The following is a 55,191-nucleotide window of genomic DNA, read 5'->3' on the forward strand; positions in this document are numbered from 1 at the left end:
GACGAGCAGGAAGTCGTCCGGGAAGTAGTCGAGGAGGGTGTGCGGCGGGGTGCCGGGGCCGCGGCCGTCGAAGTGCATCGAGTAGTTCTCGACGCCGGAGCAGGAGCCGATCTGGCGGAGCATCTCCAGGTCGTACGTCGTGCGCATGCGCAGGCGCTGGGCCTCCAGCATCTTGCCCTGCTTCTCCAGCTCCGCGAGGCGCTCGCCGAGCTCCTTCTCGATGCCGTTGACCGCCTTCTCCATGCGCTCGGGACCCGCCACGTAGTGGGACGCCGGGAAGACGTACAGATGGTCGTCGTCGCTGATGACCTCGCCGGTGAGCGGGTGCAGGGTGGAGAGGGCCTCGATCTCGTCGCCGAACATCTCGATGCGGACGGCCAGTTCCTCGTAGACCGGGAAGATCTCGATGGTGTCGCCGCGGACCCGGAAGGTGCCCCGGGTGAAGGCGAGGTCGTTGCGCGTGTACTGGATGTCGACGAAGCGGCGCAGGAGCTGGTCGCGGTCGATCTCGTCGCCGATCTTGAGCGGGACCATGCGGTCCACGTACTCCTGCGGGGTGCCGAGGCCGTAGATGCAGGAGACGGAGGCGACCACGATCACGTCGCGGCGGGTCAGCAGCGAGTTCGTCGCGGAGTGGCGCAGGCGCTCGACCTCCTCGTTGATCGAGGAGTCCTTTTCGATGTACGTGTCCGACTGGGGGACGTACGCCTCGGGCTGGTAGTAGTCGTAGTACGAGACGAAGTACTCCACCGCGTTGTTCGGCAGGAGTTCGCGGAACTCGTTGGCGAGCTGGGCGGCCAGCGTCTTGTTCGGCGCCATGACGAGGGTGGGGCGCTGGAGCTTCTCGATCATCCACGCGGTGGTGGCCGACTTGCCGGTGCCGGTCGCGCCGAGCAGCACGACATCCTTCTCACCTGCGCGGATGCGCTTCTCCAGGTCGGCGATGGCCGTCGGCTGGTCGCCACTGGGCTGGTACGGGCTGACGACCTCGAAAGGTGCCACCGTGCGTTCGATCTTCGATACGGGCCGCATGGAACCAACCGTACGACCCCCCACTGACAACGCCGTCCCGCTCGCCCGTTCCCGCCGGCCCTCTCACCACTTCTGCGGCGCCCGCGCCCCCGGTCTGCGGCGGCTCCGGCGGCCCGGACGCGGCGGGACCCGGCGGGGCACGCGCGCGATCTGGCGGTCCCCGGAGCGGGGCACGGAGTACGGGGAGCTGCGCGGGTGGGCGGCCGCGGCCTTCAGGTCGGCCTTGCCCATCATCATCAGCGGATCGAACATCACGATGATGCCCGAGAGCAGCAGGAAGGCGAGCGGGCCGATCATGAGGGGGGCGAGGATCTCGGCGGAGGAGTCACCGGGCGGGGCGGTGGAGGGGCCGTGCAGATGGACGCTGAGGGCGGCCATGCCGGTGTAGTGCATGCCGCTGACGGCGAGGCCCATGACGAGGCTGGCGCCGAGGCTCCACAGGAAGCCCCTGACCTGTCCGGCGGCCCACAGGGCGGCGATGGCGGCGACGACGGCGATCACCACGGAGGCGGCGACAGTGAGGGTGTTGTAACGAAGGGTGCCGCCGAGGCGCATGCCGGCCATCCCCAAGTAGTGCATCGACGCGATGCCGAGGCCGGTGACGGTGCCCCCGGTGAACAGCGCCGCCCCCTTGGCGCCGCGGTAGCCCACGATGAAGATGCCCATGCCGACCATGACGATGGCGACGGCCAGACTCGCGAAGGTCGTCGCCCGGTCGTAGCGGATCGGGGTCCCCTCGACCGTGAAGCCCATCATCGCGATGAAGTGCATGGTCCAGATGCCGGAGCCGATGGCGGCCGAGCCGAGGGCGAGCCAACCGGGCCGCCAGGAGTGCGCGACGAGCAGTGAGCGCGTGGTGCAGCGCAGGCCGAGTGCTCCGCCCAGACAGGCCATCAGATAGGCGACCACCGGAGTGACGAACCCGTAACTGAAGCCGTCGACCGTGCCCTCCATGAGCGCTAGCCCTTCCGCCTGTCGTACTCGGATGTCCCGGAACGCCCCGTCTGCCGCTGGCCGACGGCCGGGTGACGGGCCGTGGGCTGAGCCGAGAGTAGGGCTCAGCCCTGAACTCACGACCGATTTTCCGGCAAACAAACACCGCATCCGCGCGCGGGGTCCCAACTTGGGTGGTTGGCGTTCAACGTGTGGTCATCCTGTACCTGTCTGTAGTTGGCCGTGGACTGTCATTCTCAGGCGACCGTGAGCTCATGACGCGAGGAGAACCCGTGTACGCACGCGCCGCCGCTGCCACGACCGCCGCTCTTCTGGGGGCGGGAGCACTCGCCCTCCCCTCCACCGCCGCCGAGCAGACCCCGGCCGACGCCTTCGCCGCACACAAGTCCGCCACTCCGCTCGCGCACAAGGACCCCACGGTCGTGGCGCACCGCGGGGCCTCCGCCTACACCCCCGAGAACACGTTCGCCGCGATCGACAAGGCCGCCCACATGGGCTTCCGCTGGGTCGAGAACGACGTGCAGCGCACCAAGGACGGCGTGCTCGTCATCGTCCACGACGACAACCTGAAGCGGACGACGAACGTCGAGCGCGTCTTCCCCGGCCGCTCCCCGTGGAAGGTGAAGGACTTCACCGCCGCGGAGATCGCCAAGCTGGACGCCGGCAGCTGGTTCGGGTCGAGGTACAAGGGCGCGCGGGTGCCGACGCTCACGCAGTACATGAACCGCGTCTCGCGCAACCACCAGAGCCTGATCCTGGAGATCAAGAAGCCGGAGCTGTACCCCGGGATCGAGAAGGACACCCTGAGCGTGCTGCGCAAGACGGGCTGGCTCGACCGCGATCACGTCAAGAACAAGCTGGTCGTACAGAGCTTCAGCGCGGACAGCGTCAAGAAGGTGCACGCCCTGCGGTCCGACATCAAGACGGGCTTCCTGGGCACGCCCGCCGCCGCGGACCTGCCGAAGTACGCGAAGTTCGCGGACCAGATCAACTCGACGCACACGACCATCTCCAAGGGCTACGTCTCCGCGATCCACCGGCTCAAGGGCGCGCACGGCAAGCGCCTGGAGATCTTCACGTGGACCGTGGACGAGACCGCCGCCGCGCGGCGGGCCGCGGGCTTCGGCGTGAACGGGATCATCACCAACAAGCCGGATGTCGTGCGCAAGGCGCTCAGGGACTGAGCCGGGGCACGCGCTCCGGGACTGAGCCGGGGCGGCGGTCACGCGCCGCCTGCCCGCGCCGTGGGACGCCCGCCGTCCCACGGCGTTGTCAGTGCCCGGTCGTACCGTTGTCTTCATGAACGCCATGGGGCACAACGAGCAGGAGCGGGACGGGCGGCAGGAGCAGGCCGCGCGGTCCGGCGCCGTGTGGGCCGTCGTCACCAGTGACATCGGCCCGCTGCTGCTGGCCGCGACGGACACCGGCCTGGTCACGGTCGTCTTCCACGCCACGGACGACGTGCGCGACAAGGCCCTGGAGCGCCTCGCGTCCCGCCTGGGCGCCGAGCCGGTCGAGGATCCCGCGTCGCCGCTGCTCGCCGAGCCGATATGCCAGTTCACGGCGTACTTCGCCGGTGAGCGGCGCGACTTCGACCTGCCGCTGGACTGGTCGCTGATCTCCGGCTTCAACCGCCAGGTGCTCCGCGAGCTGGCCACGGGCGTGCCGTTCGGAACGGTGGTGGGCTACGGAGACCTGGCCCACCGCGTCGGCCAGCCCGGCGCGGCCCAGGCGGTCGGCATGGCGATGGGCGCCAACCCGCTGCCCGTCGTGGTGCCTTGCCACCGGGTGGTGGAGCGCGACGGCGGCATCGGCGGCTTCGGCGGCGGCCTGGAGACCAAGCGGCAGCTGCTCGCCCTGGAGGGGGTGCTGCCCGAGCCGCTGTTCTGAGGGCTCGGGGCAGGTGCTCCGCGGGTTCGGGGCAGGTGCTCCGCGGGTTCGGGGCAGGTGCTTCACGGTGTCGGCGCGGTGGTCGCGCGGACGCCGTCGAGTCGATGTCACGCCATGTCGGCCCGACGCCATGTCCTGGCACACTGCGCGCGTGAACATACCCTCCTCGCCCCAGCCCGCGGCCGCGTCGGCCCTCGCAAACCCCGCGCCCGCCCGGCGCCCCCGCGGACCGCGATGTCCCCGATGAGCGCGACCGAGTCGGCGGTCGGCGTGCCCGTCACGGCCGAGGAACTGCCCGCGCTGCGGCGCCGTATCACCGCGATACTCGTCGCGAGCCAGATACTCGGCGGGCTCGGCGTGGCCACCGGCATCGCGCTGGCCGCCGTCCTGGCGAAGGAGGTCAGCGGCACGGAGTCGCTGTCCGGGCTCGCGCCCACCGCGACCGTCGCCGGGACGGCGCTGCTCTCGGTGCCGCTGGCGGCGCTGATGACGTCGCGCGGCCGGCGCCCCGGCCTCGTACTGGCCTATCTGATCGGCGCGTTGGGCGCGGCCGTCGTGGTCGTGGCGGCGGCCATCGGGAACTTCCCGCTGCTGCTTGTGGGCATGGCCGGGTTCGGCGCGGCGTCGTCGGCGAACCTGCAGGCGCGGTTCGCGGCGGCCGACCTGGCCGAGCCGGGAGCCAGGGCGCGCGCCATCTCCAACGTCGTGTGGGCCACGACGATCGGCGCGGTCCTCGGCCCCAACATCGCGGCGCCCGCGGGCCGCAGCGTCGCGGGGCTCGGGATCCCGGAGGCGTCGGGGCCCTTCGTGTGGGCGGCGGGGGTCTTCGTGATCTCGGCGATCGTCGTGGCGGTGCTGCTGCGCCCCGACCCGCTGCTCACCGCCCGCGCCCTGGAGCCTGCCAGTGAGCAGACCGCAGCGAGCCGCTCCCTGCGGGCCGGATTCGCCGCGGTGGCGGCCTCGGGGCGGGCGCGGCTCGCACTGGTGACGGTCGCCATCGCGCACACCGCCATGGTGTCGATCATGTCGATGACACCGGTCGACCTCGGCCACCACGGGGCGAGCATCGACCTGATCGGCCTGGTCATCAGCGGCCACATCGCGGGCATGTACGCGTTCTCGCCGGTGATGGGGTGGCTGTCGGACCGGCTCGGGCGGCTCGCCGTCATCGCCCTGTCCGTGGGCCTGCTCGGCTTCGCGGCGCTGCTCGCGGGCACGGCCGGGGCCAACCACGGGCAGACCGCGGCGGGCCTGTTCGTGCTCGGCCTCGGCTGGTCCGCGGCGCTCGTGGCGGGGTCCGCGCTGCTCACGGACGCCGTGCCGCAGGCCGCGCGCGCCGCCGCCCAGGGCCTCTCGGACCTCACCATGAACACGGCGGCGGGCGTCGGCGGCGCGGTGGCGGGCCTGGTGGTCGCGCAGGCGAGCTACGCCTGGCTCAACCTGATCGCGGCGCTCCTGCTGCTGCCGCTGGCCGCGCTCGCCCTGTTCAGCCGCCGAGCGTGAGGGGCGTCGGCCCGCCGCGCGTGAGGAGCGTCAGCGGCCCCGCTTGATGGGCGTCAGCCGCCGAGCGTGATGTGGTACGCCTTGCGCAGCGTCTCGTGCACGGTCCACGTCGTCCGGTCGCCCTCGCGCAGGACGGCCGCGTCGCCGGGGCCGATCTCCAGGACGTCGCCTCCCTCCACCGCGACGGTGGCGCGGCCGCTGACGACCACGAAGAGCTCGTTGGCCTCGGTGTCGGTCACCACGCCCGGGGTGATCTGCCAGATGCCGCGCAGCTGCTTGCCGTCGGCGGACTCCCACAGGACCTTGCCGGTGACGACGGGCTCTCCGGAGACGATCTGCTCCGGGTCGAGCGGCTCCTCCTCCAGTTCGACATCCGGAATGTGCACGGCAAAAGAGGGGGCGTTCTGATCATTCGTGGTCATGGCCGGTCACCTTAATGGGTTTGCCGCAGGGCGCCGCCCGCCAGGGATGAAGGAAGACCCGACTGGCAGGAGGCAGACCGTGTTGGTGGTGTCCGACGAGGTACAGGCGGCTCTCACGCGGCGACGGCCGGTCGTGGCCCTGGAGTCCACGATCATCGCGCACGGCCTGCCACGCCCGCGCAACCTGCGGGTGGCACTCGAACTCGAAGAGGCCGTACGCGACGAGGGCGCCGTGCCCGCGACCGTCGCCGTCCTGGACGGGCGCCCCCATGTCGGCCTCGACAAGGAGCAGTTGGAGCGGGTCGCCGGCGAGGACGGCATCCGCAAGCTGGGCCACCGGGACCTGCCGCTCGCCGTCGCGGCGGGCGCGAGCGGGGCGACGACGGTGTCGGCGACGGCGCTGCTCGCCGCCCGCGCGGGCCTGCGCGTGTTCGCCACGGGCGGGCTCGGCGGGGTGCACCGCGAGTGGACGCTCACCCAGGACGAGTCGGCCGACCTGGGGCTGCTCGCCCGCACCCGGATCACGGTGGTGTGCGCGGGCGTGAAGTCGATCCTGGACGTGGCGGCGACACTGCAGCGCCTGGAGACCCTCGGCGTGGCGGTGGCCGGCTACGGGACGGCGCGCTTCCCCGGCTTCTACCTCTCCGACTCCGGACACGACGTGGACTGGACGCTGCGCACGCCCGACGAGGTCGCCGCGGTCATGCGCGCCCAGGACGCGCTCGCCGCACCGGACTCGGCGCTCGTCGTGGCCAACCCGGTGCCCGAGGCCGACCAGCTCGAACCCGCCCTCCACGCGCGCGTGCTCGACGAGGCCCTGCGGGAGTGCTCCGCGCGCGGAGTGACCGGCCAGGCGGTGACGCCCTTCCTCCTCGACCACCTGATGCGGCACACCGAAGGGGCGTCCCTGGAGGCCAACCTCGCCGCGGTGCGCGGGAACGTACGGCTCGCGGCGCGGATCGCGACGGCGTGGACGCGGCCGTGACCGCTCCCCAGGACGCCACCGGCGCCCTGCTGGTCGTAGGCGACGTCGTCACCGACATCGTCGCCCGGCACCGTACGCCCCTCGCGCCCGGCACCGACACGGCCGCGGCCATCCGCACCGTGCCCGGCGGCGCGGGCGCCAACGTCGCGTGCTGGGCCGCCCACTGGGGCCGCGCGGACGTACGTTTCCTGGGGCGGGCGGGTGCCGACGCGGCGGCGTGGCACGAAGAGTTGCTGCTGCGTGCTTCGGTACGTCCCCACATCGCCGTCGACCCCGACGCCCCCACGGGCACGGTGATCAGCCTGGTCGACGCGGCCGGGGCGGCGGCCGAGCGGACGTTCCTCACGGACAGCGGGGCGTCCCTGCGCCTCTGCCCCGCCGACTGGGAGCCGTCGCTGCTCGACGGCGTGGCCTGGCTCCATCTGTCCGGCTACTTGTTCTTCGCCGGGCCGAGCCGGGCGGCGGCGCGGGCGGCTCTCGCGTCGGCACGCGCGCGTGGGGTGACGGTGAGCGTGGACCCGGCGTCGGCGGGGTTCCTCGTGCGGCACGGTGTGGACCGTTTCCTGGCGGACGCGGCGGGCGTCGACGTGCTGCTGCCGAGCCGCGACGAGGCGGAGCTGCTCACGGGGCTGTCCGGGCCCGGGGACGCGGCGGCCGAGCTGAGCCACCGGTTCCCGGAGGTGGTGGTCAAGCTCGGCGGGGAGGGCGCGCTGGCCGCGCGGGACGGGCGGGTGCGGGTCCGCGTGCCGGCCGTGCGGGCCGACGCGCGGGACTCCACGGGGGCGGGCGACGCCTTCACCGGGGCGTTCGTCGCGTCGCGGATGGCGGGGGCGGGGCTGCGGGAGGCGGTGGCCGAGGGGTGCCGGGCCGGGGCGCTCGCGGTGTCCCGGGTGGGGGCCCGGCCTGCGCTGCGGGCCCCGCTCCGCGGGAAGACCTGAAGATCCTGGCCAGGACTGGCCAGTCCTGACGAGTCCTGACGAGTGCTTGCCGGGAAGGCCTGAGGGTCCTGACCGATGAGGCCCCAGGAGCCTGCGGTCAGGGCTTGCGGGCCCAGGCCGAGACCAGTGGGGCCGTGGCCGGGTCGACGGCGCGCGCGGCGACGTGGGCGAGGTGCCGCTCGATGTCGTCGTGCGCGGCCAGGCCCGCAGCGACCAGGTCCGCTCGGGCCTGCTCGACGGTGGCGGTCTCCAGGGCCGCGCAGGCCGGGGATGCGAGCGGGAAGTACGCGTCGGCCTCGACCTGGCGCAGGCCCGCCGCGCGCAGCAGCCGGGGCAGCACTCGGCCGTACGCGAGGTCGGCGCCGCGTTCGGCGAGCAGGGTGTGCACCCCCTTCCTCAGCCGGTTCGCCAGCTCCTGCTCGGGGCCGTACTCGTCGGGGCAGGCCAGCGGCTGGAGCGCCGGGTCGGCCTCCTCCACCAGGAGCCGGCCGCCGGGGCGCAGCGCCTTGATCATGGAGTGCAGGGCCCGCTCGGGGTCCGGCGCGTGGGTGAGCACGAGGCGGGCGTGCACGAGGTCGAACGCCTCGGCGGGCGGCGCGTCGGCCGCCACGTCGTGGGTACGCACCTGGACGGGCGGGCGCGCGGCCGGCATCAGCGGTGCCGTGTCGGTGGCGGTGGCGAGCACGCGCCCCGTGGGTCCGACCCGCTTGGCCAGCCAGGACACCACGGACGTGCTGCCCGCGCCGACCTCCCAGCAGCGCCAGCCGGGCCCGATGCCGAGCCGTTCCATGTGCCGGAAGGTGGTGGGGTCGAAGAGGGCGGCAAAGGCGGTGAAGCGGGGTGCCGCCGCCTCGCCGGGCCGGCTGTCGAGGAGATAACCGTCGGTTCGCGTCATGTGGCGATCATTACAGTTCCGGAGCGGAGTCTTCCGTTCCCACAGGCTTCGTCGTGGTGTCGGACCGGACTGGCAGACTTGCCCATCAAGTCCAGCGCGAGGAGCTGCACATGTCGATGTCGGGCAACCTGCGGAAGGTCGGAAACCTCCGCAAGGTCGGAAATCTGCGGAGTGTCCGCGGACTGCGGAAGGTGGCGGCGCTGACCCGTCGCGGCCCCCGCGTCGACCTGAGCCACCCCGCCCGCTCGCCGCTGGGCTCGTCGGTCGTGAAGTGCGTGACGTATCGCAAGGGCGTCCGCCAGACACCGAGCCGCGACGGGGATCTGGTCGAGGCGGTCGAGCAGGTCCGCAAGAGCGACGACGGATTCGTGTGGCTGGGCCTCCATGAGCCCACGGAGCGGGAGTTCGCGGGCATCGCCGACCTCTTCGGCCTGCACCCCCTGGCGGTCGAGGACGCGGTCCACGCCCACCAGCGGCCGAAGGTCGAGCGCTATGACCAGACGCTGTTCGCCGTGTTCAAAACGGTCTGCTACGTCGAGCACGCCGAGCTGACGGCGACCAGTGAGGTGGTGGACACCGGCGAGATCATGGTCTTCGTCGGCAAGGAGTTCGTGATCACCGTGCGGCACGGCAGGCACGGCTCGCTCGGACCGCTGCGCGAGGAGCTCGAAGGGACGCCCGAGCAGCTGGCGCAGGGGCCTGCGGCGGTCCTGCACGCCATCGCGGACCAGGTCGTGGACGACTATCTCGGCGTGGCGGACGCCGTGCAGGCCGACATCGACCAGGTCGAGGCGGAGGTGTTCGCCCCCGAGGGCGCGCGCGGGACCGACCCCGGCCGGATCTATCAGCTCAAGCGTGAGCTCCTGGAGCTGAAGCGCGCCGTGGTGCCGCTCGGCCGCCCGCTCCAGATACTGGCCGCGAAGCCGATGCGCCTGGTCGCCCCCGAGATACAGGCGTATTTCCGCGACGTGGACGACCACCTCAAGCGGGTCACCGAACAGATAGCGGCCTTCGACGAACTGCTGAACTCGATCCTCCAGGCGCATCTCGCCCAGGTGACGGTCGCGCAGAACGAGGACATGCGGAAGATCACGGCCTGGGCCGCGATCGTCGCCGTGCCCACGATGGTCTGCGGGATGTACGGCATGAACTTCGACCACATGCCCGAGCTGCGCTGGCAGTACGGGTACGGGATGGTGATGGGTCTGATAGCCACGGCGTGCTTCACGCTGTACCGCGGCTTCCGGCGCAACGGCTGGCTGTGAGACAGGGCTCGGTGTCGCCCCGCCCGGGGGGACGACGCGGCGCCACCCGGCCGGGACGGGTGCGGCGGGGTCAGGACTTCGCGTAGACGCTCTCGACCCAGCCGGCGAGCTGCTCCTCGGTGAGGTGCGCGGCGAGGTCGGCCTCGCTGATCATGCCGACCAGGCGCTTGTTCTCGATCACGGGCAGCCTGCGGATCTGGTGGCCCTGCATCTCGGTCAGCACCGTGTCGACGCCCGCGTCCGACTCGACCCAGCGCGGCGTGCCCTGGGCCATCTCGCTCGCGGTGATCTTGGCCGGGTCGTGTCCCATGGCCACGCAGCGAACGACGATGTCGCGGTCGGTGAGGATGCCGCAGAGCCGTCCGTTCTCGTCGCTGATCGGCAGGGCGCCGACGTCGAGTTGGCGCATGACCTGGGCGGCGCGGTCCAGGGTCTCGTGAGCGGGGATCCACTGGGCACCGCGGTGCATGATGTCTCCGGCGGTGGTCATGGGTACCTCCCGGTGCCGGTCGGCCGGCGCGGCGCGGGGGCGCCGCCGGTCCCGGCAGGTCCCGGCGTCCTCATTCTCGTCGCAGCGCGGGTGGGGCGCACCCGCAGGCGGCGGGGGTCGGAGCGGGGTGCGCGGCGCGGCGAGCCGACCCCGTGCCGGGGCGCGTCAGCCGGTCCACGCCGGGTGGCGGGGGTCGTCGGTCCGGATCACGACGTCGGCCGCGGAGGTGGGGTCGGTCTCCGTCGCGTACCGCTCGAAGGCGGGCAGGGTCCACTGCTCCTCCGCCGGTGTGCGCCGTCGCAGGGCGCCGGGTGAGAGGTGCAGGTGGACCGTCAGGTCGAAGGGGAACCAGTGGCCGAGGAGGAGGGGGCCGTGGAGCAACAGCAGGGCGCCGGGCGGGAGTTGGACGTAGGGGGTGCGGGTGGCGCGGTCGGCACGGGGGTCCCACAGGTCGGGCAGGACCCGGCCGGTGCCGTCCGCCTCCAGCGGGCCGAAGACCTCGCGCCACAGGGCGCCGGTGTCGAACCAGCCGCTGTAGTACGCCTCGACGTCCTCGTGTCCGTACTCGAGGCGCAGCGAGGCGGGCCGCAGGAAGCCCTCGGTGCCGACGACCAGCGAGGGCCGCCCGCGCACGCGCAGCGCCTCGCCGACCCGCCGGGCCAGTTCGCCGGGCCGGGCGGCGGGCGCCCCGTCGAAGGCGACGCGCGGCCAGGGGGCGCCGTCCTTCGGCTCCAGGCCGAGGAGCCGGTCCGCGAGGGTGTCGGTGAGCCGGTCCCAGGTGATCGCTTCGAGTCGCACGGGCCCATGATGCCGCGCGGGGTTCCGGGCCCGGCGGCCGCGTACGGGGCGTGGCCGGGCGGGAAGGAATGCAGGGTGCGGCCGGGCGGGAAGGGAACTGACATGGCAGTTCCTCTCGTGCGCACCGGCCCCGTCGTCATCCAGCCGTTGAAGCGCAGGCGTTGCGCGGAGTGCCGGGGCGGGCCGTTGACGCTGCTCGTCCTGGAGGGCGGGCAGCCGCGCTGTCTGGACTGCGCCGATCTCGGGCACCTCGTCCATCTCCCGCGCGGGGACACGGCGTTGACGCGGCGGGCGCGGGAGGGCAGCGCGCTGTCGGCGGTGGTCGTACGGTTCAACCGCCGCAAGGGCCGCTACGAACGGCAGGGCGTCCTGGTCGAGGAGGCCGCCCTCGCCCGGGCCGAGGAGCGGTGCCTCGCCGACGCGGACGCGCGGGCCCGGCGCCGCGCACGGGACGCCGTGCGGCGGGCCGAGCACGATGTCCGGTTCGTGGCGGCCTTCGCGGCGGAGATACGCCGGCTCTTCCCCGGCTGCCCGCCGGACCGGGCCCGGGACATCGCCGCGCACGCGGGCGCCCGAGGCAGCGGCCGCGTGGGCCGCAGCGCGGCGGGCCGCGCCCTGACACCCACGGCGGTGACGGCAGCGGTGATCGCCGCGGTACGGCACACGGACACGGAGTACGACGGACTGCTGATGCGCGGGGTGCCGCGGGGGGAGGCGCGGCGGGCCATCGCGGGGGCGGTGGCGGAGCGGTTGCGGGAGTGGGAGGGGGCTGGGCCGGGGCATACGTGAGCTGCCTGAGACGCCCACGTATGCCCCTGCGGGGTCCGCGTATGGCGTGGAAGGCGGTGTGGTCATTGACTTGTCTCAGACAGTTCGCGCCAGGCAGGATCCGGTCAGTTCGCGTCATGCGGGATCCGGTGCGGCGTGCCGACCCGATCGAGGCCGGAACCACTCAGGGAGTTGCCATGATTGACGGACCCTACTTCGTGCTCACCGTGATGGGCGCGGTCGGCTGCGGCCTCGTCGCGGGGGTGTTCATCGGCTTCTCCACCTTCGTGATGAAGGGCCTCGCCGCGCTGCCGCCCGCCCAGGGCATCGCGGCGATGCAGGCGATCAACGTCGCGGCGGTAAAACCGGCGTTCATGGCCGTGTTCCTGGGTGCGACGGGCCTCAGCGCGGTACTCGCGGTGGTCACGTTCGTGGTGTGGCCGGACGAGGGCACGGTGGAGCTGCTGCTCGGCTGCGCGCTGTATCTCTTCGGCTGCTTCGGCGTGACGATCGCCGCGAACGTGCCGCGCAACGACGCGCTGGCGAAGGTCGACCCGGCGTCCGAGCGCGGCGCCGAGTACTGGCGTACGTACGTGAGCGAGTGGACGATGTGGAACCACATCCGCACCGGCGCCGCCATCGCCGCGACGGTGTCCCTCATCCTCGGCCTGACCTGAGACCGCAGGTCAGCGGCAGGCCGCCGAACCCCGCAGGCCACTCCCGAGCCTCCGCGTGCCGCCCCCACCACCCCGACGTACCGTGGCTGAAAGACGCGCCCTGCGCGCAGGGAGACTCGCGTAGGGAGACTAGGGAGACGGCCATGGCCGACCCCAAGGGGTTCCTGCGGCACCCGCGCCGGGAGTGGCCGCGGCGGCCGGTGGGTGAGCGGGTCAAGGACTGGGACGAGGTGTACGTCCCCGGGGCCCTGCTGCCCCTGATCGAGCCACAGGCCGAGCGGTGCATGGACTGCGGGGTTCCGTTCTGCCACGAGGCCTGCCCGCTGGGGAATCTGATCCCCGAGTGGAACGACCTGGTCTCCCGCGCCGACTGGCGCGCCGCCGCCGAGCGGCTGCACGCGACGAACAACTTCCCCGAGTTCACGGGGCGGTTGTGCCCGGCGCCGTGCGAGGCGGGCTGCGTGCTCGCCATCAACCAGCCCGCGGTGACCATCAAGAACGTCGAGGTCGCCATCGCCGACCGCATCTGGGAGGACGGCCTCGCGCCGCCGCGAGCGCCGCAACGCCTGACCGGGCGGTCGGTGGGCGTCGTCGGCTCGGGCCCCGCGGGCCTCGCGGCGGCGCAGCAGCTGACGCGGGCCGGGCACACGGTCGTCGTGTACGAGCGCGACGACCGCGCGGGCGGACTGCTGCGCTACGGGATCCCCGCGTTCAAGATGGAGAAGCGGCACCTGGAGCGGCGGCTCGCGCAGATGCGGGCGGAGGGCACGAAGTTCCGTACGTCGACGGCGGTCGGCAGGGACATCGGCGGAGCGGCGCTGCGGGCCCGCCACGACGCGCTCGTGCTGGCGGTCGGGGCGACGGCGTGGCGGGAACTTCCGGTTCCGGGGCGGGAGTTGGACGGGGTGCGGCAGGCGATGGAGTATCTGCCGCCGGCCAACCGGGTGTGCGAGGGCGACCTCGACGTCTCCCCGCTGTCGGCCGCGGGCAAGCACGTGGTGATCGTGGGCGGCGGCGACACCGGCGCGGACTGCCTGGGCACGGCGGTGCGGGAGGGCGCCGCGTCGGTCACGCAGGTCGACATCCGCACCCTGCCGCCCGCCGAGCGCGACGAGGACGCCGACCCCTGGCCCGCCTACCCCACCGTGTACCGCGTGTCCCCCGCCCACGAGGAGGCCGGTGAGCTGGGCTTCGCGCAGGAGTCGGACACCGACGCACGCCTGTTCGCGGCGTCGACGCTGCGGTTCGCCGGGGACGCGGCGGGCCGGGTGCGGGCCGTCCACGTGGGCGCCGTGGACGCGCGGCGCCGCCCGGTGCCGGGCGCGGAGCGGGTGCTGCGGGCCGACCTGGTGCTGCTGGCGCTGGGGTTCCAGGGGCCGGAGGTGACGGCGGGCGGCGCGGTCGCGGAGCTGGGCGTGTCGGTGGCGCCGGACGGGACGGTCGCCCGGGACGCGGGGTACGCGACGGACGTACCAGGGGTGTACGTCGCTGGGGACGCGGGCCGGGGCCAGTCCCTGGTGGTCTGGGCGATCGCGGAGGGCCGCGCGGCCGCGGCGGCCGTGGACCGCCACCTCATGGGCACGACATCGCTCCCCGCACCGGTCACGGCGAAGGACCGACCGCTCAAACCGTGAGCGCGCACCCCCGAGCGCGAGCGCAATCCCGAGGGTGAGCGCGATCCCGGGCGTGAGCGCAATCCCGAGGGCGGGCGCAACCCGAGCCCGAGCGCAACCACCAGGAACCGGCCAATCTCACGGCGCGGCCACGCCCGCCAAGAACCCGCCATTCGGCGTCCGCCGGGCCTGAGTAACCCTCCAGAACACCCGGACACCCGCCAGACCCGGCGGTCCCAGCCCCGCAGGGCCACGCCCACACCGCGTCGCGGCCCGCCGGCGCCACCCTTCGCAGCCGCCCGGCGCAGTGCCCCTCACTCCTTGTGAGCGACCCCGCCGTAAATGGGCAGCGGCCCGTCCCCCGCGGGCGGCGTCCGCTCGCCCAGGTCCGGGTGCCACTCGTCGGCCACCGTCACGCCGGGCGGCACCAGGGCCAGGCCGTCGAAGAAGCGGATCACCTCGGCGCGGTCGCGCAGGGCGAGGGTGAGGGCACGGGACTTGTAGAGGTCACCGGCCGTCCGCGCCCGGTCGGGGGTGAACTCGCCGGTGCCGTGGGACAGCATCAGATAGCTCCCCGACGGCAGCGCGGAGACCAGCTCGTCCACCACCTCGTACGCGCCGTCCTCGTCCGGGACGAAGTGCAGGAGCGCCACCAGGGACAGGGCGACCGGCCGCGTGAAGTCGAGGGTCTTGCGGGCTTCGGCGAGGATCGTGCCGGGCTGGCGGGCGTCGCCCTGGATGTACTCGGTGGCGCCTTCCGGCGTCGAGCGCAGCAGCGCCCCGGCGTGGGCGAGCACGATGGGGTCGTTGTCGCAGTAGACGACGCGGGCGTCGGGCGCGATGCCCTGGGCGATCTGGTGCAGGTTGGGCTCGGTCGGGATGCCGGTGCCGATGTCGAGGAACTGCCTGATCCCGGCCCCGGCGAGCCACCGCGTCGCGCGCTGCATGAACGCGCGGTTGGCGCGCGCGACGGCAGGGATCCGCGGGTCCATGGCGACGAGCTGGCGGCTCATCTCCTCGTCGACGGGGTAGTTGTCCTTGCCGCCGAGCCACCAGTCGTACATCCGCGCGGGGTGCGGCTTGCTGGTGTCGATGTACGACGAGTCGCCCGCGTCGCCCTGGGCCTGCCCCGTCCCGGTCATCTGCGGCTCCCTCGCCCCTTCACCGACGTACACAACTCACGACGTACACAGCCAGCAACGTACAAAGCTCACGACGTACAAGCGCATCGGTGTGCAAAACGCACGACACGACACGTGTCACGAGAGCAAGAAGTCCGCCTCTCCCGACTTCGCGCCCTCTATGAAGGCCCTGATCTCGCCGTGCGTGTAGATCAGCGCGGGTCCGTCGGGGTCGGAGGACTGGCGGACGGCGACGCGGCCGTCGGCCAGCTTCATGGCTTCGAGACAGTTCCCGCCGTTGCCGCCGCTCCACGGCTTGTGCCAGCCCTCGGCGCCGAGTTCGCGCGCGGGCATGCCGTTGTAGATGCGGGACCCGGGGGGCCGGGAGTCGGCGCGGCTGTCGGGCCGGGACGCCGGGCCCGTGCCCGCACGGTGTCGATCTCGGTCCATTCACAGCTCCTTGCGGACATCCCGGAGGATCTCCTTCGTGCGTTGTGCGGTCGCGGCCTGGGCCGCCATGCGGTCCATGACCTCGAGATGGGTCGCCACCTCGGTGCGCGCGTCGAGGTAGACGGCGCCGGTCAGGTACTCGCTGTAGACCATGTCCGGCAGCTCCGCCATCGCGAATCGGAAGAGCACGAAAGGCCCGAAGGTGCCCGGGTGCGGGCCCGCCGCGAACGGCGCGACCTGCAGCGTCACGTGCGGCAGCTCCACGGCTTCGAGCAGGCGGTCGATCTGCGCACGCATCACATCGGGCCCGCCGACGGGGCGGCGCAGCGCGGTCTCGTCCATCACGACCCACAGCCGGGGCGCGTCCTCACGGCTGAGCAGCGCCTGGCGCTCCATGCGCAGCGCCACATAGCGCTCGATGTCCTCGGGCCGGGTCTGGCCGATGGCCCCGGAGCGCAGCACGCCACGCGCGTAGTCCTCCGTCTGGAGCAGTCCGGGCACGAAGTGCGGCTCGTAGGACCTGATGAGGCTGGCGGCGCCCTCCAGGCTGACGTACATGCTGAACCAGCCGGGCAGGATGTCGTGGAAGCGCTGCCACCAGCCGGGCTTGTTCGCCTCCTCGGCGAGCAGCACGAAGGCGTCGGCCTCTTCGTCCGTGACGCCGTACGCCTTCAGCAGCAGCTGGAGGTACGGGATCTTCAGGGCGACCTCGGCCGTCTCCATACGGCGGACCGTGGCGGGGGCCACGCGGAGTATCCGCGCGGCTTCGTCGCGTTTGAGGCCCGCCCGTTCGCGCAGGTCCTGCAGGCGACGACCGAGAACGACCTGCCCGACGGTCGGCGCCGACCGCGGTTCGCTCACGTCCTACCTCCACCCACTTCGCGTCGCTCTCTGCATCACTTCCGTGCGACTTCGGTTACCGTGCGTTACCGCACTTCACTGCGTGTCGCGCCAAGTCACGCCGCTTGGTGAGGCGTTGCGAGAAGTGTGCCATGGGACGTCTCAAAGGAACACGTCACTGTGCACTTTTCAGAGTGGGTCTTGCCAAGGTGTTCGCGGCGGGGCGATAGTGGAGAGCGTGACTCCGCCCGCATCGTTAGGAACTGAAGCCACCCGAGCTCGACTTGGCGCCTACGCCAAGGGTCGGGCAGAGGGTGGCGAGCCTTGTGTCACCTTCACCCTGGACGCGATGCCGAGTTCTGTGGCACGGGCCAGGCGGCTGACGCGCGACCGGCTCAGTTCCCTCTCGGTCGGCGACGACGCCTGCGATATCGCGGCGCTCGTCGTATCGGAGCTGGTCACCAATGCGATCGTGCACACCGCGAGCCGCACCGTCGTCTGCGAGATCTGCACGGGTGCCGACACCGTGCGGATAGCCATACGCGACGAGGGCCACAGCTCGGGCGTGCCACGGCCGACGGGGCTGCGGGGGCCCGACGAGGAGCACGGGAGGGGATTGCTTCTCGTGAGTGCCGTGAGCAGCGCATGGGGTGTCCAGGACTCCGGATCCGGCCTTTCGGTGTGGGCGGAGCTGCCCAGATCACCCGATCCGGCGGTGTGCGCCACCGGATCGGCGGGGTTCGACGCCGACGACTTCGCTCTCGACGAGTTCGAGGCGGACGGTTTCGACCCGGACGGTTTCGTCACCGACGGTTACGACACGGACGGTTTCGACACCGCTGCGACGCCGACGGTTTCGAGACAGCTGCCGGCGGCGGGGACCACTGATTGACCGACGGCCTTTGAGCCGACTGACGGGGATGCGAGTGCGACAGTGATGCGGTCGGGGGACATGTGAGCACGGGGACAGCGCGACTGTTGGAGCTTGACACCTTGGTACGGCTCTCGCGAGAGCGGGAGCGGGCGACCGGACGGCGAGTCGTGAGTGTGCAGCCAGTGGCACGGCTCGCCGTCCCCGCCGGAATGCGGCAACCCCTCGGCTGCGATGCGGTCGCGATGCCCGCCGAGTTCGGGCCGCGGCTCCTGGAGCGACTGCCCCGCGTGGGTTGTGTGTACGAGGACGGGCCGCGCTGGTGGTGGATCGTGCCGGCGGACTCGGACGTGGCTCTGGAGTGGCCGCCGTCGACGTTCTACTCGCCGGGAGCGGTGGTGCCGGACGCGGTCCGCGAACCCGTCCTGGTGCACCGCCCCGACGGCACCGTCCCCTATACCCCGCCGATCCCGCTCTATCTGGCCCTGTGCCGGATGGCCGGGGCCATGCCGAGCTGGGCGGGTGCGGTCCGGGCCTGAGCCCGGCGCGATCGGCTAAGCCGCCCGCGGCGCCCTGGGCTAAGCCGACGGCACATGACCGTCGGCCCGGTGCCCGGTCACGCGGCGGCGCACTCGCCCACCCCCTGACCCCGCACGATCACCAGGAACGCGTCGGTCGCCAGGTCCATCACGACCTCGGCCCGCTGTCCCTCGCTGCGCCTGGCCCGCGCGAACTCCTCCGCGGGCCACGACCCGCGCGGCCCGCCCGCGGGAAAGCGCTCCAGCACCACTCGTCCGTTCATCATGTCCCTTGATCCCCCGTGTGCGACTCAGTACGCAGCCTTCGAACGTGAAGACTCTGTACTGAGGAGAACGCGCGTAGCACCCCCGGGGACTCGCAACGTGACGCAACCGACACGGAGTTGGGGCCGTTCCGCACACTTCGGGACCCGAGCCGCGCCTACCCGTCAGTACCCGAACTCCTCGTACTCGTCGTGGTACCGCACCCCTGCACTGCCCGCAGGCGCCCCCAGCGCCGACGCGCGCCCCTTGGGCTCCTCCCACTCCTCCTGCCGGCCGAGCGCGGTGAGGTCGAGGAGGCTGGTGGTGGAGCCGATGCCGTCGAGGCCGCGGTCGAACGTCGAGTACGTGTGGAAGACGCGGTCGCCGTCGCGCAGGAAGCAGCTCAGGCCGGGGCGGTCCTGGATCTGCCCGTCCGCGGCGGCGTACGAAGCGGCGAAGTCGCGGTTGAACTCGCCGCCGCACGCCGAGAACCAGGGCACCACCCAGCCCATGCGGGCCTTGAACGGAAGGATGCGGGTGAAGGGGGCGCGCGAGACGGCGACGAACGTCGTGCCGCGGGCCCGCAGGTGCGCCAGATGCCCGATCTGGTCGAGGAACCCCGAGCAGCTGCGGCAGCCCGCGTCCCACTCGGGGGCGAACATGAAGTGGTACACGATCAGTTGGACGCGGCCCGCGAACAGGTCGAGCAGGGTCGCCTTGCCGTCCGCGCCGTCGAACAGATAGTCCTTGTCCACCTCGACCATCGGGAGTCCGCGCCGCTCGGCGTTCAGCTCGTCGCGGGCGCGGGTGGCGGCCTTCTCGTTGGCGAGCAGCTTCTCGCGCGCGGCCAGCCACTCCGCGCGCGTGACGATGTGCGGCAGTCCCATGGCGCATTCCTCCGGATCCGGTCCGCGGTTCGCGGTTCTCGGGAGGGCTGACTCGGTGTCTCACAAGAACTCATCGGTCCCGTACGGGATTTCCCGGATTTTTTCTCAGCGACACCGAGCGGCAGGCCCCGCAGAGGGCCTTCAGAACGTCACGGGCAGCGCGAGCAGCCCCCGCGCCCGTATCGAGGGCCGCCACCGCAGCTCCTCCTCCGGTACCCCGAGCGCGAGGTCCGGGAAGCGTTCGAGGAGGGCGCCGATCGCGATCGTCAGCTCCAGGCGGGCCAGCGGCGCGCCCACGCAGTGGTGGATGCCGTGGCCGAGGGCGAGGTGGCCGCTCGCGTCGCGGGTGAGGTCGAGGCGGTCGGGGTCGGGGAAGCGCCCGGGGTCGCGGCCCGCGGAGCCGAGGCCCAGGAACACGGTCTCCCCCGCCGCCACGCGCACCCCGCCGATCGTGACGTCCTCGCGCGCGAAGCGCCGGATGGAGAACACCGCCGACGTGTCGTACCGCATGAACTCCTCCACGGCGCCCGGCAGCAGCGCCGGATCGGCGCGCAGGGCGGCGAGCTGTTCCGGGTGGCGCAGGAGCCCGAGGACGGCGTTGCCGATGAGCTGTACGGCGTTCTCGTATCCGGCGAAGTGGAGCAGGAAGGCGAGCGACGTCAGCTCGTCCTCGCTGAGCCGGTCGCCGCCGTCGCGGGTCGCGATCAGGTCGGAGAGCAGGTCCTCGCCCGGCCGCTCGCGCTTGTCGGCGATGAGCGCGGTGTAGAACCCGAGCATCGCGACGACTGTTTCCTTGGCGCGGTCGGGCTTCGCCGGGTCCGGCGCGATGAGCGCGTCGGTCCAGTCCGTGAAGTCGCGCCGGTGGTCGGCGGGCACGCCGAGGAGGTCGCAGATGGTGGTGATGGGCAGCGGGGCGGCGTACGCGGCCACGAGGTCGGCGCGGCCCGCGCCCTCGATGGCGTCGAGGAGTGCGTCGGCCGTGCGCCGGACGGGCGCGCGCAGGCTCTCGACGCGGTGCTTCGTGAACGCCTTGACCACCAGGCGGCGAATGCGGGTGTGGTCGGGCGGATCCATGTTCAGCATGTTCGCGTCCAGCGCGGGCGGCAGCGAGAATCCGCGGTAACTCCCGGGCAGCGCGTGCCTCTTGTCCACCGAGAGGCGCTGGTCGGCGAGTGCCGCGCGGACGTCCGCGTAACGCGTCACGAGCCAGGCCGGGGTGCCGTCGGGCCCGGCGATCCGCCGCACGGGGGCGCTCTCGCGCAGGTGCGCGTACGTGCCGTAGGGGTCGGTCATGAGCCCGTCGAGGTGATCGGGTTTCGCGGGAGTCACCATGGGTTCCACCCTAAGGAGTGCGGCGAGCCGGAGATCGGCGGGCCCGGCCGCGAAGAGATCGGCGGACCCGGCCGCAAGGGGACGCGCCCGCCTCACGCGTCGTACTCCTGGATCCGCTTCCCATGCCCCCGCTCCACCAGCGCGGGCAGCCGCTCCCCCAACTCCCGCACCACGGCGGCCACATCGACCGTCAGCAGCTCGCGGTCGCGCATCAGGACGCGGCCGTCGACGATCGTGGTGCGTACGTCGCCGCTGCGGGCGCTGTGTACGAGGGTGGCGGCGAGGTCGTGGACGGGCTGGGTGTGCGGTCCGGTGAGGTCGACGAGGATCAGGTCGGCGCGGCGGCCGACGGCGATGCTGCCGATCGCGTCGCCGAGGCCCACCGCCCGCGCGCTCTGGAGGGTTGCGTGGTGCAGGGCCTGCCGGGAGGTCAGCCAGCGCGGGTCGCCGGTCGTGGACTTCTGGACGAGCGCGGTGAGCGCCATGGCCTCCCAGACGTCGAGGGAGTTGTTGGAGGCGGCGCCGTCCGTGGCGAGGCCGACGGGGATGCCGAGCGCTGCCAGCTCCCGTACCGGAGTGGGGTCCCAGGCGAACTTCAGATAGCCGCGCGGCGCGCTCGCGACGCCGACGCGCCCGGTGGCCCCGGCCAGGACGGGCAGGTCGCGGTCGACGATGCCGGTGCCGTGGGCGATGAGGACGTCGATGTCGAGCAGGCCAGCGCGGTGCAGGATCTCGATGGGGGTGGCGCCGTGCCGCTCCAGGCTGTGCTCGGTCTGGGCGCGGCTCTCGGCGGCGTGCAGATGCACCAACAGGCCGTGTTCGCGGGCCAGTTCGGCGGTCGCGGCGAGATCGGCGTCGTCGACGGTGTACGGGGCGTGCGGGGCCAGGCAGGTGGTGACGCGGCCGTCGGCGGTGTCCCGGTGGCGCAGCGCGAAGTCCAGGGACGCGGCGCGGCCTTCGGGCCCTTGGGAGGAGAAGTAGGCCTGGCCGAGGTTGGCGCGCAGGCCGGTTGTGGCGACGACGTCCGCGACGGTGTCCATGGCGAAGTAGTGGTCGGCGAAGGTGGTGACGCCGCCGCGGATCATCTCCGCGCAGGCGAGCCGCGCGCCCAGTTCCACGTCGCGCTCTTCGAGGTTGGACTCGATGGGCCACACGTAGTCGTTGAACCACTCCTCCACCGGCAGGTCCTCGGCGATGCCGCGCAGCGCCACCATCGGGGAGTGCGTGTGGCAGTTGATGAGGCCGGGCAGGGCCGCCTGGCCGCGGGCGTCGACGCGCTCGGCGGCTTCGAGGCGCGCGGCGGCGGCCGTGGTGGTGACGTCGGCGATCACCCCGTCGCGTACGACGATCGCGGTGTCCTCCGCGAAGCCGACGCGCTCGGCCGAGTCGTGGACGAGGGCCGTGCAGCCCATAATGATGAGGTCGGCGGGGCCGGATGCGGCAGGCTCGGTCATCCGTTCACGGTACGGGGAGTGGGTCGCCGTGGGCCTGTCGCGGCAGGCGTTTCGGGGGCACTCTGGCGTCAGCCGCGCGCCGCCTTTCGGGCCCGCGGACTCCGGGGACCCCGGTGGGGCACCTCACCACACTTCCCACCACACTTCCCACCGCCTCCCGTCACCTCTCGACACCTCCCGCCACCTCACGGCGGTGAAGGAGCCCGGCATGCTCCTCGGCACCTGGAACCTCGAGAACCTCTTCCGCCCCGGCGGCCCGTCGGGCCCGACCGACAAGACGGCGTACGAGGCCAAGCTGGCCGCCCTCGCCGAGACGGTGCGCGCCCTCGACCCGAGCCTGCTCGGCGTGCAGGAGGTCGGCGATCCGGCCGCGCTCGCGGACCTCGCCGCGATGCTCGACGGCGACTGGCACACGGCGGTGTCGCAGCACGCGGACGACCGGGGCATCCGCGTCGGCTTCCTCAGCCGGCTCGACCTGGAGGTGCTCGCCGACGTCGAGGCGTTCCCGCCGAAGCTGCGACCTGTGCAGGGCGACGACGCGGGCAGGCAGGTCGGCACGACGGGCCGCGGCCTGTTCGCCGTACGTGTCGTGAGCCGCGCGATGACCCTGGACGCGGCCGTCTGCCATCTGAAGTCGAAGCTCCTGACGTATCCGGGCGGCCGCTTCCAGCCGTGTGACGAGGGCGAACGGGCCCGCGTCGGGGCGTACGCGCTCTACCGCCGCACCGCCGAGGCCGCGACGCTGCGCGCCCTGGCCGACCAACTCCTCGGCGGCGACGGCACGTCGCGCGACGTGGCCGTACTCGGCGACCTCAACGACGAGGCGGCGGCCGCCACCACCCAGATCCTGCTCGGCCCGCCGGGCTCCGAGCTCGGCACGCCCGGATACAGCAGGCCGGACAAGGGCGACGCGACCCGGCTGTGGAACGTGGCGCCGCTGATACCGCCCGAACGCCGCTTCTCCCGCGTCAACTTCGGCCGCCGCGAACTGATAGACCACGTCCTGCTGAGCCACCGCCTCACCGCCCGGGTGGTGGCCGACGGCGAGGCGGACACGGGCCTGCCGGACGGCACGGCGGTGCTCGACCTGCCGTCGGTGGGGGCGGATCCGCAGGAGCGGCGGGACGCGCCGGGGTCGGACCACGCGCCGGTGTGGATACGGTTCCAGCCCTGACCCCAGCGGGTGGTGGCGGCTAGCCGCGCGGAACCACCGTGGACAGCACCCCCGGCAGCGGATACCAGTCCGACGACACCACGCTGGCGTGGCGCCCCGCGAGGAGGGCGACGCGGTCGCGGGCCTGGGCCTCGGTCGGGTTGGTTGCGCTGATGGCGGGCGCCACGTTGTGGGCGTCGGACATGACGACGAGATAGCGCCGGTCGGCGTACCACTTGGTGTCGACCGACCCGCCCGCGTACACCGAGGCGTCCCCGTCGAACAGCACGAACCAGGGCCGGATGGAGGCGTCCGTGTAGCGCGTGCGCGGGTCGCCGGACGCGGCGCCCAGGACGGCGGGGAAGGCGCCGGCGTCGCCGAGGCGGCCCGCGCCGGCGAGGTCGCGCAGATGGGTGGCGTACTCTCGGTCGGTCCACAGGGTGTCGGCCGGGTTGCCCTGCTCGACGGTGCCGGGGATGAGCTCGACGATGAACTTGCCCGCGAGCTCGGACCTCGTGGGCCAGCCCTTCTTCTGTACGGCTTCGTCGAGGTTCGCGCTGCCCTCGGCCAACTGGCCGGGCCGGTAAAGGGCATCACCCAGCTTGCTGCGCAGCAGCGCATCGAGATCGGCGGGCCCGCGCCCATTCCTCCCCTGGAATCCGTCCTTCAACTCGACCTTCACGAGTACGGGACGGTGGCCCGGGTGCGCGTCGTGCCAGGCCTTCATGTCGGCGAGGCACCCGTCGAGCCGCTGGTTGCGCGCCTTCGTCCGCAGTTCCTCGGGCCGCTGCGCGTTCTCGCAGTTGTTGTCGTTGCCGAGCGGGTTGCTGTGCGAGACGCGCCAGCCGCCGCCGAACACATTGGTCCACACGTCGAGTTCGAGCATCCCCGCGCCGGAGTCGAGGGCGTCCGCGAAGTAGGGGTACTTCGTCTTCTCGTACGCGTTGTGGACGCCGACGCCGGTGGTGGCGGCGTAGGGCCGGTCGTCGGCCCGCGCGGACCGTCCGTCGGCGACGGCCGCCCCCGAAGAACCGCCCGCCACGGCACCCGCGACCACGATCCCCGCCACCACCGTACGTATCGCAGATGCGCGCACCGTCGCCCTCCTCCGTCTCCGTCACACCCGTCAAGTCACGCTGAAACGTACGGGATTCAAGTGGCGTACCGGAAGACGGCGACTTACGGCCAGACCACGCGTCGCTCCCCTGACCGGCCACGCGCGTCCTCTACCGTTTACGCCCGTCGACTCCCGTACCGTTCACGCCCGTCGACTCACGCCCGTCGACTCACGCCGGTCGACGATCAGCGCTGCCCGCGCAGCCGCCCGAAAGGCAGGACCCCCATGGCCCTCACCCTCACGCTCACCGGCCCCCGCCTGGCCCTGGCCGCCACGGCGGCCGTCCTCGCGATCGGCGCGCCGACTGCGTACGCGGCCCTCGACTCCGACGACACCCGTCCCGCGGCCGCGGCGGCCAAGGCCGCACCTCCCCGCGGCGAGCCCTTCATCGAGACCCGCCTCTTCTTCGGCACCGAACGCCCCGACGGCGGCCCGGACGTGACGGACAAGCAGTTCATGAAGTTCATCGACGACGAGGTCACCCCCGGCTTCTCCGACGGCCTGACCGTCCAGCAGGGCCGGGGCCAGTGGAAGGACAGCAACGGCAAGATCGAGCGGGAGCGGTCCTACGAGCTGATCCTGCTGTACCCCACCGCCGAGGCGAAGAAGCGCGACGTACTGATCGAGGAGATCCGCTCCGACTACGAGAAGAAGTTCGCCCAGGACTCGGTGGGCAGGCTGGACGACCGGGCTCGGGTGGACTTCTGACGCACTCCGGTGCCGCATCCTAGTGATCCGGCATATACCCCGGCACCATGCGTATATGGACAGCGGCACCGGAACAACGCCAACACCCCCGCCGTCGCCACGGGCCAGACGACACAACGTGGTCCTCCGGCTGTACGACAGCCCGCTGTACCGGGACTGGGCCGCCTGGACCACACTGTTCATGGCGACCTTCACGCCCTACGCCATCGCCACGGGTGACGGGCCGCGCACCATGCCGGTCTGGCTGGACACGTCGCTCGCGACGGTGACGTTCGTCGTCCTGTTCGGGATGGGTCCGGCGTGGGTGCGGCTGCGGCGGCGGCAGGGGAAGCGGTGGCTGCCTGCCTGGTTGACCAAGGCGGCAGCCGCGCGGCCCACCGGGACATCCGCGCAGCCCACCTGGGCATCTCCGCAACCCTCCCCCGCAGCTGTGCCGCCCCCTGCCCCGACCCCGACCCCACCCCCGCCGGCGCCGACGCCGACGCCGACGCGAAACTCCCCCACCCTCGCCCACGCCCGCGCCACCCTCCCCTACCCCGTCGCCCGAGCGATCCGCGCGCTCCAACAAGCCGAGACCCCCCGGGACGAGTACGACGCGCTGCTCGAAGCGGCCGAGCACCTGGCCGCCACGGTGTGCCTGACCAGGGCGGCGCTCGCGCGGCGGACCGAGACTGAACTCCTCGCGGAACTGCGCAGGTCGTACTTCGGGGCGGGGCCGACGTTCGGCACGTGGACGGTCGCCCTCTCCCGGCTCCGGGACACCACGACCGTCACCCCGGACCTCCTCGCAGCCCTCCAGTCCCTCAAGGAGGAGCGCAACCGCAACGCCCACGGCGACAAGCCGATGAGCCGGCCCGAGTCGGCGCTGCGCGTGGCGGAGTACGTGGCGCACTTCGAACGCGCCCTGGTGGCGGCCCGTTTCCTGGAGGAGACGCCGTGGCTGTGCGTCGCGTCCTGCGACTACCGCCACCGGACCGGGACCTTCCAGGTCGTGGCCCGCGACGCCACCGGCGACCACCCGGTGTTCGAACGCCGCGAGTACACCTGGTCCCAACCGGTCACCAACGACGCCTTCTACGCCCTCACCCCGACCGGCCCGGTCCCCCTCTCCCCCTTCGTCACGTACACGTTCTGCCCCGACTGCAACCAGATGGAGGCCTGCTACACCACCTGGGCCCGCGCCAGCCAGAGCCACGCGAAGGTGCAGAGCTTCAACCGGGGGCACGTCATGACCGTCCCGGACCTGGGCGACGAGGTCCGTGCGCTGCTGGACACCTGAGGACGGGCGCTACCCGAGCCGGACGTCCCCCACGGTGTGGGCCTGAATCACGTTGCCGTGCTGCACGCCCCCGGTGATGCTGTTGTGCACGCTCCCTCCCCGCCCTTCCCCACCCTCATCGGGCGCCAACTCCCTTAGAAGAACGCGCAGTTCATCAGCAGCCGCCGGATCGGCGCGCAACGCCCGTCGCATCCGGTTGCGCCATTCCGCCTGTACGTCGGCGGCGGCGTCCTCGTCGTCGGCATCCCGTGCGGCGACCAGGTCGTCGCGGGCCTCGTCGAGTTCACCGGCGACGGCGACGGTGTCCTCGTCGTTCCCGGTCGCGCGCCGCCGCGTGAAGAAGCCGACGGCCCGGTCCCGCGCGTGCGCCCAGCCGTCGCCCACCATCGACTGCACGAGCGCCGTGGCTCCGGCCGCCGCGAGGGCCGTCAACTCCGCGTCCATGGGGTCTCCTTCGTCACCGTTGATGGGGCTCAACGGTAGCGGCGGTGGCGCCGGGTGCGCCTGAGATCGTCGTACTCGGCGGAGTTCAGGCGCCGAGCAGGCTCGTGTATGCCCCTACCGGGTCCTCGTCCGCCGGGCCCTCCGGCCACCAGTCGGTGCAGCCCGCATGGGTCTCGCCCCGGTACGGGTACCAGCGGCCGTCCTGGCCGTAGCGGAGTTGGTGGGTGCCGGTGGGGTCCGTGAGGTGGTTGTGGTGGATGGTCATGCGGGGGAGGTCGGCGGCGGCCAGGGCGCCTCGGGCTCGGTCGAAGGGGCCTGCCGGGGGATCCCAGGGGGACTCCAGGACGGCCAGGCCGTCCTCTGCTCCCTGGCGCCAGGCCGCTGCCGCGCGGGACAGGTCGGTGGGCGTGCGGCCCACCGAGTCCGCGAGGGCGGCGAATTGGCGGCTGAAGGTGCGGCGGCCCGTCAGGCCGGGGTGGGAGGCGGCCAGGCGCACGGCGTCGTGCCAGGGGTCCGGTGCGGCGAGCGCGGGTGCGCCCCACATCAGGTACGCGTGCGCGCGCTGCGCGGCATCCGTCGCCAGGAACTCCAGCGCCGTGGGGTCGGGGGCGCCGGGGAGTGCCGGGAGCAGGGGTGGTTCGCCGGGGTGCGGGGGTACGGGGAGCGGGGGTGGGAGCGGGGGGCGGTAGTCGGTGGCGAGGGCTTCTCGGGCGGGGGTTCCGGGGAGGGGAGGCGCGTCGGGCTCCGCGGTGGCAGTGGTTCCGGGGAGGGCGGGCGCCTCGGGCTCCCCGTCGGCAGGGGTCCCGGGAAGGGCAGTCGACTCGGGCCCCTCGTCGGCAGCGGTTCCGAAGAGAGCGGCGACCTCGCGGTCCCCGCCGACCGTGGTTCCTGAGTCCGCTCCGCCCCCAGCTGGCCCTTCCGGTGCAGGAGTGCGCGCGGACTCCCCGGCGTCACGGACCGCCCCCTCCGGGGCACGCGTGCGCACAGGCTCCTCCCCGCCGCCCCGGACCACCCCTTCCAGCGCACGCGCTCGCGCAGACTCGCCACCACCCCGGACCGCCCCCTCCGGGGCACGCATGCGCACAGGCTCCCCGCCACCCCTGGCCGCCCCTTCCGGGGCCGTAGGCGGCGCGGGCGGCGCAGCGGAACGTGTGGCAGAACTGCCCGCCGCCGGCCCGCCGGTCGCCTCGCTCGCCGCCGCGCGCGCGTTCCGGCGCGTCAGTTCCTCCAGTACGCGCGTCTCCTCGCCACCACGCACGAGGAGCAGGACGAAGGGGTCGGCGTCCAGGATGCGGGCGGTCTGGTACGTGAGGGCGGCGGCGTGTTTGCAGGGGTGGCCGCGGTCGGGGCAGGTGCAGGAGGGGATGAGGTCGCCGCGGCCGGGGAGGAGGGGGACGCCGGTGCGGTCGGCGGTGGCCGCGAGGGCCTGGGGCATGTCCCGGGTGAGGAAGGACGTGAGGTGCGCGGGGTCCGCGGTGGCCGCGTCGAGGAAGCGGTCCCAGTCGTCGGGGGTGAAGGTGCGCATGCGGAGTTCGGCGCGGTAGGGACGGGGACGGCTGCCGTGGACGTACGCGATGATGCGCCCCGACTCGACGGTGATCGTGTCGACGTGGCCCTCGCGGGCGTACGCGCGCCCCCGGGCGAGCCGGGCCGGGTCCAGGGCCGAGCCCTCCAGGGCGTCGATCCACGCGTTGCCCCACCAGGAGGAGGCGAACGCGTCGGGGTCGGTGCGGGGCGGCAGGGGCGGGAAGATGCGCGGGCGGCCGCCGCCCACGCGCGGGGCGGGGCTCATCGTGCCCTCCGCAGCGTCACCAGGTCCGACAGCTCCGCGTCCGACAGCTCCGTGAGCGCCGTCTCGCCGCCGTCGCCGAGCACCGCGTCCGCCAACGCCTGCTTCGCGGCGAGGAGTTCGGCGATGCGGTCCTCCACCGTGCCCTCGGTGATGAGGCGGTGGACCTGGACGGGCTGGGTCTGGCCGATGCGGTAGGCGCGGTCGGTGGCCTGGTCCTCGACGGCGGGGTTCCACCAGCGGTCGTAGTGCACGACGTGGCCCGCGCGGGTCAGGTTCAGGCCGGTGCCCGCCGCCTTGAGGGAGAGGAGGAAGACGGGTACCTCGCCGGCCTGGAAACGGTCCACCATGGCTTCGCGGGTGGCCACCGGCGTACCGCCGTGCAGGAGTTGGGTGGGTACGCCGCGCGCGGCGAGGTGGGATTCGAGCAGCCGCGCCATCTCGACGTACTGCGTGAAGACGAGGACCGAGCCGTCCTCGGCGAGGATCGTGTCGAGGAGTTCGTCGAGGAGTTCCAGCTTGCCGGAGCGGGGGCGGCCGGTGCCGGTGAGGGGGGCGCCGTCCTTCAGGTACTGCGCGGGGTGGTTGCAGATCTGTTTGAGCGCCATGAGCAGCTTCATGACGAGGCCGCGGCGCGCGATGCCGTCGGCGGCCTCGATGCGGGCGAGCGTCTCGCGCACCACCGCCTGGTAGAGCGCGGTCTGTTCGCGGGTGAGGGGCGCCGGGTGGTCCGTCTCGGTCTTCGGGGGCAGTTCGGGGGCGATGCCCGGGTCGGACTTCTTGCGGCGGAGGAGGAAGGGGCGTACGAGGCGGGCCAGGCGCGCCACCGCCTCGTCGCTCTCGGCGGAGCCGCCGGTCTCGGCGAGGCGGGCGTGCCGGGCGCGGAAGGCCTTGAGCGGGCCGAGGAGTCCGGGCGTCGTCCAGTCGAGCAGGGCCCACAGCTCGGAGAGGTTGTTCTCGACGGGCGTCCCGGTGAGCGCGACCCGCGCCGCCGCGGGGATGGTGCGCAACGCCCGGGCCGTGGCCGCGTGCGGGTTCTTCACGTGCTGCGCCTCGTCGGCGACGACCAGGTCCCAGTCGCGGGCGGCGAGTTCGGCCGCGCTGGTGCGCATCGTGCCGTACGTGGTGAGGACGATGCCGCCGTCGGGGACGCCGTCGAGGCTGCGGCCGGTGCCGTGGAAGCGGCGTACGGGGACGCCCGGCGCGAAGCGTTCGATCTCGCGCTGCCAGTTGCCGAGCAGCGACGTGGGGCAGACGACGAGGGTCGGTTCGGGGCGCGCCCGGTGCAGGTGCAGGGCGATCAGGGTGACCGTCTTGCCGAGCCCCATGTCGTCGGCGAGACAGCCGCCGAGGCCGAGCGCGGTCATCCGGTCGAGCCAGGCGAGGCCGCGGAGCTGGTAGTCGCGCAAGGTGGCCTTGAGGGCGGGTGGCTGCGGGACGGGAAGCGGTTCGCCGGTGAGGCGTTCGCGTACGCGGGCGAGGGCGCCGGTCGGCACGGCGGCGACGCGTTCGCCGTCCACCTCGGCGGCGCCGGTCAGCGCGACCGTCAGGGCGTCCACGGGATCGAGCAGACCGAGATCGCGCTTGCGTGCCTTGCGTACGAGGGCGGGGTCGACCAGGACCCACTGGTCGCGCAGTCGCACGATGGGGCGGTGGGCCTCGGCGAGGGCGTCCATCTCGGCCTCGGTGAGCGGGGCACCGCCGTCGTCACCGTCACCCTCTTCACCACCGCTCAGTGCCAACTGCCAGCGGAACTCCAGGAGTTGTTCCGTCTTGAAGAAGTCGAAGTTGTCCGCGGCGGTGCCCGGAGCGGGGCGCACCACGGCGGTCGCGGTCAGCTCGCGGGCCAGCTCCCGCGGCCAGTGCACGGCGACCCCGGCCGCGCCGAGCCGGGCCGCGGCGACGCCGAGGAGGTCGTACAGCTCCTGGTCCGCCAGCGGGAGCACGTCCGGGCGCGGCCGGTCGAGGAGGCGGCCGAGCGGCGGCCAGACGCGGGCGGCGCGGCGCACGGCGAGCAGCGTGTGCGCCTTGGCACGCGGCCCGAAGTGGTCGGCGCCCGCCCAGAGTTGGGCGGCGTCGACGACGAGGGTGGGGTCGGCGAGGCTGTGCACCTGGAGCACGGCGGCGGCAGCGCCGGGTGCTCCGGCGCTCGCGGCTTTCCGGGCGGCTGTGGCGCCCACGGCTTCGCGGGCGGTTACGGAGCCCACGGCTTCCCGAGCCGCTGCGGCACCCACGGCTCCCCGCGCCGCCGCCCCCTCCCCGTCGAAGTCCTCCCCACCGAACTCCTCCCCATCGAACAGATCAGACGCCCGCAGATCCACCCGCAGCGACACCTGCACCCCCGCGTCCTGCCCCGCAGCCACCTCCGCCGCCCACTCGCGCGCCCCCGGCAGCCGCTGCGGCTCGCGCGCGGCGAACGGCGCGCCGACGGCGTACGCGGCGGCCGGGGTGCGCGGCACGGTGTCCACGACGGCGTCGACGAACGCCCTGACCAGGGCATACGGCTCGGGCAGCAGAAGCGGCGGGCGGCTGCCGGGCAGTGGCACGGCGTGCGCGTCGGCGGGCATGGCGGCGGCGACGGCCCGCAGGTGCGCGATGTCCTCGGCGCCCAGTGGCCCGGCCCGCCACGCATCCACGTCCGCGCCGGTCAGCCCCGGCAGCAGCTTGCCCCGGGCGATCAGGTGCAGGGCGTGCCGCGCGGCGGCGGCCCAGCAGGCGGTGGCGGGGTGCGCGACACCGGGAACGGCAACACCGGGGACGACACCGCGGGCCACCCCACCCCGGGCACCCCCGAGCAGACCCGGGGCGCTCGCGAGCAGCACCCCCACCGCCTCCCCCACCGGCGCCACCAGCGCGGGCACGGCACGCCTGCGCACACCCTTTCCGTGGCGGCGTACGACCGTGATCTCATCCCGAACCCAGGCGCCCGCACCCGCAGGCACCTCCCCGCCATCCGGCCGCCACCACGCCACCCGCCCCTCCCGGGGCACCTCCGCCGGCAGGAACACGGCGGCACAGGGACGTACAAGAGCCGCAAGAGCAGCAGGCGCGCCGTCAGCGGCGACCACGGCACCCACCGCCGTCATCGCCACCACCTCGCACACCGCTCAACCACTCTTCGCCCGCCGCTCACCGGCTCCACGCCGACTGCTCGCCCGCCACTCACCCTCTCCCGCCACCCTAGGCGAGCCCTCACCCCACCCCGACACCACGCGAGCGACCACCGCACGACAGGGAAGCACCATCCGGTAGGAAACTTTCCTAACAATAATCCGTCCGCATCCTTGACGCGAACATGCCCGCTCGCCACCATTCCTGAGACGGTCCTCCCGCACCCCCCCCCACGCGCCCAGGAGGCAGACATGCCGCACACCCCCACCGACGGCACCACCAACCCCCGTACGCCCAAGGCCCGTTGGGTCATACCGGCCGCCGCGGCCACCGCACTCGCCACCGTGGGCGGACTGCTCCTGTGGTCGCCGGCCGACGAGGCCGACGCCTCCCCGTCGGCGAAGGCGGCCTTCACCGCGGTCGCCGCGGGCGACATCGCCGAGCAGTGCACGAAGAGCAGCAGCAGTTGCGCGCACCCCAAGACGGCCGCGCTCGTGCAGCAGATCAACCCGCAGTTCGTGCTGACGATGGGCGACAACCAGTACGACGACGCCCGCCTGAAGGATTTCCAGAAGTACTACGCGACCACCTGGGGCGCCTTCAAGGACAAGACGAAGCCCGTCCCGGGCAACCACGAGACGTACGACCCGGCGGGCCCGCTCAAGGGCTACAAGTCCTACTTCGGCTCGGTCGCGTACCCCAACGGCAAGAGCTACTACAGCTACGACCAGGGCAATTGGCACTTCATCGCCCTGGACTCCAACAGCTTCGACGACGCCGCCCAGATCAACTGGCTCAAGAAGGACCTCGCCGCCAATGCCAAGAAGTGCGTGGCCGCGTACTGGCACCACCCGCTGTTCTCCTCCGGCGAGCACGGCAACAACCCGGTCGGCAGGCCGGTCTACAAGCTCCTCGACGACGCGAAGGCCGAACTCGTCCTCGGCGGCCACGACCACCACTACGAGCGGTTCGCCCCGCAGGACGCGAACGGCAAGGCCGACTCCGAAGGCATCGTCGAACTGCTCGCGGGCACGGGCGGCGCGAACCCGTACAAGATCGAAGAGGTCCAGCCCAACAGCCAGAAGCGGATCACCAACACCTACGGCGTCGTGAAACTCGACTTCACCGACGACGGCTTCTCCTGGAAGCTCATCGGCACGGACGGGTCGACCAAGGACACCAGCCCGTCGTACTCCTGCCACTGATCCCCGGACCCGGGTGTCACGCACATGTACCTGGCCACCACCGACGCGGTCGCCACGGCGGCCAAGCGCGGCCGCACGCGCCGCCCCCGCACGCGCGGCCGCGTCACCGGACCCGTACTCGCACTCGGCGCGGTCAGCCTCGTCACCGACATCTCCTCGGAGATGGTCGCGGCGGTGCTCCCGCTCTACTTCGTCCTCGGCCTCGGCCTGTCCCCGCTGGCGTTCGGCTTCCTCGACGGCCTCTACAACGGCGCGACCGCCGTCGTGCGCCTCCTCGGCGGGTACGCGGCCGACCGCGGCGGGCGGCACAAGCTCGTCGCGGGCTCGGGGTATCTGCTCTCCGCGCTGTCCCGGCTCGGGCTGCTGCTCGCGGGCGGCGCCACCGCCGGGATCGGCGCGGCGATCGCCGCCGACCGCCTCGGCAAGGGCGTGCGGACGGCGCCCCGGGACGCGCTGATCTCGCTGAGCAGTCCGCCGGACGGGCTCGGGCGGGCGTTCGGCGTGCACCGGGCGATGGACACGACGGGCGCGCTGCTCGGCCCGCTCGCGGCGTTCGCGCTGCTGTGGATCACGGCGGACGCGTACGACGCGGTGTTCGTCGTGAGCTTCTGCTTCGGGCTGTTCGGGGTGCTGTTGCTGGTGGCGTTCGTGCCGGGGCGGGCGGCGCTGCCGGGGGTCGGGCCGTCGGCGGGCACGTCCGCCGCGTCGGCTGCCCGAGCGAGAGCACTCCCCCGCCCCCGTCCGCGGAAGGCCCTCACCCTCCTCCGCGTCCCCGCCTTCCGCCGCGTCTGCGCCGCCGCAGCCCTGCTGGGCGCCGCGACCGTCGGGGACGCCTTCCTCTATCTGCTGCTCCAGCGGCGCCTGGACTTCGCGGAGAGCTACTTCCCGCTGCTTCCGCTCGGCACCGCGGCGGTCTATCTGCTGCTTGCCGTTCCGGCCGGGCGGCTCGCGGACCGGGTGGGCCGCCGCGTGCCGTTCGTCGCGGGGCACGGCGCGCTGCTCGTCGCGTACCTCCTGCTGCTCCTGCCGACCGGCGGCCGCCCGCTGCTCGTCGGGGTGCTGCTCGCGCTCGGTGTCTTCTACGCCGCGACCGACGGCGTCCTGATGGCGCTCGCCACGCCGTGCCTCCCGGCGGACCGGCGGGCGAGCGGCATGGCGGTGCTGCAGACCGGCCAGGCGCTGAGCCGTCTCGTGGCCGCGGCGGGGTTCGGCGCCGCGTGGACGCTGTGGGGCATCGGCGCCGCCCTGACCTGCGCGGTGCTCGCGCTGACGGTGGCCGTGGCGGGAGCGGCGGCGCTGCTGCGGCCGACGGAAGGACGGCCGGTCGCCGCCGGGGAAACGCCCCAGGAGCAGCCGGCCCCCACCACGCCCCCGGAAGGGACCGCATGACCCTCACCCTGCCCGAGGCCTCCACCCGCCTGCGCGTCGTCGCGGTCGTGGCGGCCGCCGCGCTGCTGGCCGGCGTGGCCATCACATACACGGTCCGCGCCGTCCACCGCGCCGAACCCATCGCGTCCGACTCGGAGTTCGCCCTCGACCGGGGCCACCTCTACTTCCGCTCGACGCAGGAGGGCGCGGGCCGCGTGGCCCGCGTCCCCACCTCCAGCACCACCGCCACCACCCACCGCACCCCCAACGGCCCGTCCTGCGAACGCTTCTACGCCGCCGGGGGCACCGGCCTCTGCCTGCTTCGCCGCCCGGGCATCCCGCCGAAGTCGTACGCGGTGGTCCTCGACAAGAACCTGCGCGAGAAGCGGCGCGTGGCGCTCACCGGCATCCCGAACCGCGCGCGGGTCTCGGCGTCCGGCCGGATGCTGTCGTGGACGATGTTCGCCACCGGCGACTCGTACGCGGGCGGCAGCTCGTCCTTCTCCACCCGCACCTCGATCCTCGACACCCGCACCGGCTACCTCATCAAGAACATGGAGGAGATCCCCCTCACCGTCGACGGCCGCCGCTACCACTCCCCCGACGTCAACTACTGGGGCGTGACCTTCGCCCGCGACGACAACCGCTTCTACGCGACGGTCTCGACGAAGGGCCGCACGTACCTCGTCGAGGGCGACATGCGGAAGTGGTCCGCGCGCGCCCTGCGCAAGAACGTCGAATGCCCGTCCCTCTCCCCCGACAACACCCGCATCGCCTTCAAGAAGCGCGTACGCGACGGCACGAAGAACCCCTGGCGCCTGTACGTCCTCGACCTGCGCACCATGCGCGAACACCCCCTGGCCGACCCCCGCAGCGTCGACGACCAGGCCGCCTGGCTGGACGACGACACACTGGCCTACGCGCTGCCGGGCCGCGAGGGCCGCAAGCAGGACATCTGGACTGCACGGGCGGACGGCACCGGACACCCCAACCTCCGTGTCCCGGGCGGAAGTTCACCGGCAGCGGTGCGCTGAGGCGAAGCACGCCACGTACGAAGCAGAACCACACCCCACCCGAAATCCAGATGCGCACGCGCCCCCCACCCCGCACCATGCCCCCATGACCACACACCCCGCCCCCGTCCACCGCACCGTCGTCCCGACCCTCTTCCCGCCTCCCGGCTACGCCCACGCGGCCGTCGTCGAGGCGGGCACGCGCCTCGCGTTCATGGCCGGTTCCGTCCCCCTGGACGCCGAAGGAAAGCTCGTCGGCGAGGGCGATCCGGTCCGGCAGGCCCACCAGGTGGTCGCCAATCTCGACGAGGCGCTGCGCGCGATCGGCAGCGATATGTCGCAGGTGGTGGCGAGCACGGTGTACGTCGTCGGGGACGAGCCCGGCGTGCTCTCCGAGGTGTGGGAGGTCGTACGCGCCTCCGGACTGCTGACCACGCAGCCGCACACCTCCACCCTCCTCGGCGTGACGGTGCTCGGCTATCGCGGCCAGCTCGTGGAGATCACCGCCACGGCCGTCGTACCGGAAGGGACCGGCGCATGAGCGACCAGACGACAGCCGCGGCCACCGCCACCGTCACGCTGCGCGCCGCCACCGACGCCGACGCGGCGGCCGTGGCGGAGGTCTATCTGCGTGCGTACGACGCCGCGCTTCCGACGGTCCGCCGTGCCCATACCGACGCCGAGGTGCGGGACTTCTTCCGGTACGTGGTGGTGGGGCGGGGCGGGACGTGGGTGGCGGAGGCTGCCGGGGTGGTCGTGGGGATGATGGTGCTGGAGGGCGAGGAGCTGAGTCAGCTCTACCTGGCGCCGGAGTGGCGGGGACGGGGTGTCGGGGACCGCTTCGTCGCGCTCGCCAAGGAGCGGAGCCCGAGCGGCCTCTCCCTGTGGACGTTCCAGGTCAACGCACCCGCGCACCGCTTCTACGAACGTCATGGGTTCGCGGCGGCGGAGCGGACGGACGGTGACAACGAGGAGCGGGAGCCGGACGTGCGGTACGTGTGGCGGCCCTGAACCCTGGCGTGCGTGCCGTCAGGTGCCCCAGACGGTCTGTGCCCTGATGGCGAGGCCAAGGGCGTACTCCGGCCACCATGCCCCGGCGGCGGGACCGCCCCGGCAGGTGCCGTCGGACTCACCCGGTCGCTTGATCCACAGGTAGGCGTCGATGGAGGGGTCGCCGGTGCGGGTGGTGGGCGCGGTGCCGAGGGCGCGGCCGGGCGGGTTGCACCAGGCCTTGTCGTCGCCCGAGTAGGGGCCGTTGCCGTTGCGGCTGGTGTCGATCACGAAGTGCGGGTCGCCGCCGAGGGCGCGGGCGACGCGGTGTCCGTACGCCGCGCTCTCGGCGGTCGTGCGGTAGTTGGAGACGTTCAGCGCGAAGCCGTCGGCCCGGTCGACGCCCGCCAGGCGCAGGGGTTCGACGAGGCGGCTCTCCTGCGGGATCCAGCCCGCGTTGCCCGCGTCGAGGTACACCTTGGTGGCCGGCTGCTGCTTGAGGCGGGCGACGGCGTACGCGAGCAGCGCGTACCGCTCGGGGGCGTCGGCCCGGTCGCAGCCCGCGATCTGCTGGGCGACGGCGTCCGGTTCGACGACCACGTACGCGGCGTGGGAGCCGATCGCGGTGGCGAACGCGTCGATCCAGGTGCGGTAGTGGGCCGCGTCGCGGGCGCCGCCCGCCGAGTAGTCGCCGCAGTCGCGGTGCGGGACGTAGTACGCGACGAGGACGGCGGTGCGGTCGGCCGCGGCCGCCTTCTCCACGTGGGCGCGCACCGTGTCCGCCGGGTTGTCGTCGTGGAGCCACTCCGCCTGGGCGCGGTTCGCGATGCGGTCGATGAACCAGGCATCCGCGACGCGGCCGCTCTTCCGCCACGTCGCGGACTGGTGGGCGGCGGGGGTGTCCGGGTTGACCCAGAACTCCCCGAACTCCTTCTGGGCGCCCGCCGCGGTGCCTCCCGTGGCCGTGAGGGTGGCCAGGGCGGCGGCGCAGGTGAGGGCTTGGCGGAGCCGGGTTGCCCGCGTGCGGTGGCGGTGGCCCGGCGGGGTGGTCGACTGGGGCACGGGGCCAGCGTCCCCCTCACTCGGGCCTGTCCCCGTCCGCCGCCCCGGAAAGGTCACCCCTACGGCGGCCGCGCCGCAGAATCGGCGCTCCGCGCCTCGTCCTCAATCGCCGGACGGGCTTTCCCCCACCCACCCGCCCTGACATCAACCGCGCCGCAGCTCCCCGTCTGGGGCTCCGCCCCTCTCCCCCTTTTCGGCGCTCCGCGCCTCGCCCTCAAACGCCGGGCAGGCTGAATACACCCCGCCTCGGCTACGTTTCAGCCCGTCCGCGCCGGAGCTTTTCAGCCCGTCCGGCGTTTGAGGACGAGGCCGTTCAGGCCGATTGCGGGGGTCCAGGGGGCGGCAGCCCCCTGGTTACGGGAAGGGGCGGGATTGGGGAGCCCCCGGCAAGGCCGCCCTACCTGAACCCATCCGTCGCCGCCACCAAAGCCCCCACCACCCCCACCGCCCCCGCGTCATGCCCAGCCTCCCCCACGACCACCAACTCCCCGTCCCCCCACCCCCGCTGCAACCGCCAAGGCACCCCCACAAGATTCCCGAAGTCGAGCGCCCCCTGCACCACCACACCAGGAATCCCCCGCAAGGCCCCCGCGTCCCGGAGCACCACCCCGTCCTCCCCCAGAAAGTGCCCCTGGGAGAAGTAGTGGGTGACGGTCCGGGCGAACCCGGCGCGGAAGACGGGGTCCTCGTAGCGCGCGACGGAGCGGGGCGCGGCCAGCGCGATGGCGGTCTCCCAGTCGGTCCAGGCGCGCGCGGCCCGAGCCCGCACGGCCGGGTCGGGCGACTCGAGGAGACGCAGATAGGCGGCGGCGAGATCCCCGTCCCGCGAGGCCTCCGGCACCCCGCCCCGGAAGGCCTCGAAGGCCTCGGGAAACACCCGCCCGAGCCCCCGCGTGAGCAGGTCGACCTCGGCCTGACTCCCGGTGGCGAGCCCGGTGAGGACGAGCGCGGCCACCCGCTCGGGGTACGTCTGGGCGTACCGGAGCCCGAGCACGGACCCCCACGAGACGCCCCACACCAGCCACCGCTCCACCCGAAGGTGCCGCCGCAGCAGTTCGAGGTCGGCGAGCAGATGCTTGGTGGTGTTGACGCCCATGTCGGTGGCGGGGTCGCTCGCGTGCGGCGTGGAGCGCCCGCTGCCGCGCTGGTCGAGCAGCACGATGCGGTACGCGTCGGGGTCGAAGTAGCGGCGGAATCCGGGCGTGCAGCCGGACCCGGGCCCGCCGTGCAGCACCACGGCGGGCCTGCCGAGCGGATTGCCGCAGACCTCCCAGTACACGCGGTTGCCGTCGCCGACGTCGAGCATGCCGTGGTCGTACGGCTCGATCTCCGGGTAAAGACTCATCCCGGCACGGTAACCGCCCTCAGGTGAGCGCCGCGCCCACTGCCACGAAGGCGCAGATGAGCACGAACAGGATCGCGAGCAACGGCCATACGAACCGCAGGTACTTGTCGTAGCCGACCTTGGCGAGCGCGACCCCGCCGATGGTGACGGCGGTCGTCGGCACCCACAGGTTCATCCAGCCGCTGGCGGCCGCCCACGCGGTGACGACGACGGACCGCGAGACGCCCGCGAAGTCGGCGAGCGGCGCGAGGATCGGCATGGCGAGGGTGGCGTGCCCGGACGTGGACGGGATGAGGAAGGCCAGCGGCAGGTTCACCAGGAACACGATGACCGCGAAGACGCCCGACGACGTGCCCTTCACGACCCCCTCGATCGAGTGCAGCACGGTGTCGGTGATGCGGGAGTTGTTCATGATGACGGTGACCCCGCGCGCGAGGACGATGACCAGCGCGGGCGAGATGAAGTCCGCCGCGCCCTGGATGATCGTCGAGCTGAGCTTCTGCTCACCCATCCGCGCGACCACGCCCACGAGGACCGCGGCACACAGGAACAGGGCGGCCAACTGCGGGAAGGACCAGCCGAGTTCGAAGCCGTACGGCTTCGCGTCCGCGTCGCCCGTCAGAGCGCTGGCCCACGGCACCACCGAGAAGATCATGAACGCGAAGACCAGGGCGACCACGACCAGGATGGCCTTGTGCAGCCGGGTCAGCTCGGGCACCTCCTGGGCCTCGCTCGCCGCCTGCTCCCGGTCGCCCGGCAGGAATCCGCTGAGGGAGCGCCCGGGGTCGCGCTGCACGCGTCTGGCGTACCGGATGACGTACGCGACCGTGACGCCCGTGAGCACCACCCACATCACGAACCGCAGCACGATGCCGTCGCCGAGCGAGATGTCGGCCGCCGCCGAGGCGACGCCGGTGGCGAAGGGGTTGACGGTCGAGCACAGCACGCCGATGCCCGCGCCCAGGATGATCGCGCCGACGGCGGTCATCCGGTCGTACCCGAGGGCGAGCATCAGCGGCACGATCAGCCCGTAGAAGCCCAGCGTCTCCTCGGCGAAGCCCTCCACGGTGCCGAGGACGGAGAAGACCACCATGACGCCCGCGATGAGCATGGCGCCGCGCTCGCGCAGCCGGTGCGCGAGCCGCCCGATGCCCCGGTCGAGGGCGCCGGTGGCGAACACGACGGTGATGAACGCGCCGATGGCGAGCACGAAGAGGAACACGCCCGCGCTGCCGTACAGCTCACCGGTCAGGTCGGGGCCGACCTGGCCCGACTTGGTGTCCTGCACGCCGTACAGGCCGTTGACGGGCGCGAGGAAGAGGTCGTTGAGGCGGTCGACGAAGGACTGGTCGTCGGGGACGCGGTGGTAACTGCCCTGGACGGGCGCGCCCTTGTCGTTGCGGTCGTAGGCGCCCGGCGGCACCAGGAAGGCGAGCACCCACACCGCGAGGGTGACGACGGCGAGGACGGTCAGGGCGCTGGGGAAGGTGAACTTCCGCTTGGGTGCGGGCTCCTGGGTCTCAGGGCCTGTCGTGGTGGTGGTCACGAGCGGCTCCCGTCGCCGCGTACGGGGAACGACGCCGCGTACTCGCGCACGAACGCGCCCAGCGCGACCACTGTGTCGCGCAGCTCGCCAAGGAGCACGCGCTCGTTGGGCGCGTGCAGGTTGCACATGCTGTCCTGCGCGCCGAACAGCAGGACCTCCGCGCCGGGCGCCGCCTGCGCGAGCCCGTTGACGAGCGGGATGGACCCGCCGGTCGCGACGTACGAGGCCTCCTCGCCCCAGGCCTCCTTCAGCGCGGTGAGCGCGGCGCTGTAGGCGGGCCCGCCGGTCGCTGCCTCGTAGCCGGGGCCGGTGTCGCCGGGCGTGACGGTGAGGGGGACGCCGAAGGGCCGCAGCGAGCGCAGGTGCTCGACGAGCCGTTCGCGTGCCTCACGGGGGTCCTGCCGGGGGTGGAAGCGCAGGTTCAGCTTGGCGCGCGCGTACGGCACGACCGCGGAGGCCGCGTGCTCCACGCTCGGCGCGTCCAGACCGATCACGGTGATCGCGGGCCCGCTCCACAGCCGCTCCCCGAGGCTCCCGCTGCCGATCAGCGGCATCCCTTCGCGTACGCCCGCGAGCGCGCGGAACTCCTCCTCGGTGTACGAGGTCCCGCTCCACTCCTCCCGGCGCAGCCCTTCGACGGCGACGTCGCCGTGCACGTCGTGCAGGGTGGCGAGCGCCTTCAGGAGCGCGAGCAGCGCGTCGGGCGCGGCACCCCCGAACTCGCCGCTGTGCCGGGGCTCGTCGAGGGTGCGCGCCTCGACGACGACTTCGGCGGCGCCGCGCAGGCCGGTGGTGAGGGTGGGGGTGCCGGGGCGGAGGTTGCCGAGGTCGGCGATGACCATGGCGTCGCAGGCGAAGCGGGCCGGGTCGGTGGGCGGGTAGTCGTCGAAGGCGCTGCCGTACTCCTCCTGCCCCTCGACGACGATCTTGACGCCGACGGGCGGGCGGCCCCCGTACGCGCGCAGCAGCCCCACATGAGCGATCACGTTGGACTTGTCGTCGGCGATGCCCCGCGCCCGCAGACCGGCGCCGTGGCCCGTGTCCTCGACGGGGGTGGGCTCGAAGGGCGGCGACTTCCACAGCTTCTCGTCGCCGGGCGGCTGGACGTCGTAGTGCCCGTAGAGGAGCACGGTCGGCGCGTCCGGGTGCGGGGGCGGGATCTCGCCGTAGACCACTGGTGCCGTGTCGGGCAGATCAAGGCGCTCGACCGTCGGTACGCCCGCGTCGCGCAGCAGCCCCGCGACCAGGTCGTGGGCCTCCTGGACCGGCTCGCCGGGGAATCCGGGGAAGGCGATCGAGGGGATCTCGGCGAGGCGGACGAGGTCGGCGCGCAGGCCGTCCATCAGTCCGTCGACCGTGGTGGCGAGCTCTTCGGGCGTCATGGGCAGCACCCCTGCGTGAGGAAATTTGCGTTGTTTGCCGTGAACAGCCCGAATTATCGAGTGCGCCCGCTCGCGGATTCCGGACGGCTCGCCGGGCAGCCGGGCCCTGCGCACCGATGCCGCACTAAGGTCGACGCATGGCTTCGGAGACTTCCCCCGGCACGGGCGGCGCGGACGGCGGGACCGTGCGCGTCGACGCCTGGATCTGGTCCGTACGGCTGGTCAAGACCCGCTCCGCGGGCGCGGCGGCCTGCAAGGGCGGCCACGTCCGCGTCAACGGCGACCGCGTGAAGCCCGCGTACGGCGTGAAGCCGGGCGACGAGGTCCGCCTCCGCCAGACCGAAGGACGCGAACGCGTCGTCATCGTCAAACGCCTCATCCGCAAGCGGGTGGGCGCCCCCGTGGCCGTCGAGTGCTATGTGGACAACAGCCCCCCGCCACCCCCGCGCGAGGCGATCGCCCCCGCGGGCATCCGCGACCGAGGCACCGGCCGCCCCACCAAACGCGACCGCAGGGACATGGACCGCCTGAGGGCCCTCAACAGCCGCACGGGCCCGACGCAACCACCAGTGCGGGAGACGGACTGAACCCCCAGCCCTATCAGCCCGTCGAGGGGGTCCCCCCTGCTCCTTAAGAGCTTGGGGGAGTTTGAGGACGAGGCCGTTCAGGCCGATACGGGGGTCTGGGGGCGGAGCCCCCAGTTACGGGAAGGGGCGGGCTTGGGGACGCTCCAGCGGAAACCACCCATGCCCCGCATACCAATGCCCCCCACCCCGCAAGTGATCCCCAATGGCCCGCTCCACCCGAGTACGCCGAGGCAACCGCTCCACCGGCATGAGCCGGTCCCCGAACACGAACCCCACCGGCACGCTGTCGTCCGGCGCCTCACCCCCGTACGTATCAGCAAGCCGAAACCGCTCCTGAAACCGCACGATGTTGGACTCGGCGTCCAGATACCGCTTCAACTGCGGATCAAGCAGCCACGAGTGACAGACGACCACGTCATACCGCTCCCCGGGAAAGTGCCGGGGAAAGAACTCCCGCGCGAGCTCCACCGACAGGTCACAGGCCGCCGCCGACAACGGCCCCCGGAAGTCGGCGACATGCACGCTCAGACAGGGGTCCCCGGGCCCGAGCCCCACCCCGGCGGCAGCGATCGCGGCGCCCATCCGCTCCCCGAGCAGAGACCGCTGGAACTGCAGCCGCCCCAACTGATAGAGCTCACCGCGGAAGTGCAGCGCGTTCCAGCCGGGCACAGGCACTCCGCGGCTGCCGTGCGTCCTGCGGTGCACGGCCATGTGCCGCCCGAGATCGGCGAGGGAACGACGGGAGACGTCGTCGGGTATGCCGTGCCGCAAGTGATAGGCCCGGACCCGGGGCAACGCGGCGATGAAGACGAAGACATAGAAGCAGCTGCCCAGTTCGCCGAGCTCCGCGGGCAGAACGGGCAGCCGAGGCCCCTGCTCGGGGGCGCCCAGATCGCGCAGGAGCAGAGCGACGCACCGAGTGAGCAGCCACCGCGTGTCCGGATCGTCGAGCACCCGCCCCCGCAGGGCGACGAGCGCGTTGATGTCCTCGTGCGGCACGCCGAGGTCGAGGAGGACGTCGGGCAGCTCGTCGGCGTCCGGCAGGACCGCCTCGGCGGGCGGCTCACCCCCGTCCTCCAGCGCCCGCAGCCACGCGGCGAGCACCGAGTCACGCTCCGCCGCGGCCCGCAGCACGTCCAACACGGCTCCACCCACCTCTCCGTACCGCTCCGCACCTCTTCAAGACCCGTCCGTCACCCCTTCCGCCGGGCCCGTGCCGGGTGGACCCTGGAAGGAGGAGAAGACGGAGATGACGTCCGATGCGCACAGGAAGTGAGCCGGTGACCGCGCGCAGTCCCTTGCGCATGCGCTTCTGGTTCAGCGTATGGGGGCTGATCTGGGCCGCGGCGGGGACGGTGGCCTTCGCGCTCGCCGGGCGCCCGCAGTGGGCGGTGGCGTGCGGGGTGCTGTGGCTGGTGGTCACCGTCGACATGGCGCTGATCGTGCGCCACATCCGCCAGGGCCCGCACTACCAGCCGGGCCGCGACGTACCCCCCTACGATCCGCCTCACGATCCCCCGAAGTCCTGACGCCCTACACGTCGCCCGCCCGCGGCTGTCCGCCCGCGCCGCCGCCGGCCCCGTCCTCGTCGAACCGCGCCGCCGCCAGATAGTCCGGCTGCGGGTCGAGCGCGGCGGCGAGCCGGAAGTGGCGGCGGGCCTGGTCGGGCCGGGCGGCGCGCTCGTAGGTGCGGGCGAGGGCGAAGTGCGCGAACGCGTTGTCCGGCTCGCGCTCCAGGACGATGCTGAACTCCAGCTCGGCAGCGCGCAGTTGGGCGGAGGCGAAGAAGGCGCGGGCCCGCAGCAACCGGGCCGCGGTGTTCTCCGGGTGGGCTGCGATGACGGAGTCGAGGAGCTTCACGGCACCCCGCGGATCCCGGGCGGCGAGCAACTGCTCCGCCGCCCGGAAGTCGATGACATGGCTCTCCGGGCTGCTTTCGGGCACGCCGAACTCCTTCCCTCGCTTCTCATGGTCAACACACGCGCCGCTCCGGCATATTCCGGGCCCTGGCGCGTGAAGTCGGGGCCACGATCAGCCGGGCCGCCGCCCCGGCCTCACCCCGACTTCACCCCGTCCTCACCACACCTCATCTCCGCCCCACGTCGGCCTCACCCCGACATGGCCAACGCCATGCCCACGATCACCAGGCACGCGCCCGCCGCGACGAACGACCAGTCCAGGCCGCGCCGTTCCCCACCCAGAAGCACGATCTCACGCGGGTCGTCGCTGTCATAGGCGATGCGCACCCGCTCCCCCGCGGGCAGGGGCCGCCGCCGGCTCGGGGGCACCGGCGAGACGACCTCCATCACCCGCCCGTCCGCCGTCTCGAACTGCAGCGTCGGCCGGTCGGCACCCTGCTGCACCGCCTTGACCAGGGCTTCCGCCACCTCACCTGCTTCGGTGATGCGCCGGGTCTGCTGCAGGCCGTAGGCACCGGCGAGCAGCGCGACCAGTCCGCCCAGCGTGGTGAACGCCGCCAGTACGACCACGAACCCCGCCCTTCTTCCGCCTCGCCATGGGCTATGCGGCCCGGGCCCGCATCCGCAGTTCCCGCCACACTTCGTCCACGCGGGGCGCGAGCTGTTCCAGGGGGCCGTCGTTGTCGACGACGATGCCCGCGATCTCCAGGCGCTTCTCGCGCGTCGCCTGGGCGGCCATGCGGGCGCGGGCGTCGTCCTCGGTCATGCCGCGCAGCCGTACGAGCCGGTCGAGTTGGGTCTCGGGGCGGGCGTCGACGACGACCACGACGTCGTAGAGCGGCGCGAGGCCGTTCTCCGCGAGCAGCGGCACGTCGTGCACGATCACCGTGTCCTCGCCGGCCTCGGCGGCGGCCCGTTCCAGCTCCGCGGAGCGCGCGCCCACCAGGGGGTGCACGATCGCGTTGAGGGCGGCAAGCCTGTCCGGGTCGGCGAAGACGATCGCGCCGAGCTTCGGGCGGTCGAGGGAGCCGTCGGCGGCGAGGACCTCCTCGCCGAAGGTCTCGACGACCGCGGCCAGGCCCTCGGTGCCGGGCGCCACCACCTCGCGCGCGATCCGGTCGGCGTCCACGAGCACGGCTCCGCGCTCCACGAGCAGCCGTGACACTTCACTCTTGCCGGCACCGATCCCGCCGGTCAGCCCCACTTTCAGCATGACCGGCAGCTTAGGCGCCGGTTCGGCCGCTGTCTGCCGGAGCCTCCGGAACGCCCCCGGCGCCCGGCCCCCGCCCCCCCCGGCACCGGAAACCCCTAGCCGTCGCCCTCGCGCTCGGCGAGGAACTTCTCGAACTCGCGGCCGATCTCGTCCGCCGACGGGATGTCCACGGGCTCGGCGAGCATGTTGCCGCGGGCCTCGGCGCCCGCCGCCGCGTCGTACTGGTGCTCAAGGCCCTGGACGAGCGCGACCAGTTCCTCGTCGCCCTCCTGGACCTGCCGGTCGATCTCGGTCTGGGTGCGGTGGGCCTCGGTGCGCAGGGCGTGCGCGACGCCGGGCAGGACCAGGCCGGTGGCGGCGGTGATCGCCTCCAGGACGGTCAGGGCCGCGTCCGGGTAAGCCGAGCGCGCGATGTAGTGCGGGACGTGCGCGGCGACGCCGAGCACGTCGTGGCCCGCCTCCGCGAGGCGGTACTCGACCAGCGCCTCCGCGCTGCCGGGCACCTGCGCCTCGTCGAAGGGGCTGGAGTGTCCGGGCACCAGGTCGGTCCGGTTGCCGTGCGGGGTGAGGCCCACGGGGCGCGTGTGCGGTACGCCCATGGGGATGCCGTGGAAGTTCACGGAGAGCCGCACGCCGAGGCGCTCGACGATCTCCCTGACGGCCGCGGCGAAGCGCTCCCACTCGATGTCCGGCTCGGGGCCGGAGAGCAGCAGGAAGGGCGCGCCGGTGGCGTCCTGGAGGAGCCGTACGTCCAGCGTCGGCACCTCGTAGTCGCTCCAGCGGTCGCGCCGGAAGGTCAGCAGCGGGCGCCGGGCGCGGTAGTCCACGAGCCTGTCGTGGTCGAAGCGGGCCACGACCTGCCCGGGAAGACTGTCCACGAGCTTCTCGACGACCTGGTCGCCGGTCTCGCCCGCGTCGATGTATCCGTCGAAGTGGTAGAGCATGACCAGTCCGGCCGACTCCTGGGCGAGCGCCATGTCGACAACAGCGAGGCCCTTCGGCTCCCATGCGTACAAACCCTGCGGATCAAGCACTGTGACCGCTCCTCCTCGTGTTCATTGAGCAGAACGCGCCCCACGGGGCGGGCATTCCCGGCCACGCGCATTCACAGCTACGACGCAACCTTGACGCGGACATGACCCACCTCTACCGTCTCGAAGCAGTCACACGTTCAGAATGACGCACCAGGTTCACATACAAGAACCCATGGAACTCCGACGGGAAGGCAACCCCACGATGCGTACCCGCTGCACCCGCACCCTGCTCACCGCCGCGCTCGCCGCCGCCACCGCCGCCGGGGGCCTCTCGGCGGCCGCGTACGCGGTTCCGGCGCCCCCGGCCGCCGGTCCCGCCGACACCATCGAGGTCTCCACGGCCGCGGAACTGAAGTCGGCGCTCACCGAGGCCGGCCCCGGCGACACGATCCACCTCGCGGACGGAACGTACTCCGGGAACTTCAAGACGACCGTGGCCGCGAACTCGGGCTCCCGCGTCACGCTGACCGGCTCCGCCAAGGCGGTGCTCACGGCGGGCGGCGGCTACGGCCTGCACCTCAACGGCGCCTCGTACTGGACCGTCAAGGGCATCACCGTCACCGGCGGCCAGAAGGGCATCATGATCGACTCCGCGAAGGGGGTCGTGGTGGACGGCGTGACGGTCCACGGCCTCGACATGGAGGGCGTCCACTTCCGCAAGTCGAGCCCCGACGGCGTGATCAAGAACTCGAAGATCTACGACACGGGCAACGACGACCGCGGCATGGGCGAGGGCGTCTACGTCGGCAGCGCGGGCGGCCTCTCCGACAAGAGCGACAACGTACAGATCCTGAACAACGTCATCGGCCCGGACGTCGGCGGTGAGGCGATCGACCTCAAGGAGGGCACGAAGGGCGGCAAGGTCTCGGGCAACACCTTCGACGGCAAGGGCCTGACCGGCAACAACTACGACGACTCGTGGATCGACGTGAAGGGCAACGACTACGTCATCGAGGGCAACACCGGCAAGAACACCACGAACAACGGCTTCGAGACCCACACCCAGCAGTCCGGCTGGGGCTGCGGCACCGTCTTCCGCGCCAACAAGTCCGACCTGACGGGCGCCACCGGCGACAAGCAACTGGCGATCAACGTGACGAACAACAGCGGCAGTTGCAAGACAACGGTCCACGCGAGCAACACTGTCAAGGGCGGCAAGGGCCTGACGAATGTCCCGGTGACGCCGTAGGCGGGGAGGCGCCTAAACGGGCGAGCCCCACCACTCCATCCATCCACCTTCAGTGGAGCCGTGGACCGCCCCGTTGGGTTCCGTCACCAGACAGGTGCTGTAGTTGGTCAGTGCGGGGCACAGAGTGTTGGTCGCGCCGTCGTAGTGGAAGCGCATGCCCTTGCGCCACTCGCATTGGCTGGCCCAGACGGCGTTGTTCTCCATGCTCTCGTTGTCGGTGGCCAGGCAGAGACCGGTGGCCTTGTTCTGGAGCTGCTCGTACGGTCTCTGATTGGGATCATCACCACGCCAGTCCCATTTCTGGAAATTGCTGCCGTTGCACTTCGTCAAGAAGACCCGTGACGTGGCTCCGTCGATCTTCCCGCCGGTGAGGCACCGCTCGCGGCTGTCGTCCACGAAGAACCAGTACGACGGGGCCGGTGCCGCCTGCGCGGGGGCGGGTTGGAGGACTCCAAGGCCACCGGCGACGACGAGGGCTGCGGCTCCGGCACTCAGACGATTCTTGATCCAAGTCATGTGCATGCGCGAAATGTAGTGGGTGCAACTCACCCCCCATCGAGGGCGAATGGGCGGAGAACCTGAGGAAAGGGTTGCCGATCGGCCAAGGAACAGTGGAGATTCACTTCCCTTTGCCGGTGAGGGCGACAGGAAGCCTGCCCTGATTCATCGGCGCTTCACCATCCCTCTGGCGCCGCGGGACCGCCCAAGGAGAAAACACTGTGGGCCCGCACCGTTCGGTGCGGGCCCACAGTGTTCAGCTACTGCCTAGGGAGAGCGACGCGAGGTCAGCTCTGGCCTCCGGCAAGCTTCTCGCGCAGAGCGGCGAGCGCCTCGTCCGACGCCAGGGCGCCGGAGTTGTCGTCCGACTCCGAGGAGTACGAACCGCCGCCGCCACCGCCACCGCCGGTGCCGGCGGCCGGAGCCGCGCCACCGGGAGCGGCCGCACCCTCGGCCTCGGCCTGGGCGTCCGCCTCGCGGGACTTGATGACCTGGGCCTGGTGCTGCTCGAAGCGCTGCTGCGCCTCGGCGTACTGGCCCTCCCAAGCCTCGCGCTGGGTCTCGAAGCCCTCGAGCCAGTCGTTGGTCTCGGGGTCGAAGCCCTCGGGGTAGATGTAGTTGCCCTGGTCGTCGTACGACGCGGCCATGCCGTACAGCGTCGGGTCGAACTCGACGGACGACGGGTCGGCACCGAAGGACTCGTTGGCCTGCTTGAGGCTCAGCGAGATCCGGCGACGCTCGAGGTCGATGTCGATGACCTTGACGAAGATCTCGTCGTTGACCTGGACGACCTGCTCCGGGATCTCCACGTGGCGCTCGGCCAGCTCGGAGATGTGGACCAGGCCCTCGATGCCCTCGTCGACGCGCACGAACGCGCCGAACGGAACGAGCTTGGTGACCTTACCGGGAACGACCTGCCCGATCTGGTGCGTGCGGGCGAACTGCTGCCACGGGTCTTCCTGCGTCGCCTTGAGCGACAGGGAGACGCGCTCGCGGTCCATGTCGACGTCGAGGACCTCGACGGTGACTTCCTGGCCGACCTCGACAACCTCGGAGGGGTGGTCGATGTGCTTCCAGGAGAGCTCGGAGACGTGGACGAGACCGTCGACGCCACCCAGGTCCACGAAGGCACCGAAGTTGACGATCGAGGAGACGACGCCGGAGCGGACCTGACCCTTCTGCAGGGTGGTGAGGAACGTCTGGCGGACCTCGGACTGCGTCTGCTCGAGCCAGGCACGGCGGGACAGGACCACGTTGTTGCGGTTCTTGTCCAGCTCGATGATCTTGGCCTCGAGCTCCTTGCCCACGTAGGGCTGAAGGTCGCGGACACGGCGCATCTCGACCAGGGAGGCCGGGAGGAAGCCACGGAGGCCGATGTCGAGGATGAGACCACCCTTGACGACCTCGATGACGGTACCGGTGACGATTCCGTCTTCTTCCTTGATCTTCTCGATGGTGCCCCAGGCACGCTCGTACTGAGCGCGCTTCTTCGAGAGGATCAGGCGGCCTTCCTTGTCCTCCTTCTGGAGAACCAGGGCCTCGATCTCGTCGCCGACCTTGACGACCTCGTTCGGGTCGACATCGTGCTTGATCGAGAGCTCGCGGCTCGGGATCACACCTTCGGTCTTGTAACCGATGTCGAGCAGGACCTCGTCCCGGTCGACCTTCACGATGACGCCGTCGACGATGTCGCCGTCGTTGAAGTACTTGATCGTCTCGTCGATCGCGGCGAGGAAGGCTTCCTCGTTACCGATGTCGTTGACCGCTACCTGCGGAGTGGTGGCGGTGGTCTCGGTGCTGCTCGTCATGTGGGAAAGGGCTCCGGTACGGACATTGAAGTCGTAGGTACTGCTAGCGCCGGAACCCGTTTCGCTCTGCAGAAGCCGGACAGCTCAGGAGACGCCGATCCAAGGTTCCCGAAGGAAACGGACAGCCGCCTCGACAACCGAGGGGACATACAACAGACGCGAGCGCAACCTGCTATGTCTGAGGAACGCAGGCTCGCAGCGCAACTTGTAGCATACGGGGGCCGTCGTACAGGGTCAATGCGCGAAGGCGCACACCCGGGGCGGATCGCCGCATACCCGGCACAAAACCTGTTACATGAGGCCACACGGGCCGCATCGCGCTCTGCCGCGCCGCACCCCGGAGGGCCGCCGACAAGCCGCCAAGACAGCACGGACGGCACAGTACGACCATGGAGCGGATCATCCAAGAGCCCGAAGCGCCCGAGCCCGAGGCCACCCGGCGTGACGCCGACGTCACCGAGAGCAGCCGCGCCAATCGTGGCTGGTGGGACCGGAACGCGGACGAGTACCAGATCGAGCACGGCACGTTCCTCGGGGACGACCGTTTCGTGTGGGGTCCCGAGGGCCTCGACGAGGTCGAGGCGGAGCTGCTCGGCCCGGCGGAGGACCTGAAGGGCAAGGACGTCCTGGAGATCGGCGCCGGCGCGGCCCAGTGCTCGCGCTGGCTCGCCGCGCAGGGAGCGCGGCCGGTCGCCCTCGACCTCTCCCACCGCCAGCTCCAGCACGCGCAGCGCATCCAGGAGGACTTCGGCGGCCGGGTGGCGCTGGTGGAGGCCGACGCGGGCGCGCTGCCGTTCGCGGGCGGCTCCTTCGACCTCGCCTGCTCCGCGTACGGGGCGCTGCCGTTCGTCGCCGACCCGGTGCGGGTCCTGCGGGACGTGCGCCGTGTGCTGCGCCCCGGGGGCCGATTCGTCTTCTCCGTCACGCACCCGATCCGCTGGGCCTTCCCGGACGAGCCGGGTCCGGAGGGTCTCTCGGTGGCGGCCTCCTACTTCGACCGGACTCCGTACGTCGAGCAGGACGAGCAGGGCCGCGCGGTGTACGTGGAGCACCACCGGACGGTCGGGGACCGGGTGCGGGACGTGGTCGCGGGCGGGTTCCGCCTGGTGGACCTCGTGGAGCCGGAGTGGCCGGCGTGGAACACCCAGGAGTGGGGCGGGTGGTCGCCGCTACGGGGGAATCTGATTCCGGGGACGGCGATCTTCGTGTGCGAGCGGGACTGAGGTCTCGGGGCCGATGCCTGCTGCTCGGGTCCGTTTCGGGCGTGGGCGGCGGTGTACGGGGCTGAGTGGGTGTTCGTGCTCGGGCGGCGGCGTACGAGACTGAGGGCGTGATCCGTGACGCCGCTCTGAAACTGCCCGTGCGCGAGGCGCTGCCCGCGCTGCGCGCCGCCCTGGAGGGGCCGGGTGCCGCCGTGCTGTGCGCGCCGCCCGGCACCGGCAAGACCACCCTCGTACCGCTGGCGCTCGCCGGGCTCGTGGACGGCGAGGGTGACGGGCGCGGTCCGGTACGTCGCGTCGTGGTCGCCGAGCCCCGGCGCATCGCCGCGCGGGCCGCCGCCCGGCGGATGGCGTGGCTGCTCGGCGAGAAGGTCGGCGGGAGCGTCGGCTACACGGTGCGCGGCGAGCGCGTGGTGGGGCCACGCGCTCGCGTGGAGGTCGTCACGACCGGTGTCCTGCTCCAGCGCCTGCAGCGCGACCAGGAGCTCGCGGGCGTGGATGCCGTCGTGATCGACGAGTGTCACGAGCGGCATCTGGACGCCGATACGGTCGCGGCCTTCCTGATCGACGTGCGCGAGGCGCTGCGGCCGGAGCTGAAGCTGGTGGCGGCTTCGGCGACCACGGACGCGGAGGGGTGGGCGCGGGTCCTCGGCGGTGCGCCCGTGGTGGAGGCGGCGGGGACCGCGCACCCCGTGGAGGTGGTGTGGGCTCCGCCCGCGCGGCCGGTGCGGCCGCCGCACGGGATGCGGGTGGATCCGGCGCTGCTCGCGCATGTGGCCGCGACGGTGCGGCGGGCGCTTCGGGAGCGGGACGGGGACGTGCTGTGCTTCCTGCCCGGGGTCGGCGAGATCGGCCGGGTGGCGGGGCAGCTGGGGGATCTGGGCGGGGTCGAGGTGCTCCAGGTGCACGGGCGGGCGCCGGCCGCCGTGCAGGACGCGGTCCTCGCGGGCGGGGAGCGGCGCCGGGTCGTGCTCGCGACGTCGGTGGCCGAGTCGTCCTTGACGGTGCCGGGGGTGCGGGTCGTGGTGGACTCCGGTCTCGCGCGGGAGCCGCGGGTGGATCACGCGCGGGGGCTGAGTTCCCTGACCACCGTGCGGGCCTCGCAGGCGGCCGGGCGGCAGCGGGCGGGGCGGGCCGGGCGTGAGGCGCCGGGCGCGGTGTACCGGTGCTGGGCGGAGGCCGAGGACGGGCGCCTCTCGCGTTTCCCCTCCCCCGAGATCAAGGTGGCCGACCTGACGGCGTTCGCGCTGCAGGCCGCGTGCTGGGGGGATCCCGGGGCGGGCGGGCTCGCGCTGCTCGACGCGCCGCCCGCGGGCGCGATGGCCGCCGCGCGGGACGTACTGACGGCGATCGGCGCGGTGGACGGCGCGACGGGGCGGGTCACGGACCGTGGGGTCCGGCTGTCCCGGGCCGGGGTGCACCCACGGCTCGCCCGCGCCCTCCTGGACGCGGCACCCCGGGTCGGCGCCCGCCGCGCGGCAGAGGCCGTCGCCCTCCTCAGCGAAGAGCCTCCCCGTGAGTACGGGGACGACCTCGCATCGGCGCTGCGTGCTGCCCGCCGGGGCGCGGACGCGTACGCCGCGCGCTGGCGGAGCGAGGTACGGCGCCTCACGTCGGCGGCGGGAGCCACGCCGTCGGCCACCGCGCCGCCGACCGGGGCGGCCACGTCCACGGGTGCCGCGCCGTCGACCACGCCCATGTCGGCCGACCGGGCCACGCCCACGTCGGCCGCGACCACCGCGTCGGCGCGGGACATTTCCCACCCACTCGCCGGGCACCTGAAACCGGGGGCACCGAGCGCCGACGCCCCGGAGCGCGGTGGGGCCGGAGACACGGGCGGGGTCGGCCAGGAGCGGGTCAGCAGCAGCCCCATGCCCACCCGCGACCCGGACCCAACAGGACCACACACCAACGCCGTGGAGGGAAGCCGAGGGCGGAAGGCCGCGAGCCCTGCACCCGCCCGGAACCCGGAACCGGCAGAGGCACGCGCCGACGCGACGCAGAGCGGCTCGGCCTCGGACCGCGACGGCCGCGAGCACGACAGCGGCGGCCTCGGGCCCTTGGCCGACGGCCAGGGCCCCCGAGACGACCTAGTCGTAGGCCTCGTAGCCGCCCTCGCCTTCCCGGAGCGGGTGGCGAGGCGCCAGAGGGACGGGACGTATCTGATGGTCGGCGGGACGCGGGCCGAGGTGGGGAACGGGTCCGGGATCGCGGGGGCCCCGTGGGTCGCGGTGGCTGTGGCTGATCGGGGGGTGGGGGCCGGGCACGCTCGGGTGCGGCTCGGGGCCGTTGTCGACGAGGGTGTCGCCCGTGCGGCCGCCGCGTCGCTGCTCGCCGAGGGGGACGAGGTCGCCTGGGTCGACGGTGGGCTCGTCGCGCGGCATGTGGAGCGGCTGGGTGCGGTGGAGCTTGTGGTGCGGCCGTTGCGGGACCCGGACCCCGTACTCGTACGGGAAGGGCTGCTTGAAGGGCTGCGGCGGGAGGGGCTCGGGCTGCTGCGGTGGGACCGGGACGCGTCCGCACTGCGCGACCGGCTGCGATTTCTGCGGCGGCACCTGGGCGAGCCCTGGCCGGACGTGTCCGACGAGGTGCTCCTGGAGCGGGCCGACGCGTGGCTCGAACCCGAGCTCGGGCGGGCCCGCCGCCGCGCCGACCTGGGGCGCATCGACGCCGGGCAGGCGCTGACGCGGCTGCTGCCGTGGGCCACCGGCGAGGCAGCCCGCCTGGACGCCCTTGCGCCGGAGCGCGTGGAGGTGCCGAGCGGGTCCCGGATCCGCGTCGACTACGCGGATCCCGAACAGCCCGTGCTGGCCGTGAAGTTGCAGGAGATGTTCGGGCTTCAGGACACTCCGCGCGTGGCGGGCGTACCGCTGCTTGTGCATCTGCTGTCGCCCGCAGGGCGCCCCGCGGCCGTCACCGCCGACCTCGCCTCCTTCTGGCGCGACGGCTACCGCTCGGTGCGCGCCGAACTGCGCGGCCGCTACCCGAAGCACCCCTGGCCGGAAGATCCGGCGACGGCCGCGCCGACCCGCTACACGAAGGCCCGCCAGGACCGACGGGGCGCGGGCGCCTGAGCGGGCTCCGAAGTCCGCCGCGGTACGAAGGGCCCTGAAGGGGCGCGGGGCTGCGTCCATGTGCGGCTCCGCCGCGTGGGCGCGACCAGCCACTGACGGCCCGCAGGTTTCGCACCGCACATCCAGCGAAGCGCCTAGGCCTTGACCGGCTCGGGTTCCGGGTCCTTCGCGGCGGACGGCGCCGGGTCGCCCGGTCTGCGGCTGCGGGCCTCCAGCCAGAGGGAGAGCGCGAGCAGGAGCGCGCCGAGGACGAGGAAGCCCCAGGGGAGGTAGGAGGTCAGCAGGAGCACCAGGACGCGCTGGGACTTCACCAGGTCGACCGTGCTCTGGATGTAGTCCTCGCGCATCTTCACGTGCCCGGCGAACACCGTGACCTTGTCGCGGTCGCCGAGCAGGGTGCCGCCGCGCAGTTCGTTCCGCTGGATCTCCTCGCCGTAGACGGGCGCCCCGGTGGTCGGGTCGACCCAGAACTTGCGGATCGTGGTGTACCAGCGGGTGGTGCCGGTCTTGGCGAGGGACTCCGGGGTGATGTCCTTGACCGGCATCGTCCTGGGGAAGGGGACCTTGGTCCAGGGGATGGTCTGCTCGAAGTAGTAGACCTTCACGCCGCGGAAGTCCTGGGTGCCCTTGTAGTGGATGGGCCTGGTGATGCGGGCCTGCGCGTCGAAGTACTCGTAGTCCCGCTTCTCGGTCAGGAAGGGCCACTTGAACTCGATGCCCTCGCGCTTGACGGGGTCGCCGTCGACCATCTCGCCGGTGGCGTGCACGGGTTCCTGGCTGTGCGCGTCGAAGATGTACCGCTCGGGGATCTTGGAGACCATCTTGCCCTCGGCGTCCTGTACGTAGGACAGGGCGTCCCAGACCACGACGTCGCGGTCGGCACTCTTCTCGATCTTCTCCGACGCCTCCACGTTGCCCTTGAGGGTCTGCACGATGGTGACCATGGGGACCTTCTTGGCCTTCATCGTGCCGTAGTCGATGAGCGTCGGGTTCTTCGCCTCCAGGACCGCCTCCTGGTACTGGCTCGGCGGGATCTTGGCGAGGCGCGGGAAGGCGTACCAGCGCATGAGCGGGGACATGGCCGCGCAGAACACGGCGAAGGCGAGCAGGACCAGGCTGGCCTTGCGGCGCATCTCGGCCCTCCCTACGGGTGCTTGGGGACGGTGGTGA

At 72.5% G+C, this 55,191-nt stretch carries 54 protein-coding genes (2 of these 54 cut by a window edge); 24 read left to right on the forward strand and 30 right to left on the reverse strand.

Translation table 11 applies throughout. The annotated features are described in order from the left end of the window. Window positions 1-1,032: the 5' portion of an excinuclease ABC subunit UvrB gene (uvrB, locus tag IEY91_RS24610; protein ID WP_189175721.1), read on the reverse strand. Its footprint begins 1,116 nt before the window's first position; the window shows 1,032 of its 2,148 coding nt (coding positions 1-1,032); it begins with the start codon at window positions 1,030-1,032; the stop codon falls past the left edge of the window. A 63-nt stretch (window positions 1,033-1,095) separates the two neighbouring features. After that, window positions 1,096-1,986 carry an MHYT domain-containing protein gene (locus tag IEY91_RS24615; RefSeq protein ID WP_189175722.1) on the reverse strand — a complete coding sequence of 297 codons (891 nt, stop codon included), beginning with the start codon at window positions 1,984-1,986 and terminating at the stop codon, window positions 1,096-1,098. A 272-nt stretch (window positions 1,987-2,258) separates the two neighbouring features. Between IEY91_RS24615 and IEY91_RS24620 the strand changes: the two genes are divergently transcribed. From IEY91_RS24620 to IEY91_RS24630, 3 genes are all read left to right on the forward strand, one after another. Continuing rightward, entirely contained in the window at window positions 2,259-3,170 is a 912-nt protein-coding gene (locus IEY91_RS24620) for a glycerophosphodiester phosphodiesterase (RefSeq protein ID WP_189175829.1), read from the forward strand. A gap of 115 nt (window positions 3,171-3,285) precedes the next feature. Continuing rightward, a complete protein-coding gene (locus IEY91_RS24625; RefSeq protein ID WP_373288004.1) occupies window positions 3,286-3,876 on the forward strand; it encodes a methylated-DNA--[protein]-cysteine S-methyltransferase in 591 nt (196 codons plus the stop codon). A 243-nt stretch (window positions 3,877-4,119) separates the two neighbouring features. After that, window positions 4,120-5,379, forward strand: a complete 1,260-nt coding sequence (locus IEY91_RS24630; protein WP_189175723.1) for an MFS transporter — start codon at window positions 4,120-4,122, stop codon at window positions 5,377-5,379. 53 nt (window positions 5,380-5,432) lie between these two features. On the opposite strand, the gene IEY91_RS24635 is transcribed toward IEY91_RS24630, so the two are convergent. Continuing rightward, window positions 5,433-5,801 carry a cupin domain-containing protein gene (locus IEY91_RS24635; RefSeq protein WP_189175724.1) on the reverse strand — a complete coding sequence of 123 codons (369 nt, stop codon included), beginning with the start codon at window positions 5,799-5,801 and terminating at the stop codon, window positions 5,433-5,435. A gap of 46 nt (window positions 5,802-5,847) precedes the next feature. On the opposite strand from IEY91_RS24635, the gene IEY91_RS24640 reads away from it, so the two are divergent. Both IEY91_RS24640 and IEY91_RS24645 read left to right on the forward strand, forming a co-directional pair. Beyond that, window positions 5,848-6,786: a pseudouridine-5'-phosphate glycosidase gene (locus IEY91_RS24640; RefSeq protein WP_164325944.1), complete on the forward strand. Its 939-nt coding sequence runs from the start codon at window positions 5,848-5,850 to the stop codon at window positions 6,784-6,786. Next, window positions 6,783-7,724: a carbohydrate kinase family protein gene (locus IEY91_RS24645; RefSeq protein WP_229697210.1), complete on the forward strand. Its 942-nt coding sequence runs from the start codon at window positions 6,783-6,785 to the stop codon at window positions 7,722-7,724. The genes IEY91_RS24640 and IEY91_RS24645 overlap by 4 nt, the downstream gene beginning before the upstream one ends. 97 nt (window positions 7,725-7,821) lie before the next feature. Here IEY91_RS24645 and IEY91_RS24650 read toward each other — a convergent pair whose 3' ends face one another. Next, the gene (locus IEY91_RS24650; protein WP_189175726.1) at window positions 7,822-8,619 is read right to left on the reverse strand and encodes a methyltransferase domain-containing protein; all 798 of its coding nucleotides are present in this window, start codon (window positions 8,617-8,619) and stop codon (window positions 7,822-7,824) included. 110 nt (window positions 8,620-8,729) lie between these two features. On the opposite strand from IEY91_RS24650, the gene IEY91_RS24655 reads away from it, so the two are divergent. Continuing rightward, a complete protein-coding gene (locus tag IEY91_RS24655) occupies window positions 8,730-9,884 on the forward strand; it encodes a magnesium and cobalt transport protein CorA (protein WP_164325941.1) in 1,155 nt (384 codons plus the stop codon). Window positions 9,885-9,954: 70 nt separating this feature from the next. Here IEY91_RS24655 and IEY91_RS24660 read toward each other — a convergent pair whose 3' ends face one another. Next, the gene (locus IEY91_RS24660; protein ID WP_164325940.1) at window positions 9,955-10,374 is read right to left on the reverse strand and encodes a CBS domain-containing protein; all 420 of its coding nucleotides are present in this window, start codon (window positions 10,372-10,374) and stop codon (window positions 9,955-9,957) included. A 165-nt stretch (window positions 10,375-10,539) separates the two neighbouring features. Beyond that, complete coding sequence (locus tag IEY91_RS24665; protein ID WP_164325939.1) at window positions 10,540-11,172, reverse strand: nucleoside/nucleotide kinase family protein; 633 nt, start codon at window positions 11,170-11,172, stop codon at window positions 10,540-10,542. Window positions 11,173-11,274: 102 nt separating this feature from the next. On the opposite strand from IEY91_RS24665, the gene IEY91_RS24670 reads away from it, so the two are divergent. The 3 genes from IEY91_RS24670 (at window position 11,275) to IEY91_RS24680 (ending at window position 14,251) form a co-directional block, all read left to right on the forward strand. Continuing rightward, a complete protein-coding gene (locus tag IEY91_RS24670) occupies window positions 11,275-11,961 on the forward strand; it encodes a DUF2293 domain-containing protein (RefSeq protein ID WP_189175727.1) in 687 nt (228 codons plus the stop codon). Between the two features lie 176 nt (window positions 11,962-12,137). Then, window positions 12,138-12,617, forward strand: coding sequence for an anthrone oxygenase family protein (locus IEY91_RS24675; protein ID WP_189175728.1), 480 nt, complete (start codon window positions 12,138-12,140; stop codon window positions 12,615-12,617). 143 nt (window positions 12,618-12,760) lie between these two features. After that, complete coding sequence (locus tag IEY91_RS24680) at window positions 12,761-14,251, forward strand: glutamate synthase subunit beta (protein WP_189175729.1); 1,491 nt, start codon at window positions 12,761-12,763, stop codon at window positions 14,249-14,251. A 293-nt stretch (window positions 14,252-14,544) separates the two neighbouring features. Here the strand turns inward: IEY91_RS24680 and IEY91_RS24685 are convergent, their stop codons facing one another. From IEY91_RS24685 to IEY91_RS24695, 3 genes are all read right to left on the reverse strand, one after another. Continuing rightward, a complete protein-coding gene (locus tag IEY91_RS24685) occupies window positions 14,545-15,372 on the reverse strand; it encodes an SAM-dependent methyltransferase (protein ID WP_164325935.1) in 828 nt (275 codons plus the stop codon). A 117-nt stretch (window positions 15,373-15,489) separates the two neighbouring features. Next, complete coding sequence (locus IEY91_RS24690) at window positions 15,490-15,705, reverse strand: DUF397 domain-containing protein (protein ID WP_164328629.1); 216 nt, start codon at window positions 15,703-15,705, stop codon at window positions 15,490-15,492. A 96-nt stretch (window positions 15,706-15,801) separates the two neighbouring features. Further along, the gene (locus IEY91_RS24695; protein ID WP_189175730.1) at window positions 15,802-16,662 is read right to left on the reverse strand and encodes a Sco1979 family transcriptional regulator; all 861 of its coding nucleotides are present in this window, start codon (window positions 16,660-16,662) and stop codon (window positions 15,802-15,804) included. A gap of 328 nt (window positions 16,663-16,990) precedes the next feature. On the opposite strand from IEY91_RS24695, the gene IEY91_RS41940 reads away from it, so the two are divergent. Next, window positions 16,991-17,533, forward strand: a complete 543-nt coding sequence (locus tag IEY91_RS41940) for an ATP-binding protein (RefSeq protein WP_204328097.1) — start codon at window positions 16,991-16,993, stop codon at window positions 17,531-17,533. A 62-nt stretch (window positions 17,534-17,595) separates the two neighbouring features. Next, the gene (locus IEY91_RS24705; RefSeq protein ID WP_189175731.1) at window positions 17,596-18,051 is read left to right on the forward strand and encodes a hypothetical protein; all 456 of its coding nucleotides are present in this window, start codon (window positions 17,596-17,598) and stop codon (window positions 18,049-18,051) included. A 77-nt stretch (window positions 18,052-18,128) separates the two neighbouring features. Here IEY91_RS24705 and IEY91_RS24710 read toward each other — a convergent pair whose 3' ends face one another. The 4 genes from IEY91_RS24710 to IEY91_RS24725 form a co-directional block, all read right to left on the reverse strand. Further along, a complete protein-coding gene (locus IEY91_RS24710) occupies window positions 18,129-18,314 on the reverse strand; it encodes a DUF8839 family protein (protein WP_164328628.1) in 186 nt (61 codons plus the stop codon). Window positions 18,315-18,479: 165 nt separating this feature from the next. Next, complete coding sequence (locus IEY91_RS24715; protein ID WP_164325932.1) at window positions 18,480-19,181, reverse strand: DUF899 domain-containing protein; 702 nt, start codon at window positions 19,179-19,181, stop codon at window positions 18,480-18,482. 141 nt (window positions 19,182-19,322) lie between these two features. Next, complete coding sequence (locus tag IEY91_RS24720) at window positions 19,323-20,513, reverse strand: cytochrome P450 family protein (protein ID WP_189175732.1); 1,191 nt, start codon at window positions 20,511-20,513, stop codon at window positions 19,323-19,325. 92 nt (window positions 20,514-20,605) lie between these two features. Then, a complete protein-coding gene (locus IEY91_RS24725; RefSeq protein WP_189175733.1) occupies window positions 20,606-21,967 on the reverse strand; it encodes an amidohydrolase in 1,362 nt (453 codons plus the stop codon). 208 nt (window positions 21,968-22,175) lie between these two features. Here IEY91_RS24725 and IEY91_RS24730 point away from each other — a divergent pair, with 208 nt between their 5' ends. After that, window positions 22,176-23,141: an endonuclease/exonuclease/phosphatase family protein gene (locus IEY91_RS24730; protein WP_189175734.1), complete on the forward strand. Its 966-nt coding sequence runs from the start codon at window positions 22,176-22,178 to the stop codon at window positions 23,139-23,141. A 19-nt stretch (window positions 23,142-23,160) separates the two neighbouring features. Here IEY91_RS24730 and IEY91_RS24735 read toward each other — a convergent pair whose 3' ends face one another. Further along, a complete protein-coding gene (locus IEY91_RS24735) occupies window positions 23,161-24,216 on the reverse strand; it encodes a phosphatidylinositol-specific phospholipase C domain-containing protein (RefSeq protein WP_189175735.1) in 1,056 nt (351 codons plus the stop codon). A 246-nt stretch (window positions 24,217-24,462) separates the two neighbouring features. Here IEY91_RS24735 and IEY91_RS24740 point away from each other — a divergent pair, with 246 nt between their 5' ends. Together IEY91_RS24740 and IEY91_RS24745 are read left to right on the forward strand one after the other, a co-directional pair. After that, window positions 24,463-24,945, forward strand: a complete 483-nt coding sequence (locus tag IEY91_RS24740) for a DUF3574 domain-containing protein (protein WP_164325927.1) — start codon at window positions 24,463-24,465, stop codon at window positions 24,943-24,945. A 118-nt stretch (window positions 24,946-25,063) separates the two neighbouring features. Continuing rightward, complete coding sequence (locus IEY91_RS24745) at window positions 25,064-26,224, forward strand: hypothetical protein (protein WP_189175736.1); 1,161 nt, start codon at window positions 25,064-25,066, stop codon at window positions 26,222-26,224. Window positions 26,225-26,233: 9 nt separating this feature from the next. Here the strand turns inward: IEY91_RS24745 and IEY91_RS24750 are convergent, their stop codons facing one another. From IEY91_RS24750 to IEY91_RS24760, 3 genes are all read right to left on the reverse strand, one after another. Beyond that, window positions 26,234-26,668 carry a hypothetical protein gene (locus tag IEY91_RS24750; protein ID WP_189175737.1) on the reverse strand — a complete coding sequence of 145 codons (435 nt, stop codon included), beginning with the start codon at window positions 26,666-26,668 and terminating at the stop codon, window positions 26,234-26,236. An 85-nt stretch (window positions 26,669-26,753) separates the two neighbouring features. Then, on the reverse strand, window positions 26,754-28,460 hold the full coding sequence (locus tag IEY91_RS41945) for an SWIM zinc finger family protein (protein WP_229697211.1): 1,707 nt from the start codon (window positions 28,458-28,460) through the stop codon (window positions 26,754-26,756). Then, window positions 28,457-31,543: an SCO1167/SCO6262 family helicase gene (locus IEY91_RS24760; RefSeq protein WP_189175738.1), complete on the reverse strand. Its 3,087-nt coding sequence runs from the start codon at window positions 31,541-31,543 to the stop codon at window positions 28,457-28,459. Before IEY91_RS24760 ends, IEY91_RS41945 begins: the two co-directional genes overlap by 4 nt. Window positions 31,544-31,819: 276 nt before the next feature. Here IEY91_RS24760 and IEY91_RS24765 point away from each other — a divergent pair, with 276 nt between their 5' ends. The 5 genes from IEY91_RS24765 (at window position 31,820) to IEY91_RS24785 (ending at window position 36,165) form a co-directional block, all read left to right on the forward strand. Then, window positions 31,820-32,773 carry a metallophosphoesterase family protein gene (locus IEY91_RS24765; RefSeq protein WP_189175739.1) on the forward strand — a complete coding sequence of 318 codons (954 nt, stop codon included), beginning with the start codon at window positions 31,820-31,822 and terminating at the stop codon, window positions 32,771-32,773. A gap of 24 nt (window positions 32,774-32,797) precedes the next feature. Then, on the forward strand, window positions 32,798-34,162 hold the full coding sequence (locus tag IEY91_RS24770) for an MFS transporter (RefSeq protein WP_189175740.1): 1,365 nt from the start codon (window positions 32,798-32,800) through the stop codon (window positions 34,160-34,162). Next, entirely contained in the window at window positions 34,159-35,175 is a 1,017-nt protein-coding gene (locus tag IEY91_RS24775) for a TolB-like translocation protein (RefSeq protein WP_164325922.1), read from the forward strand. Before IEY91_RS24770 ends, IEY91_RS24775 begins: the two co-directional genes overlap by 4 nt. 85 nt (window positions 35,176-35,260) lie before the next feature. Continuing rightward, window positions 35,261-35,695, forward strand: coding sequence for a RidA family protein (locus IEY91_RS24780; protein ID WP_189175741.1), 435 nt, complete (start codon window positions 35,261-35,263; stop codon window positions 35,693-35,695). Then, window positions 35,692-36,165: a GNAT family N-acetyltransferase gene (locus IEY91_RS24785; protein ID WP_189175742.1), complete on the forward strand. Its 474-nt coding sequence runs from the start codon at window positions 35,692-35,694 to the stop codon at window positions 36,163-36,165. Before IEY91_RS24780 ends, IEY91_RS24785 begins: the two co-directional genes overlap by 4 nt. 18 nt (window positions 36,166-36,183) lie before the next feature. On the opposite strand, the gene IEY91_RS24790 is transcribed toward IEY91_RS24785, so the two are convergent. From IEY91_RS24790 to IEY91_RS24805, 4 genes are all read right to left on the reverse strand, one after another. Continuing rightward, a complete protein-coding gene (locus tag IEY91_RS24790; RefSeq protein WP_189175743.1) occupies window positions 36,184-37,206 on the reverse strand; it encodes a glycoside hydrolase family 6 protein in 1,023 nt (340 codons plus the stop codon). A 397-nt stretch (window positions 37,207-37,603) separates the two neighbouring features. After that, complete coding sequence (gene pip / locus IEY91_RS24795; protein ID WP_189175744.1) at window positions 37,604-38,551, reverse strand: prolyl aminopeptidase; 948 nt, start codon at window positions 38,549-38,551, stop codon at window positions 37,604-37,606. A 19-nt stretch (window positions 38,552-38,570) separates the two neighbouring features. Further along, window positions 38,571-40,097: a YfcC family protein gene (locus tag IEY91_RS24800; RefSeq protein ID WP_189175745.1), complete on the reverse strand. Its 1,527-nt coding sequence runs from the start codon at window positions 40,095-40,097 to the stop codon at window positions 38,571-38,573. Then, window positions 40,094-41,479 carry a M20/M25/M40 family metallo-hydrolase gene (locus IEY91_RS24805; protein WP_164325917.1) on the reverse strand — a complete coding sequence of 462 codons (1,386 nt, stop codon included), beginning with the start codon at window positions 41,477-41,479 and terminating at the stop codon, window positions 40,094-40,096. Before IEY91_RS24805 ends, IEY91_RS24800 begins: the two co-directional genes overlap by 4 nt. Window positions 41,480-41,616: 137 nt before the next feature. On the opposite strand from IEY91_RS24805, the gene IEY91_RS24810 reads away from it, so the two are divergent. Next, window positions 41,617-42,066 (forward strand): RNA-binding S4 domain-containing protein, encoded by a 450-nt coding sequence (locus tag IEY91_RS24810; RefSeq protein ID WP_189175746.1) that lies wholly within the window; start codon window positions 41,617-41,619, stop codon window positions 42,064-42,066. Window positions 42,067-42,180: 114 nt separating this feature from the next. Here the strand turns inward: IEY91_RS24810 and IEY91_RS24815 are convergent, their stop codons facing one another. Next, the gene (locus tag IEY91_RS24815) at window positions 42,181-43,209 is read right to left on the reverse strand and encodes an acyltransferase domain-containing protein (RefSeq protein WP_189175747.1); all 1,029 of its coding nucleotides are present in this window, start codon (window positions 43,207-43,209) and stop codon (window positions 42,181-42,183) included. Between the two features lie 116 nt (window positions 43,210-43,325). On the opposite strand from IEY91_RS24815, the gene IEY91_RS24820 reads away from it, so the two are divergent. Then, window positions 43,326-43,595 (forward strand): DUF6343 family protein, encoded by a 270-nt coding sequence (locus IEY91_RS24820; protein ID WP_189175748.1) that lies wholly within the window; start codon window positions 43,326-43,328, stop codon window positions 43,593-43,595. A 4-nt stretch (window positions 43,596-43,599) separates the two neighbouring features. Here the strand turns inward: IEY91_RS24820 and IEY91_RS24825 are convergent, their stop codons facing one another. From IEY91_RS24825 to IEY91_RS24840, 4 genes are all read right to left on the reverse strand, one after another. Then, a complete protein-coding gene (locus IEY91_RS24825) occupies window positions 43,600-44,010 on the reverse strand; it encodes a tetratricopeptide repeat protein (RefSeq protein ID WP_164325913.1) in 411 nt (136 codons plus the stop codon). A 164-nt stretch (window positions 44,011-44,174) separates the two neighbouring features. Next, window positions 44,175-44,555: a DUF3592 domain-containing protein gene (locus IEY91_RS24830; RefSeq protein ID WP_189175749.1), complete on the reverse strand. Its 381-nt coding sequence runs from the start codon at window positions 44,553-44,555 to the stop codon at window positions 44,175-44,177. Between the two features lie 31 nt (window positions 44,556-44,586). Then, window positions 44,587-45,198 carry a dephospho-CoA kinase gene (coaE, locus tag IEY91_RS24835; RefSeq protein WP_189175750.1) on the reverse strand — a complete coding sequence of 204 codons (612 nt, stop codon included), beginning with the start codon at window positions 45,196-45,198 and terminating at the stop codon, window positions 44,587-44,589. A 95-nt stretch (window positions 45,199-45,293) separates the two neighbouring features. Next, window positions 45,294-46,232 carry a PAC2 family protein gene (locus IEY91_RS24840; RefSeq protein ID WP_164325908.1) on the reverse strand — a complete coding sequence of 313 codons (939 nt, stop codon included), beginning with the start codon at window positions 46,230-46,232 and terminating at the stop codon, window positions 45,294-45,296. Between the two features lie 172 nt (window positions 46,233-46,404). On the opposite strand from IEY91_RS24840, the gene IEY91_RS24845 reads away from it, so the two are divergent. Then, window positions 46,405-47,421, forward strand: a complete 1,017-nt coding sequence (locus tag IEY91_RS24845; protein ID WP_373288005.1) for a right-handed parallel beta-helix repeat-containing protein — start codon at window positions 46,405-46,407, stop codon at window positions 47,419-47,421. A 12-nt stretch (window positions 47,422-47,433) separates the two neighbouring features. On the opposite strand, the gene IEY91_RS24850 is transcribed toward IEY91_RS24845, so the two are convergent. Together IEY91_RS24850 and rpsA are read right to left on the reverse strand one after the other, a co-directional pair. After that, window positions 47,434-47,943, reverse strand: coding sequence for a ricin-type beta-trefoil lectin domain protein (locus IEY91_RS24850; protein WP_189175751.1), 510 nt, complete (start codon window positions 47,941-47,943; stop codon window positions 47,434-47,436). A 263-nt stretch (window positions 47,944-48,206) separates the two neighbouring features. Continuing rightward, the gene (gene rpsA, locus IEY91_RS24855) at window positions 48,207-49,727 is read right to left on the reverse strand and encodes a 30S ribosomal protein S1 (RefSeq protein WP_164325906.1); all 1,521 of its coding nucleotides are present in this window, start codon (window positions 49,725-49,727) and stop codon (window positions 48,207-48,209) included. Between the two features lie 389 nt (window positions 49,728-50,116). On the opposite strand from rpsA, the gene IEY91_RS24860 reads away from it, so the two are divergent. Then, a complete protein-coding gene (locus IEY91_RS24860; RefSeq protein WP_189175752.1) occupies window positions 50,117-50,950 on the forward strand; it encodes a class I SAM-dependent methyltransferase in 834 nt (277 codons plus the stop codon). Between the two features lie 107 nt (window positions 50,951-51,057). Beyond that, a complete protein-coding gene (locus IEY91_RS24865; protein ID WP_189175753.1) occupies window positions 51,058-54,021 on the forward strand; it encodes an ATP-dependent helicase C-terminal domain-containing protein in 2,964 nt (987 codons plus the stop codon). Window positions 54,022-54,155: 134 nt separating this feature from the next. Here the strand turns inward: IEY91_RS24865 and pgfA are convergent, their stop codons facing one another. Next, complete coding sequence (pgfA, locus tag IEY91_RS24870) at window positions 54,156-55,154, reverse strand: cell envelope lipid trafficking protein PgfA (RefSeq protein ID WP_189175754.1); 999 nt, start codon at window positions 55,152-55,154, stop codon at window positions 54,156-54,158. 11 nt (window positions 55,155-55,165) lie between these two features. Next, on the reverse strand, window positions 55,166-55,191 hold the final stretch of the coding sequence (locus IEY91_RS24875; RefSeq protein ID WP_106983515.1) for an SPW_0924 family protein. 109 nt of this gene lie beyond the right edge of the window; the window shows 26 of its 135 coding nt (coding positions 110-135); its start codon lies off the right edge, out of view — the gene reads right to left on this strand; the stop codon is at window positions 55,166-55,168.

Origin of the sequence: Streptomyces lasiicapitis, assembly GCF_014646335.1 — a bacterium.
GTDB classification, from domain to species: domain Bacteria; phylum Actinomycetota; class Actinomycetes; order Streptomycetales; family Streptomycetaceae; genus Streptomyces; species Streptomyces lasiicapitis.

Bases quoted from the DNA above. Each gene is read 5' to 3' on its own strand.
- IEY91_RS24615 (WP_189175722.1), bottom strand. From the start codon at position 1,986: ATGGAGGGCACGGTCGACGGCTTCAGTTACGGGTTCGTCACTCCGGTG.
- IEY91_RS24625 (WP_373288004.1), top strand. From the start codon at position 3,286: ATGAACGCCATGGGGCACAACGAGCAGGAGCGGGACGGGCGGCAGGAG.
- IEY91_RS24630 (WP_189175723.1), top strand. From the start codon at position 4,120: ATGAGCGCGACCGAGTCGGCGGTCGGCGTGCCCGTCACGGCCGAGGAA.
- IEY91_RS24635 (WP_189175724.1), bottom strand. From the start codon at position 5,801: ATGACCACGAATGATCAGAACGCCCCCTCTTTTGCCGTGCACATTCCG.
- IEY91_RS24640 (WP_164325944.1), top strand. From the start codon at position 5,848: ATGAAGGAAGACCCGACTGGCAGGAGGCAGACCGTGTTGGTGGTGTCC.
- IEY91_RS24650 (WP_189175726.1), bottom strand. From the start codon at position 8,619: ATGACGCGAACCGACGGTTATCTCCTCGACAGCCGGCCCGGCGAGGCG.
- IEY91_RS24655 (WP_164325941.1), top strand. From the start codon at position 8,730: ATGTCGATGTCGGGCAACCTGCGGAAGGTCGGAAACCTCCGCAAGGTC.
- IEY91_RS24660 (WP_164325940.1), bottom strand. From the start codon at position 10,374: ATGACCACCGCCGGAGACATCATGCACCGCGGTGCCCAGTGGATCCCC.
- IEY91_RS24670 (WP_189175727.1), top strand. From the start codon at position 11,275: ATGGCAGTTCCTCTCGTGCGCACCGGCCCCGTCGTCATCCAGCCGTTG.
- IEY91_RS24675 (WP_189175728.1), top strand. From the start codon at position 12,138: ATGATTGACGGACCCTACTTCGTGCTCACCGTGATGGGCGCGGTCGGC.
- IEY91_RS24680 (WP_189175729.1), top strand. From the start codon at position 12,761: ATGGCCGACCCCAAGGGGTTCCTGCGGCACCCGCGCCGGGAGTGGCCG.
- IEY91_RS24685 (WP_164325935.1), bottom strand. From the start codon at position 15,372: ATGACCGGGACGGGGCAGGCCCAGGGCGACGCGGGCGACTCGTCGTAC.
- IEY91_RS24690 (WP_164328629.1), bottom strand. From the start codon at position 15,705: ATGCCCGCGCGCGAACTCGGCGCCGAGGGCTGGCACAAGCCGTGGAGC.
- IEY91_RS41940 (WP_204328097.1), top strand. From the start codon at position 16,991: ATGCCGAGTTCTGTGGCACGGGCCAGGCGGCTGACGCGCGACCGGCTC.
- IEY91_RS24710 (WP_164328628.1), bottom strand. From the start codon at position 18,314: ATGAACGGACGAGTGGTGCTGGAGCGCTTTCCCGCGGGCGGGCCGCGC.
- IEY91_RS24715 (WP_164325932.1), bottom strand. From the start codon at position 19,181: ATGGGACTGCCGCACATCGTCACGCGCGCGGAGTGGCTGGCCGCGCGC.
- IEY91_RS24720 (WP_189175732.1), bottom strand. From the start codon at position 20,513: ATGGTGACTCCCGCGAAACCCGATCACCTCGACGGGCTCATGACCGAC.
- IEY91_RS24725 (WP_189175733.1), bottom strand. From the start codon at position 21,967: ATGACCGAGCCTGCCGCATCCGGCCCCGCCGACCTCATCATTATGGGC.
- IEY91_RS24730 (WP_189175734.1), top strand. From the start codon at position 22,176: ATGCTCCTCGGCACCTGGAACCTCGAGAACCTCTTCCGCCCCGGCGGC.
- IEY91_RS24740 (WP_164325927.1), top strand. From the start codon at position 24,463: ATGGCCCTCACCCTCACGCTCACCGGCCCCCGCCTGGCCCTGGCCGCC.
- IEY91_RS24750 (WP_189175737.1), bottom strand. From the start codon at position 26,668: ATGGACGCGGAGTTGACGGCCCTCGCGGCGGCCGGAGCCACGGCGCTC.
- IEY91_RS41945 (WP_229697211.1), bottom strand. From the start codon at position 28,460: ATGAGCCCCGCCCCGCGCGTGGGCGGCGGCCGCCCGCGCATCTTCCCG.
- IEY91_RS24760 (WP_189175738.1), bottom strand. From the start codon at position 31,543: ATGACGGCGGTGGGTGCCGTGGTCGCCGCTGACGGCGCGCCTGCTGCT.
- IEY91_RS24765 (WP_189175739.1), top strand. From the start codon at position 31,820: ATGCCGCACACCCCCACCGACGGCACCACCAACCCCCGTACGCCCAAG.
- IEY91_RS24770 (WP_189175740.1), top strand. From the start codon at position 32,798: ATGTACCTGGCCACCACCGACGCGGTCGCCACGGCGGCCAAGCGCGGC.
- IEY91_RS24775 (WP_164325922.1), top strand. From the start codon at position 34,159: ATGACCCTCACCCTGCCCGAGGCCTCCACCCGCCTGCGCGTCGTCGCG.
- IEY91_RS24780 (WP_189175741.1), top strand. From the start codon at position 35,261: ATGACCACACACCCCGCCCCCGTCCACCGCACCGTCGTCCCGACCCTC.
- IEY91_RS24785 (WP_189175742.1), top strand. From the start codon at position 35,692: ATGAGCGACCAGACGACAGCCGCGGCCACCGCCACCGTCACGCTGCGC.
- pip (WP_189175744.1), bottom strand. From the start codon at position 38,551: ATGAGTCTTTACCCGGAGATCGAGCCGTACGACCACGGCATGCTCGAC.
- IEY91_RS24805 (WP_164325917.1), bottom strand. From the start codon at position 41,479: ATGACGCCCGAAGAGCTCGCCACCACGGTCGACGGACTGATGGACGGC.
- IEY91_RS24810 (WP_189175746.1), top strand. From the start codon at position 41,617: ATGGCTTCGGAGACTTCCCCCGGCACGGGCGGCGCGGACGGCGGGACC.
- IEY91_RS24820 (WP_189175748.1), top strand. From the start codon at position 43,326: ATGCGCACAGGAAGTGAGCCGGTGACCGCGCGCAGTCCCTTGCGCATG.
- coaE (WP_189175750.1), bottom strand. From the start codon at position 45,198: ATGCTGAAAGTGGGGCTGACCGGCGGGATCGGTGCCGGCAAGAGTGAA.
- IEY91_RS24845 (WP_373288005.1), top strand. From the start codon at position 46,405: ATGGAACTCCGACGGGAAGGCAACCCCACGATGCGTACCCGCTGCACC.
- IEY91_RS24850 (WP_189175751.1), bottom strand. From the start codon at position 47,943: ATGCACATGACTTGGATCAAGAATCGTCTGAGTGCCGGAGCCGCAGCC.
- rpsA (WP_164325906.1), bottom strand. From the start codon at position 49,727: ATGACGAGCAGCACCGAGACCACCGCCACCACTCCGCAGGTAGCGGTC.
- IEY91_RS24860 (WP_189175752.1), top strand. From the start codon at position 50,117: ATGGAGCGGATCATCCAAGAGCCCGAAGCGCCCGAGCCCGAGGCCACC.
- pgfA (WP_189175754.1), bottom strand. From the start codon at position 55,154: ATGCGCCGCAAGGCCAGCCTGGTCCTGCTCGCCTTCGCCGTGTTCTGC.